Source organism: Neomicrococcus aestuarii, from assembly GCF_014201135.1.
Lineage (GTDB): Bacteria > Actinomycetota > Actinomycetes > Actinomycetales > Micrococcaceae > Neomicrococcus > Neomicrococcus aestuarii.
The window spans coordinates 1326441-1384111 of the sequence record NZ_JACHDR010000001.1 but is presented as its reverse complement, the minus strand read 5'-3'; the positions used below and the strand labels follow the sequence as shown (position 1 = coordinate 1384111).

Below are 57671 nucleotides of genomic sequence, written 5' to 3'. Positions count from 1 at the left end.
CGCGTTCTTGCGGCCGGTGTCCAATGGACTGGCGCGCTTTGCTCTCGCCGTGGTCCAAGTCGCGCTCCAGAAGGTGGGGCCTTCGGAACTCGCGGCACGTCGTCGTCTTCGCCGCCTCGGCGTGCTCTGAGCGCGCCCACTTCTGGCCGCTCCGCGCTTCCCCCGCGCCCGTCCGCGTCCCTCCCCGCGCCCCCTCTTCCGCGAGTTGCCAAGTTAACGCGGTGTTTGGCTCCTCAACGGCGTTAACTTGGCAACTGGAATCAGGGTCGCCGCCGAAGACCCTGTGGAAAACGGCTTCCTGCCTGAAATTTCGTCAATTATGGAGCTATGACAAGGCGTCGCGAACTCCCGCGCGAGCTTCAACGTGCCGTCTTCACCCGTGAGCAACTGGAGAAGAGTGGCTTTCACGGCACGCGTGTGGATGCGAAAGACATCATCCAGACTGCTGTTCGGGGACTTTATGCCCACTCAAGCCTGGAGATTACCGAGTATTCTCTCCTGTGGACTCTGCAAAAGTTGTACCCCAAAGCCTGGGTGAGTCACTTCAGTGCGGCTCGAATGCACGGTCTTTACACGCCAAAACACCCGGCCGATGTCGCGGTGCACCTCACCACGCTGCTCGGCGAACCTCGGATACGTCGCGATGGGATCACGTCCTACCAGTCAGGCCACCGCGACAGTGAACTGTCCCAGGTTTAATGCCGCTGTTATGCGGGGAGCGGCTCTGGGGTGAGGGCCGCGTAATAGGTCGCCTCGAACTCGTCGGGGCTGACCATTCCAAGGCTACCGTGAAGCCTTCGGTTGTTATACCAGTCGACCCATCCAGCGGTCGCGAACTCGACGTCCGCGATCGTCTTGTAAGGGCCGTCGTGGAAGATCGTCGTGCGCACACACTCGGCCTTGTAGAGCCCGTTAACCGTCTCCATCAGCGCATTGTCATACGCATCACCCACCGACCCAATCGATGCGGCGATACCCTCCAACGCGAGATGCTCGGTGAGCATCACAGACGTATATTGAGATCCCGCATCTGAGTGATGCCGCAGCTGCCCAGGGCCGACTCGGTGGCCTTGCCGGTCACGTTCCCACAACGCCATGCGCAACGGGATCATGACCAGGTCGACATGCTTGGTGGTCTGGACATGCCAGGCCACGATGCGTTGCGAAAACACATCGAGGATGAACGCAACATATACCCAGCCCGTCCAGGTGCGGACGTAGGTGAAATCAGTGACCCACGTGTGATCAGGCCGCGGGGCAGTGAAGTCCCGGTTCAACAGGTCCCCGGCACGGATCCCGTCCTTCGCACGGATCGTCGTACGGATCGCTTTCGATCTCGTGACGCCCGAGAGTCCCAACGCCCGCATGGCGCGGTCGACTGCACCGCGGGAGACGTCTGGCAAGGCGGTACGGCGGATTAGCGCGGTCATCTTCTTCCGCCCGTACAACCCCTCCGGAGTCATCCGACGCCGTTGCGTGCCTGTCTGGTCGACGACGGTCTTCCAGGCGGCGTCACGGACCGCGTCCACGACCATCGCGTCGGTCACCGTACGAGCCGAGATCCGGGGGCGTTTCCACGCACGGTAGGTGCGTGCCGCGATCTTCACGCCCTGCTCACGCAGGACGCGTACGATCGACTCGACGGCGAAGCCCTCCGAACGCATTTGGTCGATGAAGCCCATCATCAGCGGTTGCGGGGGTCGAGTTCCCCCGCGAAGAAAGTCGTTGCCGCGCGCAGGATCGCTACGTCCTCACGGAGCTGACGGTTCTCGGCTTTGAGCCGCTTGATCTCAGCGTGCTCTTCGCTGGTCTGACCTTCCCGGGCACCGACATCGATCTCGGCTTGGATGACCCACCGGCGCAGCGACTCAGCCCCTACACCTTCTTGACGGGCAACGGCTGCGATCGCCTTCGCGTTCGATGGGTATTCCGCTCGGTGCTCAAGCACCAGCCTGACCGCTCGTTCGCGGACCTGGGCATCAATCTTCTTCGGCATGAAGCCATCCTCTCAACTCGAAAAGATACGGCATCAAACCTGGGACGGTTCACAGTGTCGTGCGTTCCAATGCTCTGTGGCTCAGCAGCCCTGCCCGGACGGTCATTGAGCTTGCCTCGTTGGCGTCCTTGGATGAACTCGTGGTTCTCATCGATCAGCTTGTGCGAGAACCGCGGCCTGAACTCGAGAACCGGTGGGAACCGTTCGTCCACCTCGCGGAATGGAAGAAGATGGCAGCTGACTTTCATGGGCGAGGCGCCAAGAAACTCAGAGGTGCAACTGAGCTTGCCCGGGTTGGCTCAGATTCGCCGCCCGAAACGAAACTGCGTCTGGCGATCATGCGCGCCGGCCTCCCCGAGCCGGATCTTCAAATAGATTTGCCCGTCCGCGGTTGGAGGAGACCTTCGGCGGACCTCGGGTACAAAGAGCTCTTGATTGCAGTGCACTATGACGGAGGATCGCACCGAGAGCGCGAGCAGCAACAACGCGACAATTGGCGAGACAACGCTTTCTCAGCTGAGGGGTGGCGGAACCTTCATTGCAACTCAAGAGATCTTGCGGGCGGATTTCGAGACACCTGCGCACGGCTCGAGCGCCTGATCAACGAGCAACGTCAAAGGCTCGGCGCCGAGCTCCGGAGGCGCCCGGCCTAGACCCGTCGACTTGCCAAGTTAACGCCGTGCGAGCGCCTCAGACCGCGTTAACTTGGCAACTCGATAGTTAGAGGACGTGGGGCGAGCCCCGGGGCCCCAGAAAACTAGTCCAAAAGCGGTTTCGGCAACACCCGGTAGAGGATCTCAAGCACCACGCATCCAGCCACGCCAATCATGAGCGCGGAAAGGAGCTGATCCGGCGTTGGCAACGTGAACAGGTGGTACATCTGAGAGATCGGGATGACCAGAACGGCAACAAGCAACGCGTACATGGCTACCAGCAACCAGAATCGAATCACGTTCAAAGGCCTCGACGCGCAGTTCAGCACCCACAGTCCCATGAGGCCAAGCACTATGAAGGACGCGGTCTGAATCTGGGACGGGCTTGCGTGGTAGATCTCTCGCATCACGAAGCTGGTGGCCACAATGGCCACGGTGATGACAAAGGCGTTCGGTATGGCCGCCCGCAAGGAGCGTTTCAAGAAGCCTGGGATATAGCGGCGCTTGTTGGGCATCAGCGCCAGCACGAACGCCGGCCCGCCGAGCACAATGAAGTCCACGGTGGAGGACTGACGAGGGATGAACGGGAAGGACCAGAACAGCATGCCGAAAGCGATGCCGAACATGATCGCGTAGCTGGTCTTGGTCAAGAACATGTAGCCCAAGCGCTCAATGTTCGCGATGACCTTGCGTCCCTCGGCCACCACGGAGGGGAGTCGAGAGAATTGCCCGTCCAGAAGCACCAAACGCGAGACCGCTTTCGTGGCTGGCGCCGCGTTCCCCATGGCAATGCCCAGGTCAGCGGACTTGAGCGCCAACGCGTCATTGATGCCGTCGCCGGTCATCGCCACAACGTGGCCGCGCGCTTGCAACGCCTTGACCATGGCCTGCTTTTGCTCTGGCCCCACGCGTCCAAAGACCGAGTGCGTGTTGACGGCCTCTTCAAGCTCAGGCCCATCAAGTGGAAGCTTGCTCGCGTCGAGCGCCGTGCCATCAAATTCGAGCCCGGCTTTCAAAGCAGCCGCAGCCACAGTGTGCGGGTTGTCGCCGGAGATGATTTTGAGGTCTACATCTTGCTCGCGGAAGTACGCGATGGTCGAGGCCGCATCCTCGCGGACCTTCTCATGGAAGAGCAGGATTCCCACCGCCGAGATGGTCTCGGGAAGCGCTGCCTGCGGCGAACCGTTCGCAGCATCGCGAACCAACGCGGGCGCGGAACACAAAACGAGCGTCCTGTTGCCGGCTGCCGCGAGCTCTGAACATCGGGACACCAAATCTTCGGAGCCGGGCACGAACGGCAGCAACGCTTCCGGCGCGCCCAGGAACCAGGCGCCCTGTGCGCGTCCGGTTTCGAATTCCACTGCGCTCCAGCGTCGTGCAGAAGAAAACGGTACGACGCCGCGCGGCAAGTGCCCGGGCTCGTGCGGGTAGGTGGGGCGAAGGGCGGCAGCTGTGGGGTTTGCGTCGGGGTCGTGTCCAAACCAGCCGAGCGCGAGCGCGGCGCCGGGGCTAAGTTCGTCGTCGTCCCCGGTTGCGAGAGAGTCGCCTGCAGAGGCGGGGGCACTGGAGGAGGCAGGGGCACTGAAAGGGACGGGGGTGCCGGAAGAGACGTGGGCGTCGTCGCGGTCAGTGCCGCTTGATGGAAGAGCGCTGTCAGGCTCAAGAGTGCCGTTGAGATACTGCCGAGCGTGCTCAATGGACCCAAAGTGAACGCCGCCCTCGGTGAGCGTTCCGGTCTTGTCGAAGCACACCACATCCACGCGCGCCAAGACTTCAACGGCGGCCATTTCTTGCATGAGAACGCCTTCACGGGCGAGCTTCAAGGCCGCGAGCGCGAAGGAAATAGTGGTCATGAGTGCAAGGCCCTGCGGGATCATAGCGGCGATGGATGCCACGGAAGAGATCAGAGCATCGCGCCAAGCTCCGGAGGAGAGCGCGGCATCCCAGCCGCCTCGTGCCACCATCTGACCGTTGAGGACAATCGCCATGATGGGTGCGATGCCAATACTGATCCACTTGACCACTTTGTTGAGGCCAGCGCGGAGCTCGGAATTGATCTGGGAAAACAATCGGGCTTCGTTGGTGATGCGTGAAGCGTGGGAGTCGGCGCCGGCTTCGGTGACTCGGTACAGGCCGTTGCCGGAGGTGATGGAGGAGCCGGATAGCACGCGGTCCCCGGGAGTTTTCACGACGGGATCGGATTCACCGGTCATCAAAGATTCGTCGGCATCTAGTCCGTCTGAGTGCAGCACCACCCCATCAGCTGTCACCTGGTCGCCGCGACGCAACACTACGACGTCGTCCACCACAATCTGCTCAAGCGGAATCTCCACCCGCTCGCCGTCCCGCAAGACCACGGCGGGATCTCGGCGCAAGAGCGAAATCTTGTCCAGTTCCTTCTTTGCGGAGTACTCCTGAACAAAACCGATCACCACGTTCGCCAATGCGGACACCACAAACAGCAGATCCAGCCAGCGTCCTAGCGCAATGACCACGGCCGCGCAGGAACCGAGCACCAGGTTGAAGATGGTGAACAGGTGTGCGCGGGCAATCTGCCAGATGGTTCGCGAGGTGGTGTTGGGCTGCTGGTTGGTGCACCCGGCGGCGGTCCTCTCAGCGACAGCGTCCGCGTTCAAGCCAAAGCGGACCAGATGGTCGTCATCAGGGCGCTCGAAAGTTCGGGTGGGCGTCGTCACTGTGGTCCGTGCCAATAGAGATCCTCTGAAACTGCTGCAGGCGCGGGCGAAGCGTTGCAGGGAGAACGTAGAAAATTGTGGGCGATCAGTCCGTTCGCTACTGATCGCTTGCCATAACACTAAGGGACGCCACAGCACCGCCTAATCATGCGCAGGTATGATTCCGGCGATCTCAGGGATGATTCTGGGGGCTTCTCAGGGTTGAATCTTAAACGTCCAAATTCTAGGGGTGTTTTTTGGCCAAACGAGTGATTTTCATCAATTACTCAAGCGCATAGATTGATCCCGTCCGAAGATTCCGCGGACAACGGGGTGGCGCGTCGCAACCCCGCAATCTCTCACGAAGGCATCGTCATGAAAAGAAGGGTTGCAACCGCAGGGGCGGCTTTGTGCGTCGCTGCAATGCTTGCCGGAACTGTCCCGGCCGCTGCTAATGCGGCACCTTCCGCGATCGAAGAGCTCGCCGCATTGAACCCAGGAACAACCACTACCGAACTATCGCGTGACCTCGCGCAGTATGCGAAGTCCAAAAACATCTCGGTCTCTCAAGCTACCAACGAAGTCCTTGCGGAGGCACGGTCATCGCAGTTGTCGGCGAACTCCGCCAAGCTTTCCGCTTCAAAGGATGCGGGACTGTCCCTCAATAGTTCTTCGGGGAGCGGTAGCACGGTAGTGCTGGGAAGCGCCGCCCGACGAGGCGACATTTTCATTTCTCCCGCGTCCACGTTGTTCGTGGAGCACGGCCACACAGGCATCTACTACACCACGTCGGTGGTGGTTGAGGCGCCTGGCGGGGATAAGTTGAGTCGCGCTGTGGCCACGTCCACATACCGCGTGGGTTCCGGTTCCATTAAGCAATACATTTCCGCTACGACGACGCAGCGTGAGTCCGCAGCTAACCTCGCTTACGGGAGCTTGCGTGGGAAGGAATATAACTTCAACTTCGCGTTCAATCGGAATGCTTATGGAACCAAGATGAACTGCTCGCAGCTGGTGTGGGCGGCCTACTTGCGAACTACCGGGCTTGATCTGGACGGCAATGGTGGAACGGGCGTCTACCCGTACAACATCAGAGATCACTCGCGAACCGTCACGTACCAGACCCTGTAGGACGCATTCATGACCGCTCGCAGCAGGATGTCCGCAGGTATCAAAGCGGTAAGTAGCGTCGCGCTCTTGGGAGTCGCGGCGCTACTTGCGGGCTGCCAATCGGATTCGGCTGATCTGCCCGCCCTCGTTTCATCCGATGGTGCGGATCAGGCTGTCGCCGAAGCGCGCTATGCCATCTATATTTCACCTCCCTCACGACTGATCGAAGGTTCAAAAGTGGGGCAAGCGGAAGTCATTTTGGTGACTCCCGAAGGTGAAACGTCGCGCGTTCTGACCGCGGGGATGGAACTGGGAAGAGTAGCGTTCCACGATGAAGAAGTGGTGTTCTCCGACGCCTCCACCGACTTCACCGTGACCGCGGATCACACGGACAAACTTCCTAGTACTAAGGCGGACAGTCAAGTGGCCCTGTTTGAGGACGTGGATGGTACGCGCGTTGCGGTCTATAACAACGGGTTCCTGGAGGATGGGTACTCGAGCCACGTGGTGGTGACCGAGGGGGATAAGGCTGAAACGCACACGGTGGAAGGCAACTACTTCATTGCGGCCCAATGCGGAGACACTGTGTACGGTCTTAGCCGAGCCACGGGACACTACTCGGTGACCGACGTTCCGGAGCGTGAGCCCATGATGCTCGCTCAGCTCTCGGGAACAAGCGACGGCGCCGAGAAGGTTATCGGCACCTCGCTCAAGGCCAACGAAGGCGCAGTAGTTCCGAACGCCCCGTGCGTGGACGGCGTGATCTACTACATCTCGAACGCGGCGGAACCCGGGAAAACACCGAAGCCGGTCGTCTCCATGTGGGACACCACCACGGGAAAATACCGCGAGCTTTCAATCGCTGCAGTGAAGAGCGAGAAACCCATCATCCGTGAGGATGGCACAGGCTTGCCCCAGGTTAGCAGCACCTCAGTAATCGGCAATAAGCTCACGTGGTTCGGCGCCGAGGACGGCATCATGCAAACCGATCTCACCACGGGAAAAACCACCAGGCTCTTCACCGTGCAGGGAAAGACAACGAATTCCGCCTACTCGCAGACCATCATCTCCCAAGATAAGGTCACTCAACTCGTTGACAACGCGGACGGTTCGGAGATTGAAATCATCGAATACGCCATGTCAGACGGACACGAGATCTCGCGGGTCACGCTGAAGGGTCTGAGCAAGCGGCTCTCCGCTGACTTCCAAATCTTCGGCTTCGACGCCCGCTAAGCACCGCCCTCAACGGACCGCAAAGAGACCGCAAAAGGACCGCTGAGAGGTGTGCGGAAAACTCACCTCTATCCAAGGAACACATTCAGGCGTAGACTCCGGAAACGGGGCATCTACCCCCAGATCCTGCGGGACCCCGTGAAATCGAGCACGTGCAAATGCGCTCGAGAAGTACAGCCCGTGAATAACAGGAGGCGTCGTAATGCCCATGAAAGATCCCGGTAGGCATCAGACCAAGAAGGTCGGTAAGACCATCAAGGAAAAGCGCGCAGAAAAGCGTGCCAAGGCAAACGGTGTTGGCAGCACCCCGCTGATTGAGACCAGCAAGGCTGCTCGCCAGCGTCACTAGAATCCAGGTCGGTTGTAAAACCGGCTAGTTAAGAAAACCGCGGGGCCCGTAGATCGGGTCCCGCGGTTTTCTTTTTCCTTACCAGTACGACGACGCTAGCTTGCGCTGGGTGCCGAGCTGCGTCGTCGTGGTGGAAGGGTTAGAAGTACTTGCGCATGGTGCCTTCGTGAGCTTCGCGCAATTCTGCGATCGGCAACGAGAACTGGCCCTGAACGTCGAGGGCGCCGGACTCGGAGTCGACGATGCCCAAGCGGAGCACGGGGAAGCCGCGCGCGCCGGTCATGTCGTTGAAGCGGACTTCCTCGGAGCGTGGCACGGCCACGATCGCGCGAGCCTGGGACTCGGAGAAGAGCGCTGTGAAGACGTCCACGCCGTCGCGGTCGCACAAGTCGTCCACTGCTACGCGGGCGCCAACGCCGTAACGCAAGACCATGTCGGACAGTGCTGCGATGAGGCCGCCTTCAGACAAGTCGTGCGCGGAGTCGATCATGCCGTCGCGCGAAGCGTTGATGAGCAGTTCGCCCAAGAGCTTCTCGGCAGCAAGGTCAACCTTTGGTGGCAAGCCGCCCAAGTGACCGCGGATGTTCGCGAACTCGGAACCATCGAGCTCGTCGCGCGTGACGCCGAGCAAGTAGATGGCCTGGCCGTCAGCGTTTTCGCGCCAACCGGACGGGGTGCGGCGAGCGACGTCGTCGAACTTGCCGAGCACGCCCACCACAGGGGTGGGGTGGATCGGCGTGGTGCCGGTCTGGTTGTAGAGCGAGACGTTGCCGCCGGTGACGGGAACGGAGAGTTCCAAGCAGGCGTCGGAGAGACCGCGAACGGACTCGGCGAACTGCCACATGACCTCTGGATCTTCGGGGGAACCGAAGTTCAAGCAGTCGGTGACTGCCATCGGGATGGCGCCCGTGGTGGCCACGTTGCGGTAGCACTCGGCGAGGGCCAACTGTGCGCCCGTGTACGGGTCCAGGTAGGCGTAGCGGCCGTTGCAGTCGGTGGAGAGCGCAACGCCCAGGCCGGTCTCTTCGTCTACGCGGATCACGCCGGCATCATCCGGCGTCGCGAGAGCGGTGTTGCCACCCACGAAGCGGTCGTACTGGTTAGTGACCCAAGCCTTGGAGCACATATTGGGGGAGGCCATGAGTTCAAGGGTTGCGGCACGGAGTTCGTCGCCCGTGGACGGCAAGTTGGCGCCGGCCTCGGAGGAACGGAACGTGTCAGCTTGAACCTTGTCCAGCCACTCGGGGCGGTGGTACGGGCGCTCGTAGACAGGGCCGTCGTGAGCCACGGTGCGTGGGTCAACGTCCACAATCTTCTGGCCGTCCCATGTGATGATCAAGCGGCCAGTGTCCGTGACTTCGCCCAACCAGGAGTACTCAACAGCCCACTTGTCCATGACGGCTTCGAAGGCTTCGATGTTCTCAGGGGAGACCACGGCCATCATGCGTTCCTGAGACTCGGACATCAGGATTTCGCCTGGCGTCAGGGTTGGATCGCGCAAAAGCACCGAGGTCAGCTCGATGTCCATGCCGCCGTCACCGTTGGAGGCCAGCTCCGAGGTAGCGCAAGAAATACCTGCAGCGCCGAGGTCCTGAATACCTTCAACGAGGGAGTTCTTGAAGAGTTCGAGGCAGCACTCGATGAGCACCTTCTCTGCGAAGGGGTCGCCTACCTGAACGGCTGGGCGCTTGGATGGCTTGGAATCGTCGAAGGACTCGGAAGCCAGCACGGATGCGCCGCCGATGCCGTCGCCGCCCGTGCGTGCACCGAAGAGCACTACCTTGTTGCCCACGCCGGAAGCGTTGGCCAAGCGGATGTCCTCGTGGCGCATGACGCCAACTGCAAGAGCATTCACGAGGGGGTTGGCCTGGTACACGGAATCGAAGACCACTTCGCCGCCGATGTTCGGCAGACCCAAGGAGTTACCGTAGCCGCCGATGCCGGACACAATGCCGTGTACCAAACGAGCGGTATCTGGGTGATCAATCGCGCCGAAACGCAGTGGATCCATGACAGCAACGGGACGTGCACCCATCGAGATGATGTCGCGGACAATGCCGCCGATGCCCGTGGCAGCGCCCTGGTAAGGCTCCACGAAGGAAGGATGGTTGTGGGATTCCACCTTGAACGTCACGGCCCAGCCGTCGCCCAAGTTGGTCACGCCGGCGTTTTCGCCGATGCCCACGAGCATGTCCTTCTTCATGTCCTCGGTGACCTTGTCACCGAACTGGCGCAAGTGCACCTTGGAGGACTTGTAGGAGCAGTGCTCGGACCACATGACGGAGTACATCGCGAGCTCGGCGGCCGTTGGACGGCGCTCGAGGAGCTTCACGATCTCGTCGTATTCGTTCTGCTTGAGGCCTAGTTCGGCCCATGGCAAGTCAACGTCTGGGGTCGCGGCAGCGTTTTCGACAGTATCGATATTGAAGGAGGTCACTTGGCGGCTCCGGCGGTCTTGCTAACGAGGTTGGTCAGAACGGACGTGAAGAAGCGCAGGCCGTCCGTGCCCGTGTGGTCTGGACCGAATCCGGCTTCCACAGCGTGCTCAGGGTGCGGCATGAGGCCCACAACGTTGCCGAATTCGTTGGTGATTCCGGCGATGTTGCGGCGGGAACCGTTGGGGTTCCATCCTTCATAGCGCACGACGACGCGGCCTTCAGCTTCGAGGGCATCCAACGTTGCGTCGTCGGCTACGTACTGTCCGTCCTGGTTTTTGAGGACAACGGCGATCTGCTCGCCTTGCGCATAACCGTTGGTCCACGCCGTGGTGTTGTTCTCAACGGTCAAGACCTGCTCGCGGCAAATGAATTTCAAGTGATCGTTCTTGATCATGGAGCCCGGCAGCAAGTGGGATTCTGTGAGGATCTGGAAGCCGTTGCAAATGCCCAAAACGGGGAGCTTGGCATCCGAGTTCGCTGCGTCGATGATCTTGGACATCATGGGCGCGAAGCGGGCGATTGCTCCGGCACGCAGGTAGTCACCGTAGGAGAATCCGCCGGGGATGATGACGGCGTCCACGTTCTGAAGGTCGGCATCGCCGTGCCACAAGGAGACCGGGGTTGCGCCAGCGAGCTTTACGGCACGGGCGGCATCGCGGTCATCGAGGGTTCCGGGGAACGTGACAACGCCAATGCGGGCGTCGCTCAGCGCTTGCTCCGGTTCGCTGTAATTTCCAATGAGAGGGAGCTCGGCCACGTTAGTCCTGCACCTCAACGTTGACGACGTCTTCGATCACGGGGTTGGACAGCAACGTTGCTGCTGCTTCCTTCGCCTGCGCCAAGATGGCTTCGGTAACTTCGCCTTCAACGGTCAGTTCAAAGCGCTTGCCCTGACGAACTGAGCTGAAAGCATCGAATCCGAGCCGGGGGAGGGCGCCAACAATCGCTTTGCCCTGAGGGTCAAGAATTTCGGGCTTGGGCATGACGTCCACAATGATGCGAGGCATCCGTATTCTCCTGTGAGCTCTTGAGATGAGGGTGTGCACGCGGGAGATTGCCGTCTCACGCCAATAGGCGCTCCGCGAGCTTGCCCCATCATTCTAACGGGGTTGGGCAGTGCCCCTCTCCTTTATGGCGGTGATCTTGGCGGCACTCTCTGAGCCGGGTAGTGAAACTTTGGTATCGCTGAGAACTTCGCCTGTTTGAACATTAGCCATTTGGAGAGCGGAGTACTCAGGAAAAGATAGTTAGTGTGGAAAATGTAGTTATCCACTTGTGGTTGTGAGTGAACCAGAACTCAAGGAACGATGATGAACCTCAACGCATCTCATATTCGGTCTGCGCTCGTTGCAGTCGCTGTGTGCGGCCTTGGCCAGCTGGCCACCTACATGAGCTACGGATCTGCGGCGCTCGGCGTCCGCAGTGACATGTGGCCTGTCTTGATGGGCGTACTTGTCGCGGGAACCGTGATCATGCCACTTGTGGGAATGCTGGGCCGACTATCCGATGAAACGAAGACCGCCCCACGGGTCGTAGCTGTTGTGTCTCTGGCGATTGCGCTTCTTTCTAGCGCGGTATTTCTTGACGCCCGTTTTGATGTGTTCCCGGCTCGTTTGTTTTGCATCGTCAGCGTTGCACTGAGCTTCGTGGGCGCCCTGACAGTTTTGTATAGCTTGTTCAGTGATGCGGAAAAGCGCTCTGCGCGCGAGCCGCGCACGTAGGCTAGGAGCATGACGAAAAACAACTCTCCGGAAACCTCTGGCACCGGCGCAGCAGGAAAGTCGTTCCTCTTGGCCCTCTTGGGCGGGACGATCGCCGCCGGCCTCGGCAAGATGGTGCTGGATAAGATCCGTCAAGATAAGCGCGCCAAGCAGGCGAACCAGACGGCCGTGGCTAACAATCCCACGAAGCCCCGAGCAACTAACGACTAGCAGCTCTCGTGACGCGGTGCAGGGCGTCGCCAGGGGCTTCCTCTGACCGATCGTCTCAGGCGGATAGTCGCTCGTGGCGTTGAGTCAGCCGAGTGCTGTTCTGCCGGGCGATGCCCGGCGATACTGCCGTCACCGCGGAACTGATGGCTCGGTGCACCTGCGGTCCGCGGGTCACGGCCATGAGGGACCGTGCGGAACCTGCGAAGTAGCGAACCTTCATGATGTTCAAACCCTCGCCTCGAGTGCCGAACGTGTCAACGAAGTGCACTGCGGGCGTGGACACCACGAGCTCCTTGTCCATGACGCTTGAGCACTTCCAGTGGCACGTGCTCGCGTCGCCTTTTAACCGTGCGGTCATCAGCTGAACAAGCTGTGTAGAGATCACCAGGACGATGATCCCCAAGCCCACGTTCACCCACAGCCACAGATCCCAGAGCTCGTTGATTCGGGTGAGGACCAGATAGATAAGCCCCGCCACAAGCGCGAGTAGCAGTGCGCCTCGCACAAAAGAGCCTCGCCCGGAGCGCTGCGTCATCTCCATCTTCGAATGATCCTTGAGCGCCGGGTAGGACGCCGTCAGTGTTTCAACGAAAGCTTGCACGGCATCGCGCGGAAGCGACGGGAGCATGAGGTTGCTTCCCAGCTGTTCGTTTGAGTCCTTCGTCAGCAGGGACAAACGCACCCGATCCGCAAGCATCTCAAAGATGTTCCGCCGCAACTGCAAGCCCACGAGACCTTCGGGTCGGATCTCTCGGACGTGTCGACTCAATAGCCCGTAGGCCAAATAGACTCGACCGTCCACGTTGCGCACCTCGAACGCGTGGTACTTCATCAGCATCTGCGCAACGCCGAGGGCAACCACGCACAGTCCCAGCACTAATCCGCTGATCAGGGGTGCTTGGCCAAAGAAGGACATGGCCGAGGAAGACAATCCCAGGTCCTCGAGTATCTGATGCGCGCCATAAGCCAAACCTCCACCCAGGACCAGAAACTGGCCTTGAGCAAGGCACGCAATGATCAATTCACTCTGCGTGGCGCGGTAGAGCAACGTGCCGCCCAACACCTTGCCATCCAGTGCCGAATCCTGCGCGGGCGCGTGGTTTCCGACGCTTTCCGAGCTCGAAGCGCGAACATGCGAGAGCCGGCCGGTGATGAACTCGGTAACTTCTCGCGGCACACCCTCGAGAGCCACATTGGTGTCCTCGCTACCACCCGCGCGAACAGAAATGTGGGAAAGCCCGAACGGCCGGTAGGCCCACGGCTCCTCAATATCTAGAACGGACACGTTCTCCCAAGGGATCGTCCGCGAAGTCTTGGCAAACCAACCGGACCGCGTCACGAGGTGGTGAGCTGCGGCGTCGTACTGGAAAAAAATCCAATCCAACGGGGGATGCACGCATCGCAATACCAGCAGGAATCCTAAGACATACAGCATGAACGGCCCCGGCCAGAGGGAAGTGTTCGTGGAATACACGTACATGCCGAACAGGAGGCCCGCCACGGTGGGCAAATTGAGGAGGTAGTTCGCGAGGATCGACGACGCCGGAAGTCGCTTCAGTGCGAGGCTATCGTTGGGTGCCAGATCAGCCATGAACGGAAACCTTCGCGGGCTCAGAATTCTCCGGCTCGGGACTTGCTGCCTCGGGACTTGCCAGTTCAGGACTCACCGCCGCGGAATCCGGGGCAGTCGCTGACGCGTAGATGCCCAGCAGTGTGGCGCGAATGCTGTTGGCCTGTTCGAGCGTGACCGGACCTAACGGCTCAATGTGGGAGATCGACGTGAACTGGACCTTCGCAAGGCCAAACCTGCGCAAGAGCGGCCCCTCCGCCACGGACACGTTCAGAATCTGAGCCGCGGAAATCACCGTGTCCCGCGTGAAAAGCACGCCTTTGCGCAAGCGCACCTCGGTAGTGGTCACCTCATAACTGGTGTGCTTGACCTCGAGTCGATTCATGAAAGGAAGCTCCACGAGGAGCGAAATCACGGTCAGCGCCGGAATAGCGATGAGGATCCAGGTTCGCCACGGCTCTGGAACCAGCCAGGACGCCAAGGCGGCAGCGCACCCCATGACGATGATCAGCTGAATACTGCTTTGAATGTTGAGGTATTTCAGGGCTTGAGCAGGCAGGCTGTGCGCGTACCTGAGTCGTGGCGCCGTCACGATGGCACCTGATGCAGGTGCCGATACGTGTTGCTGGGGTGTTGGGCGAAAGCGGAAGCTTCGCGCAGGCTATCCGGATCCATGCGGATGGAATTCTCAGGGAACTCAACAATTTTAGCTTCGAGCGCTCGGATGACCACTTGCACGCGGTCTCGCACTTTCCACTTATTCATGACGCGGCCCAGGTGGGCTTTGACTGTAGGTTCGGCGATGAACAGCTCGCGCGCGATCTCCGAATTGGTCATGCCTTTCGTCAAGAGACACACCACCGCATGCTCGCGAGCGGACAGCTTCTCTGCGGGGGAGAGCTTCGCGGACATCTCGGGAGGCGGGGCGGCGCGGACAAAGTCGCACACGGTGCGCAACACTGAACGCGACGCGGAAAAGTGACCGTCTTGGACTTCCCGCAGCGCGGTATAGAGCTCACACGGGGAAGCATCAGAACCTACGACGCCGCGCGCTCCCGCTCCGTACATAAGCGCCGCGAGTGCGGGGCTGGGGGAGCTGACGACGGCGATGGCTCGCGTTTCGAGGGAATGGTGGCTGAGATTGCGGATGAGCTGGGCGGTCTCTTGCTCTTCGGAGTCGGCTGCGACGATGAGTAAATTGACCTCTGCAGCCTGCAGTTCTCGATGAAGCTCGAGAGCATCGCGAGTTTTCGTTGGCGTCGCCGTAAACTCACCCGTGGAGTTAATGAGCTGGGCCAACGCAGAGCTCAAGAGCGTGTCCTTCGAGGAAATAATCACGTCTACAGTTGCCACGAGGCGGTCCCTTCAGTCTGTCTGCGGTCTTCTCTACTGATGAGTAACGTAGGTGGTTTCATGAGTAGTCTTTTCTTCCAACTGGTGGACTGATGTAACTCAAGATATACCCCGGAAATCATGCGCTGCCAGTTAGCCAATCGGCTAATCGAAGAGAATTCCCATGTGGGCTCCGTGACGTTAAGTTAAAGTGTGGATTTATTACGTGAGGCTTAAAGCAAAGGCAAAGCAAAGACGGGGGCTTGAGCCGCGAATCAAGTTCGTAGCCCAAGCCCCCGTCTGTTGATGACGCGAAGCCTCTAGTAGAGGAGGTCGATAATGCGCTTCACGATGTTAGTGAATGACTGTCCACCCTTGATCCACGAGAGAACCTTGGTGGGATTGTTGGTAATGAACCACACCACGCGCCAGATGCGATCACTGCCGTAGCGGGCGGTGAGAGTCCAGACGAACTGCAGCAAGCGAAGAATCAAGATGTGCATCTTTGAGCCGCCGTTCGCTTAGAAAACGATGTTGATGATGCGGACAATGATCGTGTAGAACGAGTCACCGCGGGCGATCCATGAAGCGACGGTGCGCCAGTTGGCGATGACCCACTTGATCACGGCGTAGACCTTTGCAAAACCGTGACGCCAAATCTGGGTGTGGCAGTAGGAGATGAAGTTGACGACTGACGTGGTCATGATGATTCCTAACGTGAGGTGAATCCCGCTCAGAACCTTGGTGTTCTTGAGCTATCTCCAACGTTAGGTTTGTAAGAATCTCTTAGATATTCTCCAAAAGTCGATTTCGAGTCATCTATTGACCACCGAAAATAGCCGCTCGGATAGCGGCGTTAAGACCTTTGGCTAGATGCCGTCGGCCCCGCCGGGGCCTACGAGTTCAACGAAGGCTTGCCATTCGGAAATCTCGCAGCCGTTCTTGCGGCTGAGGCTCTTATTCACGGGCTCGCCGTTGAGGGTTCCCGTGATGGTCGCTTCTTGTGGGCCGCCATAGATTTCAGTGCAGATTTGATCCTTGCGCGGCAGCGCCCGCAGTTGCTCACCTTTAGTTTTCAGTACCTCGCACGACGACGCAGCTCGGGGATGCGTAGTACCTTCGGCTGGTTGCCCCTCGGCGCAGATGAGTCGGTAGGACTCGCTGATGGCGGTGCCGTCGGCGCTGATATCAATGGTGAGGTCCGCGTTCATGCCGTCCTTCGGGTTGGTGGAGCCGCAAGCTGAGAGAGCGAGAAGGCTGGCGGCCAGCAGTGCCGTGGTGAATGTCTTGAGAAGCTTCATTGGATCCCTCACTTCGTGATGGATTCAGTGTCCGCCACGAGGGAGAGTGCCGCAAGCAGGCGTCGTCGTAATTCATCTGAGCGCTCCGCGAAGCCGCGCTGGAACTCAACGTACCGGGCTTTACCTTCCGGGGTTTCGATCGCGATGGGCTCGTAGCCCCAGTCCTCGAGATCGTACGGGGAGGCCTGCATGTCCATGGTGCGCACATCCCACGCGAGTTCGAAGCAATCCATCAAGAGGTCGCTGGAAATGAGGGGAGTGAGCTTGTAGCACCACTTATACAGATCCATGGCGGCATGAAGGCACCCTGGCTGTTCCATATCCCGCTGTAACTCACGTGTGGGCTGGAGCTCGTTGAGCGGTGTTGCTTGCGGAGTGAAGAAGCGGAAAGCGTCGAAGTGGGAGCAGCGAATCTTGTGCCCCTCAACGACGGCGTCGGTGCCGGTGGCTCCGAGGCGAAGTGGCAGATACTCGTGGCGCACGCCGTTGACGCCCGACTTATAGGCCATCGCCCACTCGTGCAGGCCAAAGCACGCAAAATTAGCTGGGCGCTGCCGGGTGATGGAGACGAGGTAGCGCACGAAATCCACCGTGCTGCCTCGCTCGGCCATGAAACGCTCGACGTCCACCGTCATATCTTCCGAGGATTCAGAAATTTTTTTGTTAAATTTCCAGGCTGCTCGATCGGTGGTTGCGGCACCCTCGAGGGCCACGCCGGCGCCCGGTTGCCAGCGCAAAAGTTGGCCGGGTTTGTGGCCGTAATACGTGAAAAGAAAATCCTCAACGGGATGCTTTTTGCCGCTGGATCTGCGCTCGAGATACGGCTGCACATAACGGTTTACGCGGGCTTGGTGGGCGCGCTCGGACTGCTTCCAATCGTGAAAGGAAAGTGTCGTCAAAGAGCGCATCATTCCATTATCCAGCCTTACCGCGTAGGCCTGAAACTTCCGCGGCGGCCGGGGGCGCGTTACGTACTTGTAACGCCTGCGCAACAAGCAACCATGAATTTATTCAGGAAGAGTTTCATTCCCCTCTTCCCGTACCAAGTTAATTCCGATAGATTTCTTTCACATCTCCCAGCTTCGTGGGGTACATCACATCCGTGTATGGCGGTGCTGGGGGACACTGTGGCTCGTATGAGCCACGCATTCGCACAAACATAGGAAGGCGATCCAGTACCGTGAAACAAGATCAGCCTGCGCGCCGTCGCCAATCGTGGCGCCGCGCAACCGCCGTAGCGATGGGTCTCCCATTGCTCATCACTACGGGACTCGGGGCCTCCAGCGCATTCGCTGCACCCGAGAACAGCACCTCTCAGGTGGCTGGCCAGATCCAGCAGACCTTCAAAGACGGCAATTACATTGTGGTCCTCAAGGATGCGCCAGTAGCTTCCTACGAGGGCGGGGTTTCCGGCATTGCCGCCACCAAGCCCGCGCCAGGCAAGAAGATCAACAAGGGTGATAAGAACGTCAAGGCCTACGAGGCTCACTTGCGCAAGCAGCAGCGTGCTGTTGCATCGTCGCAGGGCGTCAAGATCCAGAAGGATTACACGGTCGCCATTAATGGTTTTGCTGCGAAGCTGACCGCTGCTCAGGCAACTGAACTGTCCAAGCAGAAGAACGTGTTGACCGTTGCTGAGGACAAGCAGTTCGCTCCTGATTACACCTCCACCGACTTCCTCGGCTTGAGTGGTAAGAGCGGTGGCTGGGCCACTCAGTACGGAGGAATTGAAAACGCCGGCAAGGGAACTGTGGTCGGCGTTATTGACTCTGGCTACCGCCCAGACAACGCCTTCCTCAAGGGCAACCCTGTCAAGCCTCTCTCCGGCAAGGCAACGGTTGGGCAGCCATACCTGGACAAGGATGGCAATATCGCCATGCTTAAGGCCGATGGCTCCATCTTCAAGGGTGAATGTCAGGTGGGTGAGGACTTCGACGGCAGCGCTTGCAATGACAAGGTGTTGTCTGCTCGCTACTTCGCTGACGCTTTCGTGGGGTCCGTTCCTGAAGAAGAGCGTGCACCTGAAGAAGTCATCTCTCCCGTTGACGTGGGAAGCCACGGCACGCACACGGCCTCCACCGCCGCAGGTAACTACGGAGTGGACCTTGAGTCCGCTGGTCGCGACTTCGGCAAGGGCTCCGGCATTGCTCCGGCAGCCAAGCTCTCCGTCTACAAGATCTGCTGGGAAGACACCGATCCTGACACGGGTGGTTGCTACACCTCCGCTTCCGTGGACGCTATTGAGGCCTCCATCTTGGATGGCGTCGACGTGCTGAACTACTCCATCTCCGGTAACAACAACAGCATTGTTGATCCTGTTGCTATCGCGTTCAAGAACGCAGCGGCTGCAGGCATCTTCGTTTCCGCATCTGCTGGTAATTCCGGCCCAACGCCAACCACGGTCAACCACGCGTCCCCATGGTTGACCACGGTTGCTGCTTCCACGTTCTCGAACGAGCTCATGGGAACCGTCGAGTTGTCTGATGGCACGAAATACCGCGGCGTTTCCGTGATGTCCAGCGAAGTTCATGACAAGCCATTGGTGCTCTCCGCCAATGCTGTTGCAGCAGGCCAAAAGGCTTCTGACGCAGCGCTTTGCTTGCCTAACTCGCTTGACCCAGCCAAGGTCACCGGCAAGATTGTCATTTGTGACCGTGGCGTCAACGCTCGTGCTGAAAAGTCCGTAGTAGTTGGCGACGCCGGCGGCGTCGGCATGGTGCTGGTCAACATCACCACGGGATCTGAGGATTCAGATGTTCACGCCGTTCCAACGGTCCACATCTCTAACCCAGAGATCAAGACCCGCGTTGCAGCTAACCCATCTTTGACGGGATCCTTGGTTGACCATGACACCACCGGTCTCCCGCAGACCCCACTCCCTCAGATCGCTGGATTCTCTTCCCGCGGCCAGACTCTTGCAGAGGGCTCTGACTTGCTCAAGCCTGACCTCGCAGCCCCTGGCGTGAACGTTCTTGCAGGTGTGGTTCCAGAGGCATACAACGGCGACTCAACGGGCTTCATGTCCGGTACGTCGATGGCTGCCCCTCATGTAGCCGGTTACGCCGCACTCATGTTCTCGAAGTACCCAACGTGGTCTCCGTCGGCAGTGAAGTCCGCGATGATGACGACGTCTTACGACGTTCTCAATAACGATGGTTCCAAGAACCTCGACAACTTCGCGACCGGCGCCGGTGAAGCTGATCCAAACAAGATGACGAACCCAGGCCTCGTTTACGAAAATGACGTGAATGACTGGGATGCACTCATCAACGGTGAGCTTGACGCAAAGAACGTGAACCTTGCCTCCTACGCAGTGGGTAGCTTGGTTGGCGACGTCACCGTGACCCGCGAAGTGACCGCACTGACCAAGGGCACCTACGTAGCTTCGGCAAACGTTCCTGGTGTTGACGTCAAGGTCTCGCCATCCACGTTGAAGTTTGCCAAGGCTGGCGAGAAGAAGTCCTTCACCGTCACCTTCAAGAACGTGTCTGCTGCAACGAACAAGTTCACGCACGGCTCGTTGTCCTGGAACTATTTGGGCACCGGCATCGGCAACAGCGCTGGCAAGGGCAAGGCTCAGTTCTCCGTCAACAGCCCAGTCTCGGTTCGTCCGTTGGCTGTCGCGGCTCCTAACCTCGTTGAGTTCTCCGGTGCCTCCGGAAAGGGCTCCTTCGATGTTCTGGGCGGCGTTACCACCAACGCTGACCTTTCGGTTCTTGGCTTGGCCAAGGGCGATGTGACCCCAACCGGTGCTAAGAAGCCGGGCGAAGGCGCTGTCATCGGTTCTAACAGCTCCACGGCAACGAAGGTTGTCAAGGTTGCTGAGGGAACCAAGACGGCTACCTTCTCCGTGAACGCTGATGACGCGAATGATGACTGGGACATGCTCATCGTCACGCCAGGCAACCAGGTATTGCAGATTGCAACGGAGTCCGCTTCGGAGTCCACCGTGATCAACAACCCAGCTCCTGGCACGTACTACGTGATCGGCAACCTGTACGCCACGAATGACAATGGTGCAGCAAACGCCACCATCGAGTACGTGGGCCTCACGGGCGACGCAGGCAACATGACTGCTTCCCCAGATCCACTGGCACTCGCCAACGGTAAGACCTCCACTGTGAACCTCGCATGGGACGGCCTCACTGAAGGTAACTGGTACGGCTCCGTGATCTTGGGTGACACAGGATCTGCCGTAGGCGTCAAGGTCGCTGTCGGCACCAACGGTGCTGCTGTTTCCACCTCCAACGTCAAGGTCTACAACCAGTCGGACATTGACAAGCTTCCTAAGTCTTCTTTGAAGAAGAGCTAACGGCTAGCTAACAACCGGCAACGTTAGCGTTGCATCTCTCCAGAGTGAGGGCCCTTGAGCTTCGGCTTGGGGGTCCTCACTTTTTTGCTCTGCGTTCGCGCGAGACCACCGGATAAGCTGGTGCCTTGACTACCAAGATCACTGACGAAACTCGTTGCCCGTGCGGCAGTGGCGACACCTATCAGGCGTGCTGCGGCCGTTTCCATGCTGGCGAAGCAGCCCCCACCGCAGAGGCGCTCATGCGCTCCCGCTACTCGGCCTACGCGCTGAGCAGCACGGACCCGGACAAGTTCGCCCAGTACGTGTATGACACGTGGGCGCCGGAAACGCGCCCTGATCTGGAAGACCTGCGTACACCTGGCTTGGATTGGGATCGGCTCACTATTGTGAGTACGACGGCGGGTGGTCCCTTTGATAGCGAGGGCACCGTTGAGTTCGTGGCTCAGTACCATAACGACCACGGCAAGCGCTTCCGGATGCACGAAGTCAGCGATTTCCGCCGGGAGAACAAGCGTTGGTTCTACGTAGACGGCGAAGTTTCCGATTAACGTAGAATTGCTACTTTCTTCTGAATCACCTTTCAATTTTTCTAGCCCTAGAGGGCGGTAGGAGGTCGGCGGCTACATGCGCGCCAGCAATAGATAAGAGCTGAGTATCTTCACTCAGCGGCGAACAGTTCCATCTCTTGGAGTTCCACGGTCCTCGGTGACCGGCAGGAACCCAATGCTGCTTCGTACCCACTTATCTGTTGTTTTCCTCTAATTTCCAGGCCACGTCTGGTGTGCCCACGAAAGGTTTTCCCATGCACTCTCATTCAGAGTCAGCTCTTCGCAAGAGCTTTATCAACTGCTCCAAAGGTGCCGCTCAGCGCATCAACTTCCCCAAAGAGATCCTCAACGCAGATTCCGCAGACTGGGAGAAGCAGATCTTCTTGAGCTGGGCGGATCCCAAGGCTCCTCAACGCGCGTACCTCGTGGCTGAAACCACGGAAGGCTTGCAGGGGTTGTTGATGGAGCGAAACCAGACCCCAGCCAAGGGCGGCGGGGCTCGCATGTGCCAGCTCTGTTTCACGCTCCACCCCTCCAGCGGAGTATCGATGGTGTCCATCCCCACCATAAAGTCCTCGCAAGACAAGTACGGAAGTATCGGGACCTACATCTGTTCCGATCTCCAGTGCGTTGCCTACGCGCTCGGCAAGAAAAAGCCTGAGGGGATCCGTCAGATGGAGGAGACCCTCACGGTCGACGAGAAGATCGAGCGAATGCTCGCGAACGTGAAAGGAATTTTCGCTCACGTCGATGAGCTCTTGAAAAAGTAGTACAGACACAAAAAACGCCTCCCAGTGCAAAAGCAACTGGGAGGCGTTCGAGCTTCGTCTCTCACGCAAGCCGCACTTAGCGGCCGGTGCCTCCGTAAACGGTAGCTGCGTCGTCGGAATCCAAATCAAAGGCCGTGTGCACAGCCTTGACCGCGGTATCCAACTTGTCAGCATCCGTGACAATCGAGATGCGGATTTCGGAGGTGGAGATCATGTCGACGTTCACGCCCGCTGCGGATAGCGCCTCGAAGAAGCGGAAAGAAACGCCTGGGTTGGAGCGCATGCCGGCGCCGATGAGCGAGAGCTTGCCGATCTGCTCGTTGTACTCAACGCCTTCAAAGCCAATGCGCTCTTGAGCCTCGTGCAACGCAGCAAGCGCATCCTTGCCCTCAACGATCGGCAGGGTGAAAGAGATGTCCGTCTTGCCGCGGCCCGCGGTGGAGACGTTCTGAACAATCATGTCGATGTTCGAGTTAGCGCCCGCGATCACACCAAAGATCTCTGCGGCCTTACCTGGGATGTCAGGCACGCCAACAATCGTGACCTTAGCTTCAGAGCGGTCATGTGCAACGCCGGAGATGATGGGCTGTTCCAAGGGTTCTCCCTCTTGAATCTTGATTTTGTCGTCAGGGCTGGGGAGCACCCAGGTGCCCTCATTGGTGCTGAAGGATGAGCGCACGTGGAGTGGGACTCCAAAGCGACGTGCGTACTCAACGCAACGAAGGTGCAGGACCTTGGCGCCGGAAGCGGCCATCTCCAACATCTCTTCGCTAGAAATCTTGTCAATCTTCTGGGCGGAGGACACAATGCGCGGATCCGCGGTGTACACGCCGTCAACGTCCGTGTAGATCTCACACACATCCGCATCGAGCGCTGCAGCGAGGGCCACCGCCGTAGTGTCCGAACCGCCGCGGCCCATGGTGGTGATGTTGTGGCTGTCCTTGCTCATACCCTGGAAGCCGGCAACGATCGCCACGTGCTGGCGCTCGATCGCCTTGCGTACGCGGTCAGGGGAAACCTCAATAATGCGAGCCTTGCCGTGAACGGCGTCCGTGACCATGCCGGCCTGGCTTCCGGTGAAGGAAACGGCCTTGCCGCCTGCGGCGTCGATGGCCATGGCAAGAAGCGCCATGGAGATGCGCTCACCGGAGGAGAGGAGCATGTCCATTTCGCGAGCTGGCGCGTCATCGGTGAGCTGCCCTGCGAGGTCCAAAAGATCATCGGTAGTGTCACCCATTGCGGAGACCACTACCACCACGTCATGCCCTTGAGCACGCGTGTCCATAATCCGCCGTGCAACCCGCTTGATGCCGTCCGCGTCGGAGACGGACGAGCCGCCAAACTTCTGGACGATCAGGCTCATATAACTGCACTTTCCTTAGTTTTCCCAGGGCGCGCGGACGCACGCGGTTCCTATTCTAAAGGCAGGACGCATTCACGTGGCCGTTCATGACAAACCTTGTGTCCGGTCTGATGGAATGCTGGCAAAGATCATACCTAGGTACCTCCCGACCAGTGGTGCAGTTCCGTACCTTGGGAAACATGACAACAACTGAGCGCACGCTGGACGTGCAGGACGGAATTGTGGCGAGGGGTCTCGCACGTTCCTTCGGGGATGTGCCCGCCGTGAAGTCCATTGATTTTGATGCACCCATGGGTCAAGTAACCGCGCTCGTGGGGCCGAACGGTTCAGGCAAGACCACGCTGCTGCTCATGCTGGCCTCCCTTCTGCAGCCAGATGCCGGAACTATCACGGTCAACGGGATCACCCCGGAGGACAATCTTCGCGGCGTGCGCTCGCAGATTGGCTGGATGCCGGACACCCTGGGCGTGTGGGAGCAGCTCACGGTCACGGAGGTCTTGGTGATGGTGGGGCAGCTCTATGGCATGACCCGCGGCGCGGCTGAATCCCGCGCAGCCGATCTGCTGGAGTTGGTGCAGTTGCAGCCGCTCGCGAAGCGGCCTTCACGGGTGTTGTCCCGAGGTCAGCAGCAGCGCTTGTCGCTCGCACGTGCGCTGGTCCACGATCCCCAAATCTTGCTGCTGGATGAGCCCGCTTCTGGACTTGATCCGGGCGCCCGGATTGATTTGCGCAATCTGATCAGGCGTCTCGCGGACGCGGGCCGCGCCGTCGTCATTTCATCCCACGTTCTTTCTGAGCTGGACGAAATGGCCGACCGCGCCGTCTTTATCTCCGATGGCCGTTCCGTTGACGTGCAGACCATCACCGAGGCCGGGGCGCAGGCTCGCCGGTACGCGCTGATTTCGCTGGATGAGGCACGGTTGCGTGCGGCGCTCGAGGCGAGCGGTACGGAATTTGGTGAGGTGCGGAGGCAACACCGGCAAGAATTTGTGGTGCGGTGCGCTACTGAGCACGACGCCGCAGCTCTTCTGAGCGGGCTGGTTTCCGCTGGGATTCCCATTACGCAATTTGCGCCGGCCGCCGGTGCGCTCGAGGAAAGCTACGTCAACGCGATGCAGCGAAGCAAGGAGGGTCGGTCATGAGCCAAGCACTAGACACGGAGCGGAATCCCGTGGGTGTGGATGGGACTTTGGGTTTCAAGGCGGGCATCCGAACCGTTTTTAAGATGGAGCTCATGCAACGCCTGCGCTCGGGTAGCTGGTACTGGATGATGGGCGTCTGGTTCGTGATCATTGGCTTGGTGACCTGGGCGGTCATCGCGTCCTTTAGGCCCTATGACGAATACAGCATGTTCGGAGGGCAATCGGGTCAGCTGGTCTTTGAAACCGTGTTGTTCTTTGTCCTGTTGTTCGCGCTGCTGATCTCTCCGGCTTTCGCCGCCAACACCATCACGGGCGATCGTCAAAATGGCACGCTCGCCATCATTCAAAACACGCTGCTTACGCCGTGGCAGATCATCCTAGGAAAATGGCTGGCAGCCTGGGTCTCAGCGCTTGCGTTCCTGGTGGTGGCGCTGCCGTTCATTGTGCTGTCTTTCGCGCTTGGCGGTGTGGACTTCAGCCGAATGCTGTTGTTCATTCTCATGCTGGGTTTCGAACTGCTAGTGATGACCGGTCTTGGCGTTGCTGTTTCCTCCGTGTCCGTGCGCTCGCTGTTCGCCGTACTCGGAACGTACCTGTTGGTGGCTTTGTTCTCCGTAGGAACGCTCATTGGTTTTGGACTGAGCGCTCAACTGAGCCAGGAAGAGGTTTCGGGTCGGTATATGGATGCGCCCATTATGGAGCCGCCCGCGGAGGTTTTGAACTCATCGGATGGAAAAGCCATCAACGATTGGTACAACGAGAATTCTCAGTGCAGCACCGCTACCCAAACCACCAACATTGTGCACACTGAACGCATCGCCTGGATATTGGCAGCCAACCCATTTGTGATGGTCGCGGATATTGCTAGAGAGCCGTACGACGTCAATACTGTCACCAATGGAGAGCTGTTCACGGGGATTAGCCAATTGATGCGAAGCGCTCAAGCGGGACCCGAGTACCAGCACGAATGCTTGAACGGCAAGAAGTTTTCCGAGCTTCCGGATCCGCAAGTGTTCCCAAGCTGGCCTATCGGTATGGCCATTCAGGTGATCTTCTTGGGTGGACTCATGACCGCAGCGAGGAACCGCTTGAAGACGCCGGTGAAGAAGCTTTCGCCGGGAATGCGTGTGGCGTAGGTGCGTTAGCCCACCAGGCTACGGCGGCCCTCGAATGCGCGGCCCAGCGTCACGTCGTCAGCGTATTCGAGGTCTCCGCCTACCGGCAGTCCGGAGGCTAGGCGGGTCACCTTAATGCCGATGCTCTTGAGCATTCGCGCAAGGTAGGTGGCGGTTGCTTCGCCTTCGAGGTTGGGGTCCGTGGCGATGATGATTTCTTGGATCTTCTCGTCGCCCAAGCGCGTGATCAGCTCGCGGATGTGCAATTGCTCTGGGCCTACGCCGCCAATCGGATTGATGGCGCCGCCGAGCACATGGTAGCGGCCGCGGAACGAGCGCGTACGTTCGATCGTCACGATGTCTTTGGACTCTTCCACCACGCAAATGATGGTTTCGTCGCGGCGTGGATCCTGACAGATGTTGCACGTCTCTTGCTCGGTGACGTTGAAGCAGATCTTGCAGAACTTCACTTTGTCTTTGACGATCCGGATGGCGTCAGCGAGGCGCTTCATGTCCTCCGGGTCAGCATCGAGGATATGAAAGGCGATGCGCTGAGCAGATTTCGGTCCGATGCCAGGCAAACGGCCCAGCTCATCAATCAGCTCTTGAACGGCACCTTGATACACGAATCCTCAAATCCCCGCAGTCGCGGATAAAGCGTCGAGAAACTTAGCGAAGAGCTCTTAGACGATGGGGGTGCCGTCGAGGTTTCGAGCTTCGATCAACTTTCCGTCGAGCACTCGTTCAACAGCCGCGCGACCCACCAACATGGAATCTTCGATCATGGGGTCCTCATCGCTGGGAACCTCATCGACGTAGGACGATTCTACGCCGCTTTGCTGCGGGTTAGCCGGAGGCGTGGCCTGCGATGCAGCCGCCTGCTGGTCCTTCGCGGGCACCAACTTTTCGGCGATCCGCTGCGACATCGGCTTCTCTTGCGGTTCCGTTACCGGCGCAGGTTCAGGCTCTGGCGCGGTAGCCGGAGCCGCATCCCGTGCGGATTCCCAACCCCAGTTCTCAGCATCCCCAGCCGGAGGTGGTGGAGCCACAGGGCGTGCACTTCCGCCGTTACGGGGTGCGGGAGCCGCCACTGGCGACGGTGCCGCAGCTTGCGCGGGCCTCCGAACTTCAGAGGACGACGACGCAGGCTCGCCTTCCGAGCGCGAGGCCGTGGTCGGAGGGACTTGCGTGGAAGGCGATGGCGTCGATGGCGCTGACATGGATGGAGCCGGAGACTCGGCTGGCGATTCGTCAGGGGTGGGTTCCCACGAGTAGTCGTCAGCACCGGCCCATGGGTCACCATCTGGATCCCACGGTTCAATGTCATTCGCGTATTGCCAAGCGTCGTTCGAGCTAGGCGTTGCAGGGCGCGTGGAAGCAGAGCTCGTCGCCCGTGCGCTCGCAGTCGGTGCACTTGCAGGTGCCGCGCTTGCCGCCGGCCGGGTTGGCTCGGCCTGCTGAACGGGTGGGGCCGGCCTCACCGGTTGAGGTCGGTCTACCGACTGAGCTGGCTTTGCCGCCTCTACCGGTTCAGCGGAGCGCGATTGAGGCTGTTGGACCGGAGCGCTTTGTTCGCGAACCGGCGCTTCAGCTACCTGGCGGGCAGGTTGACGTGGTTCGGGGCGATCCTGCGTAGGCGTCTTCGTAGGAGCAGGCGCGGAAACAGGAGCAGGGGAAACAGGAGCGGCAGACGGCACAACGTGTTCTTCGGAACGCTGAGCAGGGGCCTTGCGGCCCCTATCTTTTGGGCCCGAACCACCCGCAGGAGCAGCCCCTCCACTCACGGCGTCAAGAGCGACGCCAACGCCGAGAACATCCTGAATGCACTTACGGAGCAACTCCGCGTTGTCTTCACGACGACGGAAGTTCATGAGAGCGCCCTCGTTGGAGAAGGCAATCGTTAACGTTCGACCGTCAAAACCGGCCACCGTGGAGTGCGGTTCTACTGCCATCCACACGGCTCGGCGCTCTTCGCTCAAGCGGTTCATGATCTCTGGCCAAGCGCGGCGGAACATCTCGACAGAACCAGCACCACCGGAGTGTGCGCCACCTGACTGAGCGCCGTTTGTTGGCGCGCTGTCCCGAGCTGGCTGCTGAGCAGGAACCTGCTGCGGCTGAGCCGGCTGTTGCTGGGCTGGCTGCGACTGAACCGGTTGTTCTTGTGGTGCTCGACCCTGAGTTGGACGCTCGGGCGTCGGACGTTCGGATGCCGACTGCTCGGGAGCTGGCCGCTGTGCAGGTCGGTTCTGCGTTGAACGATCCTGAGCAGGGCGATCCTGGGCCGGACGCTTCTGGGCCGGACGCTCTTGAGTCACTTCGGGACGGGCAGGGGGAGCGGGTGGCTGGTCGTCGAGAGCGCCCCACGTGTTTCCCCAATCGGGGGAGGCAGGAGCGTCATTGGCGGTGTTACGAACTGGTCCGCGCGGCGGGATGGATTCTTCCCGCGGGGAAGGTGCCGCGCCGGAACGCGGTGCTTCTGTGGCTGGAGCGGGAGCAGGTGCTGCCGTTTCCCGTGGCGCCGAGACCGATGCTGATGCCGGTGCAGTAGTTGATACGGGTGCAGAGGTAGGCGCAGGGGCAGGAGCTGCCGTGGCTCGCGGCGAAGATGCCGGAGGAGCGGCAGCCACCGGGCCTGTTGAAGCGGGGGCCGTGGAGACTGGAGCCGATGAAGCGGCAACCGGTGCGCTTGCTGACCTCGCGGCACGGCTCGCTTGACGTTCGAGGGCACTCTCCGGAGCCTGTCGAGCGGGACGCGGGGCGGCGTCGTCGTTCTCCGCAAAATTCAGGTGCCGCTCAATGCGATCCAAGCGCGCGGCCATGCCGCGTTCTGTGTGATCGCTTGCGGGCAGCAAAAGCCGAGCGCACAACAATTCCAAGTGAAGCCGCGGGCTCGTAGCCCCCGTCATTTCGGTGAGCGCCTTGTTGGTGGTGTCAGCGTTTCTGCTCAATTCATTGGCGCCCAAAACGTTGGCTTGCTGGCGCATGCGAGCCAGCTGATCCTCGGGCAAACCACGAATAATGTGGGCGGCCTCGTCCGGCATCGCCTTGACGATAATGAGATCGCGGAAGCGCTCCAACAGGTCCTCGACGAATCGTCGGGGATCGTGGCCCGTCTGAATCACGCGGTCTACTGCATTGAAAACCGTCGCCGAATCATTGGCAGCGAGCGCGTCCACCACATCATCCAAGAGGGCAGCGTGCGTGTACCCCAGAAGGTTCACAGCGAGCTCGTAATCCAAGCCTTCTTCGCCGGCGCCAGCCATGAGCTGGTCCAACACGGACAGCGAGTCGCGCACAGAACCGCCGCCAGCGCGAGCCACAAGTGAGAGAACGCCGGGCGCTACCTCAACCTGTTCGGCATCGCAGAGTTCTTGCAAGTACGCCATGAGCGGCTCTGGTGGCACGAGCCGGAAAGGGTAGTGGTGCGTGCGGGAGCGGATGGTGCCGATGACCTTGTCCGGCTCCGTGGTGGCAAAGATGAACTTGATATGTTCTGGTGGCTCTTCAACGATCTTGAGCAAAGCGTTGAAGCCAGCCGAGGTCACCATGTGGGCCTCGTCAATGATGAAGATCTTGTAGCGGTCGCGCACCGGCGCAAACGTGGCGCGTTCGCGCAGATCGCGAGCGTCATCCACGCCACCGTGGGAGGCGGCGTCAATCTCAATAACGTCGAGCGAACCAGGGCCGCCGCGCTGCAAATCGAGGCACGAATCGCACTCACCGCACGGGTGCGCGGTAGGTCCGTGGACACAGTTCAAACAACGGGCGAGGATGCGCGCGCTCGTGGTTTTACCGCAACCGCGAGGACCTGAAAAGAGGTACGCGTGATTGACGCGGTTCTTTTCAAGAGCAGCCATCAAAGGGTCGGTGACGTGCTCTTGCCCAATGACGTCCGCGAAGTCGTCGGGACGGTATCTGCGGTAAAGGGCGGTGCTCACCCCATAGACAATATCCGGATTGACGCTCGAGCGTGAAGCGCGCCCCTCCCAGCTGTGGAAACTAGGAGATCGGCGTGACTAAGGTTCCGGTGGAAACGTAGCTCCGAAGGTTCTCCAACGTGAGAGAAGCCATGTCCGCGCGAGTTTCCACGGTGCCGGAACCAACGTGTGGCTGAAGCACCACGTTGTCAAAGGCGCGCAATTCCTCTGGAACGTGCGGCTCGCTCTCGAAGACATCCAAGCCAGCGCCAGCGATGGTGCCGTTCTGAAGGGCTGCAATCAATGCCTTCTCATCCACTACGGTTCCGCGCGAAATGTTGATGAGATATCCATGAGAACCCAACGCTTTGAGGACTTCTGCACTCACTAGTCCGCGGGATTCCGGGCCTCCGGTTGCAGCGACCACCAGAACATCAACGGAGGCCGCAAGATCCACGAGACTGGAGTGGTAGCGGTACGGGACGCCCGGCTTCTCATTACGGTTGTGGTACTCGATGGTGCAACCAAAACCTTCAAGACGCTGTGCGATCGCCGCACCGATGCGACCCAAACCAACGATGCCCACCGTGCGCCCCGAAGCGCGGGTGGTCAGCGGATAGGATCCCTCCGATTCCCATTTTCCGGCGCGGACGTAGCGGTCCGCCGCGGACACTTGCCGTAATGCGTCAAGGTAGAGCGCTAGGGCGGAGTCGGCGACACATTCGTTGAGCACATCCGGGGTATTGCTCACGACGATGCCGCGTTCAGCAGCTTGCGCCACATCCGTGGAGTCATAGCCCACTCCAAAGTTCATGACCGCTTCAAGATTCGGTAGAGACTTCATTAGCTCGGTGCCGACGCCAGCCATAGCCGAGCACACAGCCACCCGAATATCCGCACCATGTTCGGCCAAGAACGATTCCCGCTCCGCAGCATCCGTAGGGAGTAAATAGGCCGAGTAATCATCCCTCAACGCAGCACGGACCTGCGGGTGAGGGTCGGAAACCAGAAGAATGTTGGATCCTGAAATGGCAGTGTGTGCGGTAGTGCTCTCAGTGGCGGTCATACCGCGAGACTAGTCAGCGCTTAAAACTGTTGTCTACCGATACGCTGAAAACTACGTTTCGTTGCCCGGGTGACGTAAGGCGAATTCGTCGAAGATCCACGGCTCGCGCGGCAAACGTTGCGAATCAAAGACGAGCAGGGCGGCATCGAGCTGTTCTGAAGGGCTGCGAGTTCCATCACCGGGCAACCCCACAGACAGAAGCAGTTCGGCAACCACCTCGGCAGTGCTGAACCCCAACAATTCGAGATCCGCCAGCGTCACCGCGCCATCACGCTTAGCGAGGCGCTGTCCGCTCGTATTGAGCACCATAGGAACGTGAGCGTAGCGCAGTGGGGGAGCTGCGTCGTCGTACTCCGGAGAAAGAAGCGAGCGCAAATAGGACTGGCGGGGCGCGGAAGAGAGCAGATCCTCGCCGCGCACCACTTGGTCGACGCCCTGTAGGAGATCGTCGAGGACGGTTGCGAAGTTGTAGGCCGGGACGCCGTCGTTACGCAAGAGCACGAAGTCGTCCACGACGCCCGTGTAGGTCCCGTAGACCTCATCCGTCACGGTGGATTCGGTGACTTCGGAACGCAAGCGCAAGGCGGCCGGCCGCTCGAGGCGTTTGCGGGCTCGTTGCTCTTCGGTGAGATCGCGGCACGTTCCGGGGTAAGCGCCTGGGGCTGCGTGTGGAGCCGAGGTCGCTTCTGCAATGTCTCGTCGCGTGCAGAAGCACTCGAAAACTAGCCCGCGGGCTTGGAGTTTTGTGATGGCGTCGCGATAGAGATCGCCGCGATCAGTCTGACGAAGCGGAGTTTCGTCCCAGGTCAGGCCGATGCGCTGCAAGTCAGCAATTTGTTGTTCTTCAGAGCCGGCGCGAGCGCGATCAAGATCTTCAACCCGCAACAGAAACCGGCGGCCGGTGCTGCGCGCAAAAAGCCACGCGAGAAGCGCGGTACGCAGATTGCCGATGTGTAATTCGCCGGACGGGCTGGGTGCGTATCTTCCCGCACGATTTTCCACAGCCACTGAAACCTCCAATGCTGAAAACAAGCGGAGACGTTAAAACCCCTCATGCACCTGCCAGAGCCCGCTTACCCTTGCTACCTTCCGGTCCTGGGGGAGTTCACAGGATGACACCACATGAGGGGCCGCCTAATAGTGTACCCGAGGTGAACGTCAGGTGACGATTCTTGGGCGCCCAGTGTGAGGTGGACCTCTCGATTTCGAACTTCGGCAAGTGTCCGTTATGCTTGAACCTGCTCTTAGAGCGCTTGGAGGATTCGCCTAGCGGCCTATGGCGCACGCCTGGAACGCGTGTTGGGTTAACGCCCTCGGGGGTTCAAATCCCCCATCCTCCGCCAAGTTAAATCGGCTCCTGACCTAGTCAGGGGCCGATTTTGCGTTTCTGGGTAGGCCTAAGTGTCAATGGTCAGGATTAGGGTTGTCCCATGGCAACCATCTTTTACACGGCATCGACGCTGGACGGATTCCTTGCTACGGAAGACCATTCGCTCGAGTGGCTCATGCGCCAAGACTTCGATCAAGAGGGCCCCATGGCCTACCCGGCGTTCGTTCAAAACGTGGGCGCGCTCGTGATGGGCCGCTCCACCTACGAGTGGCTGCGAGAGCACGAAGACAAGTGGGGATATTCTCAGCCCACTTGGGTGTTTACGCATCAGGACCTGCCTCTTCCGGACGGCGCAGACGTTCGCATTGTGGGCGGATCGGTGTCCGAAAACTTTGAAAGCATCGAGGCGTCCGCGCAGGGCAAAGACGTGTGGGTGGTAGGTGGGGGAGACCTCGCCTCACAGTTCGCAGCCGCCGGTCATCTCGACGAAATCTGGGTCCAGTTCGCGCCGGTGATGCTCGGCAACGGCCAGCCACTTTTCACGCAGGAACTAGACCTCGAGCTTGTCGAGCTGGCCCAGAATCGGGCGTTCGTCTGCACGCGCTACCGGGTGCTCAAGAACGCCTAGAGGGAAGTTTTTAGGCTCTTTTTAGTCATGGAGTTGTCACAAGTCTGTCTAAATTCTGCAGGAGCGTCAGATTAACGCCGTGAGAGCCATTGCTCAAAGGTCTCAGAATCAGTACGCGTTCCCGCCGCTGGCAGCAGCCCGCCAGAACCCATGGGACCCGGAAGCGGGATGGGGAAGACCTTGAGCGAGGCGGAGTCGGCCGCGGCAGAGTCCTTTGATGCAATGCGCTGCGCGGCAGCAGCAAGATCCAAAGGAGCAGGACCGCCAATTTCTGCGATCGGCTCCCACGGATCAGCCAAAACGTTCTCTGCAACGAACCGCGCGGCGGCGATCGGCTGACTCAGCATCCGTGGAACCACCGCGAAGCGCCCCACACGCAGTTGCTTGGAGAGCTGTTCGGCGAGCTCAAACCACTGAGTGGTGCGCACGATTTGCACGGGGAGCCCGGATTTCAGGTACGCGTTTTCCTGGGCGGCTTTGCCCGCGTAGTACCCGTTGGTCCGAAGCACGGCGGGGTCTGTGGCGTTCACAATGGACACGCACACCACACGCTGCACGTCGTTGACGCGCGCTGCGTACGCGACATGGTTCGCCGTCGTAATAAAAAATCGCTTCGCCGTAGCCGCCGCGAAAGTATTCGTATTGAGCGCGTCCACCACCACGTCGACGCCCTGGAGAGCCGCGACCAAGCCCGAGCCACTGAGCGCATCCACGCCCTGAGCGCGGGAGAGCGCGATCGTCTCGACACCGCGCCGTCTCAGCTCAAGGACAATCCGTTTGCCGATCGTTCCGGTTCCGCCCAGCACCGCTACCCGCATGTTGTCCCCCTTCTAGCAAGGCGCCTACGATGGCCCCATGACCAGTCTCGCCGTTTTCTTGCGCGGCATCAACGTTGGCGGAGTGCGGCTCAGCATGGCCGCTTTGCAGCAGGCTCTTAAGGATGCTGATTACGACGGCGTGAGTACCGTTCTTGCCACGGGTAACGTCTTGCTGGACTCGGGTGGGCGGACGGCCGCCGACGTGAAAACCGAGGTGGAAGGCGTTTTGAGGGCTGCTTTCGGGTACGAGGCGTGGGTGATCGTGAAGACCCCTGATCAGGTTCGCGAGATTGTCGCTGGGTATCCCTTCGGGCGCGATACCTCCACGCATCATGCCTACGGCGTTCTGGCCACCTCGGCTGATGTGATCTCAGAGGTTGTGGAGTCCGTCAGCCCCGAAGACATGGCTGCTGCGGGTGAACGAGTTGCGGCTCATGGTGATGTGCTCTGGTGGGAATGTCCCAAAGGATCCTCGCTGGATACTCCGATATCCAAGTACTTGGCGAAAGCGAAGTTCAAGCCGCACGTGACCACTCGGAATCTCAATACTTTCGACAAGGTGCTCGCCAAAATTTGATCTTGAAGTGTAAGAATGACGCTTATGAGCGTATCTGTCACGGGTCTTCTGCGCCCCACCACCGATGACCAGTTTGAGCTAGTGCTGCACCGTCACTTTGACGTGAAACCTGAAACGGTGTGGACCGTGCTCACGGACTCCGTTGAATGTGGGCGTTGGATGGGAACCTGGGAGGGTGACCCATCGTCTGGAGTCGTGCACATGAAAATGGTCGCCGAAGAAGGCGATGCGCTTCAGGTAGTCAAAATTCTTGAATGCCGAGCCCCCGAAGTGGTCAAAGTACAGCAGGGGCCAGCGGATCAACCGTGGACGCTCGAAGTTCACTTGGCCGAAAACGGACCTACTACTGAACTCACGTTCATCCAGCCGATGGCCAGGGATTTTGTGCTCTCGATGCTGTCAGAGGTAGGGCCGGGCTGGGAGTACTACATGGATCGTCTGGTGGCAGCTGTCGCCGAAGAAGACGCCAACGAGATCGCGTGGGATGACTACTACCCGGCGCGCAAGGAACCGTATGCGGTCATGGCTCGAGCCGCAGAGCTTTAAGCCACAGCATGTGTTGGACGTGAACTAATTCCTTGCAGAGGGTTGAGCAAATGTGCTCTCGGGCATAGGTTGAAGGGACGCCACGGGCATACAGAGTAATCGGGGCGCAACGTAAGTCGGCTCGTCGAGGGTGACAGTAGCTCGTCGAAGGTGACGGCAGAACCAGGAGAGAAGCGGATCGCTTCCGAAAGGGGAAAAGTGGCAGTCTACGGTTGGATTGGGCTCGGAAACATGGGCGGTCCCATGGCGTCCAATATCTTCAATGCAGGGCATACCGTGCGCGGATTCGACTTGAGTCAGCGCGCCCAACAAAATGCTAGGGACGGCGGCGTGGAGGTGGTGGGATCCATCAAAGATGCCGTGTCCGACGCCGACGTGGTGTTCACGAGTCTTCCGAAAGGCGAGCACGTGCGCTCCGTCTTCGATGGCGAGGACGGCATTTGGGAACACGCACCCAAAACAGCTCTTCTGGCCGACACTTCAACTGTGGATCTCGCGACATCACGTTTTTGCCACGAAGAATCTCAAAAGCGTGGCTTCGTGTTTGTGGATGCGCCGGTTTCCGGAGGGATCAGCGGAGCCGCCGCCGGCACCCTGACGTTCATGTTGGGCGGCGATGAAGACGGCGTCCAGCGCGCTCGCGAGTTCGTGGCGCCCATGGCAGGACACATCATCGAGACCGGTGGCGCCACTACGGGTATTGCGTCCAAGATTGTCAACAACATGATGCTTTTCATTAACCTGATGGGCATCGCCGAAGGCTCTCAGCTGGCCGAGCGTTTGGGCCTTGATGCGCAGACTTTCTGGAACGTCGCAAACACGTCCTCTGGCCAGTCGTGGGCGCAGCGCACGTGGTACCCAGTCCCTGGAATCGTGGCTTCAGCGGCGGCCAACAACAACTTTGACGCCACCTTCACTGCTGAACTGGCGCTCAAGGACGTGTCCTTGGCGCTTGAAGCTGGCAACGAGACCGGCGTCAATCTCGAGGCTGCCTCCCTCGCGGCCGAGATGTTCCAGACGCTGATTGATCAGGGCCTCGGGAAGAAAGACTGCTCGCTCATTGCAAAGCTCGCATCGCCGGACGGAACGGTCGAAGGCTGGAAGCCTTAGTCAATAGACCGCATCCTCTTGATGCACGGACTACTTTGAAGCAAAAGCACAGGTGGGGCTGATCTTCTCAACGAGAGAATGATCAGCCCCACCAATGGATGAGCAGGTGGCTATTGAGCGCTGTTTAGCGGTCGTACCACTTCTTCGCCACCTCAGGGTGAGCGCGAAGGAAGCCCTTGAGCATGTTGGATCCGTAGTTGGACAGCATGGGGTTGTGTGGATCGTCAGAGACGCCACGAGCCTGGGCAGCAAGGTGCTCAGGAAGCGGGACCGGGTCGATGGTGGCATCGAGTCGCGGTGACCAGAAGAACGGTACCGAATAGCGGTCAACTCCAGCTGGAGGGGCCGTCACGCGGTGGATCGTGGCCATCAAGTAACCGTTAGTAGCAACTTCGAGCATTTCGCCCAAGTTCACCACAAGAGCGCCCGGGATGGGATCAACATCAATCCACTCATCCTGACCGTACGGCTTGACCTCGAGTCCGCCGACCTCGTCCTGCAGCAAGAGCGTCACGAAACCGTAGTCGGCGTGCGCGCCCACACCTTGCGATCCTGCTTCGGGAACAGCGCCGGTACCCACATAGTGGACGAGCTTGCCCATCCAGGCGGGCGTGCCAGAGAACGGTTCAGCGAAGTAATCGGCAGGTAGTTCCAAAGAGACCGCAATGGCGGACAAGAGCTCGTCACCAATCGAGGACATGAGCGCGGCCCAGTCCATGGCCTTCTCTTCGAGCTGCGGGAATGCAGACGGCCACTGGTTGGGGCCCTGTAGTTTCAAGTGCGGCTGATCCTCGGGCACGTTTTCAAGCGCCGGACGTGCCGGTCCGTAGTCGATCTGCTCGCGTGCGTCCGCACGACCCTGCGTTACTTCCTTACCCAAACGGGTGTAACCGCGGAACTGCGGGGAGTTGCGGTTGTCCAGCAAAAGGCGCTCGCCAACGGGGCGCGCAAAGAACTCGCGGAGAGTGTCCAGAAGTTCCCCGGCCTGGTTGTCGCTTCCGCCGTATCCAACGACCTGGAAGAACCCAACATTGTGGGTGGCATCCCGAAGTGCATCAATGAATTCTGGGTTAAACGAACCGTCAGAGGACCGTGCGGTCGACAAGTCGAGGACGGGGACGGAAGTGCGGACTTTTGTCATAGGTTCCATGGTTCAACTCCTTTGGGAGTTAAAGCAATGAAATGTTTAGCTGTATTCCGCCCCGTGGCCTCCAACGTAATGAAACTTGACAAACACGATTTCGTAACGGTTTTGCGGCAATGATTCAGTACTCACGAGGACTTCCGTACTCTAGCTATATGAGGTCACCCGGAGCTTGCCGCAGTGAGTAAAAGCCAACGCCCGGACCGTCTGAACGGTCATCACATCGTCACCGAAGACGAACTCCTGGACGTGAGCGTCCAGGACGAATACTCCCGTGCTGAAGAGAAAGCACGACGACGCCGCCACTTCCGTCACGGGGTGGTGCTGGTATTGGTGACGGTGATGCTGGCTGCTGCGGCTTTCGCAGGCTGGATGGTGCTGACGCGCCAGTGGGTGGTTCCGGGACTTGATTCCGACTCCGTGGCTGTCGTGGACGACAGATGTCCGGTGGAAGAGTTCGCCTACGCGGACAACAACACGGTGACCGTGAACGTGTACAACGCCACCGGGAGAGCGGGACTGGCCGCCAAGGTCGCCACGCAATTGCGAGATCGTGGCTTCAAAATTGGGGTGGTCGCGAACCGCAGGCTCACGTATGACGCAACTATCGGCGTCGTAATTTCTGGTGGTCAAGGCCGCAGCGAGGCACTCTCTGTGCAACGCAATGTGGCCGGAACCAAGTACGTCACGGATACCCGCCGGCGGGACGAAACCGTAGACGTAATTCTGGGTTCGAGCTTCAAGTCACTGACAACGCGCGATAAAGTCCGCACCAACGAGGGCCGGTTGCCGTGCTTGCCAGGAACGGAGAGCTCGGCTCCGGTAGCACCGTCGACGTTTGTTCCGCCGTCTGTGTCACCCTCGCCGAGCTCGTCAACGCCGTAGTTCGCCGCGTTTCCGCGGCACCGAGTGCTTAGTTGCAACCCTCCGGGCCGCACACGGCGCCGTCTTCGCCCGGCTTCACGTTGGACATCATGGTCAACGGGGCAGGGTGCTTTTCGGTGAAAGCTTGCGTCAGTGCTTGCTCGAACGCCTCGGAAGGCTGCGCGCCGGAGACACCGTACTTGTTGTCAATAACGAAGAACGGGACGCCCTGAATGCCGTACGCGCGAGCCTGAGCGAAGTCCTGCAACACGTCCTGACGGTAAGCGTTCTCATCCTTGATGGTGGCTTCCGCCGTAGCGCGGTCCAAGCCGGCTTCTACAGCGAGATCCGCAAGGACGGCCGCGTCATTCGTGTCGAGACCACGTTCAAAGTGTGCGGAAAGCAACAGTTCCTTCAACTGCGAACCAACGCCGTGCGCCTTCGCAAGGTGCAGCAAGCGATGGGCGTTGAAGGAGTTCGCTACCTTCAGGTTGTCGAAATCGTAGGTCAGCCCCTCGCCGGCGGCTTGCTGTGTTACGTGCTGAAGCATCTGACGCACGCGCGTTGGCTCGAGGCCCTTCATCTCACCCAAGTACTGCTCTTCCGTGCCGTGGTAGTGATCCGGCAACGTGGGATCCAGCTGGTAGGAGTGGTAAGTGACGTCGATGGAATCAGCGAGGCCGGACTGCTCAAGAGCGCTCTCGAAGCGGCGCTTACCAATGAAGCACCAAGGACAAGCGATGTCCGACCAAATGTCGACGGACATGCGTTGTTCGGATGCGGAATCGCTCTGGGGCGAAGTAACGGAAGGCGTGGTCATACAGGGTAAAACGGTCAGCCCGCCGCAACTATTCCGCGAAGGTCCTCTCGGCATCGCGTCGAGCGGCGTTGGAGAGCTGGTGCAAGCCTAGAGTGAAGTCCTTGCCGAGCATCTTGTCCATGTCAAAGAACTTAGAAAACAGCACGGCTAGCCCCTTGTTCTCACCGCGCATGGTCCACGTGGCGCGGGTGCCGGCGGCGATGGGCTCAAAAGTGAACGTGGTGGGGCTCTCCGATTTCCACGGACGAGTGAAACGCAGGTCCACTTCAACCCGGCGAGACGGATCCACTTCCGTGATGGTCATGGAACCCGCGCCGGACTTCTTGCCATCCCATGCGTAGGTGGCTCCCACACCTGATTTGGGGCCACTGAAGGTCCTGGAATGATCCATGTGCGGACCATCCCACGGCGACCAGCGTTCCCACTCGTGGAAGTCGTTGACGAGGGCAAACACCACCTCGGGTGCTACCGGAATATCCAGCGAACGGGACACGGAGAACTTAGCCATGGGTGACACACTACGCGTGCGATTCCGCGTAGCGCTACAGGGTTACTGACAGGACAGTTTCGATGGCACCCTTGAGGAGCCGACGAGCGGTTTCAGCATCTCGCACCGCCTCCGTGTGCCGCCACGCAACCACCCCATCTGGCCTGACCAAGAGGGCTCCGGCCTCGGCGATTTCACGTTTTCGCGCCCAATATTTGTAAGGATCCTCGTATCCTGGGCGACCCACCAGCACCGTATCGAGGAATGGCAACGCAAGCTGCGCCGTCGCACTCTCCCATGCAATGCCGGACAGACCGGTGATCAGCGTGAAGCGACCCTTCCCAGTGATATCCAGTGTGGAGACGCGTTTCCCGTCCTTGCCGACAAGCCATGCGTGCGGAATTTTTGCGCCTGGTCTGGTGGTGGCTTGCAAATAGAGCTGAGGGTCCCGGTTCCAGCGTTCTTCCGTTTCTTCCAGTACGACGGCGCCGCTCGCGTAGCGCTGATTCAGTTCCGTTCCGTGGGCGTTGAATTCGTAGTTCTTGAGGTCGAGTGCTTTTTCGAGGCGCGCTCGCAGTTCTTCGCCTTCCGGGGTGGGTGCGTTGAGTCGTTCTAACCCGGTAGCAACGGACTTCTCTCCACTTGAATCCGCGGTTTGCCAGCACTCGCGGAAGGGTGCGTAATCTGCGCGGGACTGGTTGGCGCGTTTCACGATCTGCTCACCGACTGGGACGCGTTCTTCGGAGTAGCTTTCAAGGAGTTCGGTTCCCGCGTGTCCCTTGACCACGTATGCCAGCTTCCACGCAAGATTGTGAGCGTCTTGCATGCACGTATTGGAGCCCAGACCAGAGCTAGGCGGGTGGCGGTGTGTGGCGTCGCCCCCGCAGAAGACGCGACCCTTAGACATGGTGTGCGCGAACTGCTGATTTACGAACCACGTGCTGACGGAAACGATTTCCGGTTCCAACGAAGGATCGCCCACAAGGGTTCGAATTTGCTGGAGGATGGTCTCTTCACTCAAGTCCGGTTCTCCGGCCTCAATGTTGAAGCCCCAACCGGCGATCCACTCGTTCCACGGCCGCACGCACCGCAAGAGGCCCATACCGATTTCTCCGAAGTCTGCTGCGGGGTTCATAATCCAGTGCAGAATCGACGGCCGATGCTCGACGAAGCGTGAGAGATCTGCGTTGAAACGAATGTAAGCGGTGCCAGCGCGGGCAACCTGTCCTTCAATGTGAAGGCCAATTTCATCCGCGATCTGGCTCTTTGCGCCGTCCGCACCTACCAAGAATTTGGCGCGCACGGTGTACTCCTGATTGCTCACGCGATTCAGTAGACGGACTGTGACGCCGTCGCCAGTGTCTTGGTGGCCCAAATATCTTGTGGAGAAAACGGCCTTGGCCCCCCGTTCGGCGGCGTTCTTGGCTAGGAGTGGCTCCATGAAAGTTTGCGGAATATCCAACATGGGGCAGGGGCTGCCCTTAATGTAGTCGCCCACTCGATCGTCGCCGGTTCCCCAGGTCTGAATGCGGGCGATCTCCGGGCCGGCGAGGCTTGTGGTGAAGAGGGTGTCGCCCATTTGGTCCCACGGTACGGCGTACTTGGCGGCCTCCTCTTCGAGGCCTAAATCGCGCAATACTTCAACAGCACGTTGGTTTGTGATGTGAGCTCGAGGCGTATTTGCTAGCCACGACCATTGGGTGATCATGGTGACGCGCACGCCGTATGTTGCCAACGCCAGTGCGGCAGTTGCGCCCATCGGACCCATGCCTACAACGAGGACGTCGGTGTCGAACTCGTTGTCAGCCGTATCGTCAGTGGTTTGAGAAGTGAAGTCTTGAGGGGAAAAGGCCACGGTACGCTCCTTTGCGGTCTAGTGACTGTTGTTTCGCACACCGTACGTCTTGTGTGACGGGCGCTACACTTGAGAATACTGGCATGCCAGTTTTTGGTTCGCCACGGGGTGTTCCGGAGAGTGGAACGATCGGAGGGTTGCAGCAATGAGTTCGAGTCTTGCTGGCCGCGTATACGAAGGCGTCAAAGTCGGGCTCTTCCGGGGTGACTACCCCATTGGCAAGCGGCTCTCCATCGAGGCGCTTCGCACAAGGTTTGGTGTCAGCAAGCAGCCCATTTCAGAAGCCTTCCGACTGTTGGCGGCCGATGGTCTGGTGGAAATTCTCCCGCGTTCGGGATGCGTTCCCCGTTCCTATTCGCGTCAGGAGATTGAAGACTTTTTCGCGGTGTTTGCGTCTTTTGAAGCATCGACCACCCAACTGGCGACGCGGCGTCGTACTCCCGAGCAAGTCGGGAGCCTCCGGAGAATCTTGAGTAGCCACAGTCCGGAAGCGACTGTAGGAAACTCGCCCGACCATGCGGCGAAGCGGGCAGATGAGTATCGGCTACACAATCGCGAATTCCACCTCACGATTCTAGAAATGGCCCAATCTCACGTGGTCACAGCGGTGTCTCGGCGAATGATGGATCTCAGTGACTATCTCATTGGAACCGGCGCCGAAGAAGGCCGCTTTGTCTTCCATGAGGTCGAACGGCATGACGAGCATGAGGCCATTGTTGAGGCAATCCAGGCGCAGGACGAAGAACTCGCGCGCCGGTTCATGTTCGCTCACATTTCTCGAGCGGGTCAGTTTGCAATAGCGGTCCAGTAAGAATTCTGGCGCTCGATAAAAATCTATACCTTTGGCTAATTGCGTTCCCTTGAGGACTTCCTAGGCTTGAAGTGTCTTAAAAGGTCAAGGGGGAATAACGCATGGAACAGCTGAGTGAGCGCGCAGACACAGGATCTTTGTTCTTGATTGGTGGTGTAGTGGCCACAGCAGTCATGGGTGTCTTGGTGATTCTGATGGTTCCGACCGTCGTGGGCACTGCGGTTGGAGTACTGCTGATGGGACTGGGAATCTTCCCAGTCATGGCCCTTGCCAAAGAGCGCGCGGTACGTCTAGGGCTCGCGGCAATGATCGCGGGATACGCCGCTATCGCCGTGGGAATCGCGCTACTGGTGCGTTGAGCCTGACGCAAGCAGGCATCGTCGTAATTAACAAGAAATTGGCGCGAAACGCACCCGCTCGAGGTGGTTTCGCGCCAATTTCTATGACCGCTATGCCGTAATCAATTCGGTCTGCTCTTGATCGCACAAGAAGCGGTTGTAAGCCGGGATGGTGAGGAAGGTGGGGAAATCCTCGCGCAAAGCGGAAGCTTCGAAAATATCCCGAGCATCCTCGAAACGGTCGCCGTCAAAACGTGGCAACTTGCTGAACTCGTCCGTGAGCAGGCCCTCCACGCGAACGCGGGTGATGGTCTGGCCGTCCTCCGTCTTCGCTGCCTGATGGATCCACTGCCACACCTGCGAACGGGAAATCTCCGCCGTTGCAGCATCCTCCATGAGGTTGTGAATGGCTACTGCACCGTTGCCGCGCAACCAGGATTCGATGTAGCGGATGGCCACCTCGATGTTCAGTCGCACGCCGCCTTCCGTGATGGATCCGCCGGTGCCGCTCAAGTCAATGAGCGCGGCATCGTTCGGCACTACATCTTCACGCAAGCGCTCAATCTGGTTGGGGTTCTCGCCAAGAACGGCGTCGAAAACTTCCATCGCTACGGGCACGAGGTCCGGGTGAGCCACCCATGAACCGTCGAAACCGTCGTTGGCTTCGCGAGACTTGTCAGCCCGCACCTTTTCGAGAGCGTTGGTATTGACCTCGGCGTCGCGGCGATTCGGGATGAACGCTGCCATACCGCCAATCGCGGATGCACCGCGGCGGTGGCACGCACGCACAAGCTGCTCGGTGTAAGCCCGCATGAACGGAGCCGTCATGGTGACGGAGCTGCGGTCTGGCAACAAGAACTGGGAACCGCGGGAACGGAAGTTCTTGATGATGGAGAAGATGTAATCCCAACGGCCCGCGTTCAAGCCGGCGCTGTGATCGCGCAGTTCGTAGAGGATCTCTTCCATTTCAAACGCAGCCGTAATGGTCTCAATCAGAACCGTGGCGCGGATGGTGCCCTGCGGGATGCCCACGTAATCCTGGGCAAACACGAACACGTCATTCCAGAGGCGAGCCTCAAGGTGGTTCTCCGTCTTCGGCAAGTAGAAGTACGGTCCGCGGCCCAACTCAATAAGGCGCTTGGCGTTGTGGAAGAAGTACAAACCAAAGTCCACGAGAGCTCCGGAAAGCGGAGTGCCATTGACCAGCAAGTGCTTCTCCGGCAAGTGCCAACCGCGAGGACGAACCACGATGGTCGGCAGATCCGTGAGGGTCTCGCCGGAAAGGCGGTACTCCTTGCCTTCGGGGGAGGTGAAATCGATGGTGCGGTCCAACACGGAACGAAGGTTCAGCTGCCCATTGATGACGTTGCGCCAGTTCGGGGTGGAGGAGTCCTCCATGTCAGCGAGCCAGACCTTGGCATCAGAGTTCAAAGCGTTGATGGCCATCTTGCGATCCGTAGGACCGGTGATCTCAACGCGGCGATCCTCAAGTCCCGGAGCCAGCGGAGCAACGCGCCACGTGTCATCTTCACGAACGGACCGAGTGGCTTCGAGGAAGCGCGGATCCTGACCGTTAGCGATCTTGGCGCGGACCGTGTGGCGGCGCTTCATGAGCTCTTGACGGCGCTCATCAAACGTGGCGTGCAGCTTGCCCAGGAACTCGAGGGCCTCTGCGGTGAGCACGCGCTCTTGGTAGCGGATCGGTGGAGGGGTGATGGTGATGCCGTTGATGGTGATGTTGCCGTGCATGGTGTACTCCTTGGAGAAAAATTGAAAGTGGGGGTGGCAGAGATTCCGCCACCCCCTGATCTGGGGCTAGTGGAACTGGCCTTCTTCGGTGGAACCAACGAGCGCGAGGGTGGAAGCGTTCGGGTTGAGGGCGGTTGCGATCTGATCGAAGTAACCGGTGCCGACTTCGCGCTGGTGCTTGGTGGCGGTGTAGCCGCGCTCCTCAGCACCGAACTCGCGCTCTTGCAGATTTACGTAAGCGCTCATACCTTCACGGGCGTAACCGTGGGCGAGATCAAACATCGAGTAGTTGAGGGCGTGGAAGCCGGCAAGCGTAATGAACTGGAACGTGAAGCCCATGGCGCCGAGCTCGCGCTGGAACTTGGCGATGGTGTCATCATCCAAGTGCTTCTTCCAGTTGAAGGACGGCGAGCAGTTGTAGGAAAGCATCTGATCTGGGAACTCAGCCTTGACGGATTCGGCGAACTTGCGGGCCAGTTCAAGGTCCGGGGTGCCGGTTTCCATCCAGATGAGGTCCGAGTACGGTGCGTACGCCTTAGCGCGGGCGATGCACGGTTCAATACCGTTGCGAACCTTGTAGAAGCCCTCCGGGGTGCGCACGCCGGTGATGAATTCCTGGTCCCGCTCGTCAACATCGGAGGTGATGAGGGTTGCTGCCTCAGCGTCCGTGCGGGCGATGATGACGGATGGAACGTTGGAGACGTCGGCCGCCAAGCGGGCTGCGTTCAGGGTGCGGATGTGCTGCTGGGTAGGGATGAGCACCTTGCCACCCAAGTGTCCGCACTTCTTTTCGGAAGCGAGCTGATCTTCCCAGTGCACGCCGGAAGCGCCGGAGGAGATCATGGACTTCATGAGCTCGTACGCGTTGAGCGGGCCACCGAAGCCGGCTTCGGCGTCAGCCACAATCGGGACCATCCAGTCTTCAACGGTCTGGATGCCTTCAGAGAATTCGATCTGGTCCGCACGCATGAGGGCGTTGTTGATGCGGCGCACCACCTGCGGAACCGAGTTGGCCGGGTAGAGGGACTGATCCGGGTAGGTGTGGCCGGAGAGGTTGGCGTCAGCGGCAACCTGCCATCCGGAAAGGTAGATGGCGCGAAGGCCGGCCTTGACCTGCTGGACGGCCTGGTTACCGGTGAGCGCGCCGAGTGCGTTGGTGTAGCCGCCCTGCGGAGCTTCGTGCGTGAGCTGCTTCCACAGCTTTTCCGAACCGCGCTTGGCCAGCGTGTACTCTTCCTGAACGCGGCCCTGAAGCTTGATGACGTCCTGTGCAGAGTAGTCGCGGGTGATGCCGTCCCAGCGTGGGTTGGCTTTCCACTCAAGCTCGAGTGACTCAGCGCGAGCTTCGGGGGTTGGGGTGCTGGATTGCTCGGTCATGATTCCTCCGGGGTGTGGGTACTGCGGCGAATTTCTTTCGTGAATCAATCTTTGATCGGAAATTCACCCTTTGACCCCGAAAATTGTGAGAAAGATTTGCATAAATTCGCGCTCAGGCAATAAGTGCGTCTTGCGTCACACTGGCAATATTCGTATCGTGAGTCCATGACTTCCGCTTCTGAGCACGACGACGTAGCTTCCGTACCGCTGGAATTCGGCAGCTGGGACGTCGCGAAACGCGGGGGACGAACCGGTGCTCACGCGGGTGGGGAGGCCCCCGAAGATGCCGTGGACACGTTCGCCCTGGGCCGCCGCATTCGTCACTTGCGGAAGGGCGCTTCCTTGACGCTCGACGAGCTTGCTGAACGCGTGGGGACGGTCGCGTCTCAGCTGTCCTTGATAGAGAATGGGCGGCGCGAGCCCAAGATCTCAATGTTGTCGAAGATCGCTGCGGCACTGGGCACCACTATGGATGACTTGCTAGCTTCCAAGCCGGCAGACCGTCGCTCGGAGCTCGAAATTGAGCTCGAGCGCTACCAGCGCGGTCCGTTGTACTCATCGCTGGGATTACCTGCGGTCAAGATCTCGACTAGGACGTCCATGGATGTCCTGGAAGCCCTCGTGGGATTGCAACGAGAGCTCGAGCGTCGCCTCGAAGAGCAAGTGGCCACCCCTGAAGAGGCCCGCCGGGCCAACATTGAGCTGCGCAAAGAAATGCGTTCTTGCAACAACTACTACCCGGAGCTTGAAGCGGAAGCCCGCAAAGTTTTGGATGCGGTGGGCGGGGGTACGGGTCCGCTCTCCACCAACCACGTGGCGGATATTGCCGCGCACTTCGGATTCAGCCTGAAATTTGTGCAAAATTTGCCACACTCCACAAGATCCGTCACGGACCTCAAGAATCACACCATCTACCTGACGCAGTCCCGCAACGCCGAACACGATCACCGCTCCGTGGTGCTCCAAGCCCTCGGCCACTACGTCCTAGGCCACCAAACCCCCAAGGACTACTCCGACTTCCTGCGTCAGCGCGTCTACACCAACTACTTCGCCGCAGCGCTCCTGCTTCCGGAACAAGGCGCCGTCGCGCTCTTGAAAGCCGCCAAGCAAGAAAAAGAAATCTCCATCGATGACCTGCGTGACGCGTTCGCGGTGTCCTATGAATCCGCCGCGCACCGCTTCACCAACCTCGCCACCGAGCACTTTGGCATCACCACGCACTTTCAAAAAGTGCACGAATCCGGCATCATCCACAAGGTCTATGAGAACGACGGCGTGAACTTCCCGTCAGACCACACCGGCGCCATCGAGGGCCAGACCGTGTGCCGGTACTGGACTTCGCGCGTGGTCTTTGACGTCGCCGATCGCTTCCGCTCCTACAACCAATTCACGGACACCAAAGTGGGCACGTACTGGTGCACGGCACGCGTGGAAGGGCACTCTTCGGGGTTGTATTCGTTGAGCGTGGGCGTCCCGTTCGAACACGTCAAGTGGTTCCGTGGCCGAGATACCAAAGAGCGCTCGCAGTCCACGTGCCCGGATGAATCGTGCTGCCGTCGTCCGCCGCAAGACCTCGCGCGTGAGTGGGCTGGCCAAGCCTGGCCGGCGACGCGCGCCAACGCGCACTTGCTCGCCGCGATGCCCACGGGAGCGTTCCCCGGTGTAGATCAGACTGAGGTCTACCAGTTCCTCAAGAACCAGGAATTGCGCGGCTAACGAAAGCTTGAGACCGCGGCTGCGTTGAGACTCGCTACAACGGTGAGGCAAGAGCTTAGCCCTGCGGGTACGCCACCGCGGTGCCGACCACACGCAAACGCACGCGGCTCTGCGGCAACGCGGTCTGCACATTCCAGTGGCGAATCTTCAGCGTGACTGGTTCGGGATCGCTCGGGGACGGATCCAAGCGAATGGTCACGTCCACTTCGGCGCCGAAGAAGTCCGTCTCCACCACGGTGCCGCTAATCTGCCCGTCTTCTGCCAACCGCAGCTGTTCGGGACGCAACATAATGGGCATGTCGAAAGCAGGCGCCGTCGTATTGGAATCAGCGGCAGCCGAACCCCAGCGCACCACGTCATCCGGAGCGAGCCGGCCGGGAAGCCGCACGGGAATCTGGCCCAGAACGCAGGTCGCGAGTGAGCCCTGAACCGTAGCGTTCAGGATGACCGCGTCGCCGAGGAAGCGCGCGGTGTCGAGGTCTGCGGGACGCGAATACACGTGCATGGGCTCGCCCACTTGAGCGAGTTTTCCGGCGCGCATGACCGCGAGCTGATCAGAAAATGAGAGCGCCTCGGCTTGATCGTGAGTGACCAAAAGCGTGGTGATCCCAGCCTCGGTGAGGGTGTCTCCCACGGCCTTGCGGGTGTCCTTGCGCAGCCCCGCATCCAGCGCGGAGAACGGCTCGTCGAGCAACATGAGGTCGGGGTTGCGGCTCAATGCTCGCGCCAACGCGACGCGCTGCTGCTGACCGCCGGAGAGTTCCGCGGGCGCACGGCGGGCCAGCGCGGGGTCCAGATGCACCATCTCCAACAGCTCCGCAATCCGCGATTCACGCTCGCCGCGGCTCACGCTTCGCTTGTCAATGGCGTATCCGATGTTCTCGCCCACGCTCAAATGCGGGAACAAGGCGCCATCCTGAGCCACAAATCCGATGTTGCGCAAGTGCGGCGGGACGGACGTTTTTCCGTGCACCAGCGGGCGCCCGTTCATCTCGATGTGCCCCTCGGAAGCAGTCGCGAAACCGGCGATGATGCGCAAAAGCGTGGTTTTACCCGAACCGGAGGGGCCAACAATCGTGGTGCGTGAGCCGCGCGGCAGCTCCAGATCGATGCCGTGCAGGATCTGGGTGCTTCCGAAAGATTTGCGGAGCCCGGTGATGGTCATGAGCGGTTCAGTGGTCACGCGGAGCCTTCTTTGGCGGTCGTGGATGGTTCGGCAAGATCGTGCGGGGTAGCGCCGAGCGTGGCGAGATCGTCCGGTTCTGCGATGGGCCGTGAAGTACGACGACGCCGCTCACCTCCGTCTTCTCGCAAGACTCGGTTGACCAGCAGCCAGGTGGGGAGGATCGCGAGGATCACCAAGAGGGCCGCGAACGGGGCGGCGGCCGCGTACGCGTTCACGCCCGTGTGAGTCCACAGCCGGGTGGCGAGGGTTTCAAAACCGGTGGGGCGCAGCATGAGGGTGGCCGGCAACTCTTTGACAGCAGTCAAGAGGACCGTGAGCGCACCCGAAGCGATGCCCGGAAGCGCCAGCGGGAGGGTAACCCGGCGGAACACTTGAAGTGGAGTGGAACCCAGCGAGTGGGCGGATTCGTTCACGCTTTCGGGGATCATGCCGGTGCTGCCCACAATGGGGCCGAGGGCGAGCGGCAAGAAGAGTGCGGCGTACGCGAGGACCAGAAGCCACATGGTCTGGTATAGGCCCGTGACCACCGTGATACCGAGGTAGACCACCGAGAGGCCAATGACCACGCCGGGAAGTGAGTGCGCCAAGTACACCAAGCGCTCGAGCGCGCGGGCCACTTTGGAGCGGCTTCCGGTGATGTACAGACCCAGCGGGAGTGCCAGCGCGGTGGTCACAACTGCCGCGAGACCAGCGGCAAGTGCTGAACCCAGGAACGCAGTTCCGAGTTCCTCCATGCCACCGGGGCGAGAAACGCCTTGGACGCTCCACGCGATCAACGCAATCAGAATGCCGCCCACGGCAACGGCGGGGATGCTCCAACCCAGGAGTGAAAACAGCGGCGTCCACGCTTTGAGCTTGAGGATTCCGTGACGGCGGCGAGTGCCAGGTCCTAGGCGCGCGTAGCGGGTGGAGGTCTTGCGGAAGCGTCCTTCCACCAAGAAAATCAGGGCGGTCAGCAAGAGCAAGGTGGTGGACAGGGAGATCGCTCCAAGGCGATCGAAGCCCACGTTGAAGCTCGTGAAGATGGCGCGCGTGAAGGTATCGACGCGAAGAATGGAGACGGCGCCGAAATCGCTCAACGTGTAGAGGGCTGCAAGCAATCCACCCGATGCAATGGCGGGGGCCGCTTGCGGGAGGGTGATGCGGCGGAAGACGCGCCAGCGTGAATCGCCGAGCGAACCGCCGGCTTCCTCGGTGGAGGGATCGATATCGCGCAACGCAGCACAGACCGGAAGGTACACGTACGGGTAGGTCACGAGCGTCATGACTAGCGCGGCCGCCCAGAAGCCCTGAAAGGTCTGGCCCGTGGTGATGAGATCCGTGAGGGATTTCCAGCCGAACGCGGCCACATAGCTGGGGATTGCCAGCGGTAACGCGGCCGCGACGCCCAGAGCTTTGCGGCCCCAGACTTTGGTCCGCATCACCAGAACCGCAAGGAATACACCGAGCACCAAGCACGCTGTGGTGACTAATGCAGTGAGAAGAAGCGAGGTGGAGATCAGCCGGCCCACACGCGGCGTGAGCAACTCTTCGAAAAGGTCGACGGCCGGGAACTCTGCTGTCCGAACAATGAGGTACCCCAGTGGGATCAGCGCCACCACCACGGCGACGATCGCGCCGATGGCCAGAACCGGGTGACGGCGCACCCAAGGGGCCTCCGGATGCTGGTGCGACGCACCCTTCAATTGGCGCGGCTGAGGGTCTTGCGAACGCGACAGAGCGGCAGGAGCTAGTGCTGCCTGCCGCTCGGCCTCATTGCGCGATGCTGTGATAGTTACGCCAGTCCTGCTGAAGTGATCATCTTGATGGTGGTCTCTAGGTCTTCAAGTTTATTCAGATCAACGTCAGGAGTTTCAATTTCTTCAAGTTCCGGCATACCTTCGGGGGTTGGTGCACCCTCGATGAGCGGGTACTCGAACGTGGTCTCGGCGAAGTACTTCTGGCCGTCCTCGCTCAAGAAGAAGTCGAGCAGCTGCTGGGCCTCATCATCCTTGGTGTGCTTGATGATTCCGGCGCCGGAGACGTTCACGAGGGAACCGATGTTTCCTTCGGGGAACAAGTAGTTCTTGACGTTCATCTCGGTGTAATCGATGCCCTTTTCATGAGCGATCTCGTACACGTAATAGTGGTTCACGAGGCCGAAAGGAATCTTGCCAGCGTCGATGTCTTTGACGATGTCACCGTTGCCTTCGCGGACCTCCGGGGAGTTTCCGGCGAGATCGCTCAAGTACTGTTCTGCAGCGTCATCGCCTTCAAGAACGCGCAGGGCCGTGATGAAGGACTGGAAAGAAGCGTTCGTGGGAGCAATGCCCACCTTGCCCTTGTACTCGGAGCCGTTGAGCTCTTCCACCGTCTTTGGCAGATCGGCTTCCTTGACCAGATCAGGGTTGTAAGCGAGGACGCGCGCGCGACCCGTGACGCCGACCCACTGATCTTCCGCATCGCGGTACTTTTCAGGCACCAGCTCAAGGGTCTCGGAGGAGAGCTCCTGGAAGAGGTCCTTGTTGGCGACAGCGCCAAGAGCGCCAGCGTCTTGAGCCAAGAAGAGGTCCGCAGGGGAGCGGTCTCCTTCTTCAAGAAGCTGGGCGGCCATCTGCGAGGTGTTGCCGTAGCGCACCTCCACCTCGATGCCGGTCTTGGTGGTGAACTGATCGATGAGTGGCTGGACGAGCTTCTCGTTACGTCCCGAGTATAAGACGATCTTCTGATCGCCAGCGGCGGTTCCTGCAGCGGCGGAGGAACTGGCGGCGGTGGAAGACGTGGACTGAGTGCCCGATCCAGCGCAAGCGGTGGTCATGCCCAAAGCGAGGACTGCCGCGGAGAGAGCGACTGTGCGTGCGATTTTCAAGAGGGGGTATTCCTTTACGAAATAAGAGTGGCGATTGCCATGGAGAGAAAGCAACCGTCACTAATAATGAAGTAGAAGCGGCCCTCAGCACAAGAATTTAGTTACAAAAACCTTCGGTATTTATTTGGATCTCCACTAAGGCAAGGCTTTCCTACGCGTAAAGTAGTGTCATGAAGCAGAATTTTGACGAATCGCTCATGCTCATCGATGGCGATTGCGGTATCTGCCAAGAGGCCGGCAAGATCCTGGCGCGTATCACTCACGGACGACTTCGCATCGAACCGTGGCAGTCCGTCACGCCCTTGCCACCAGGCGTGACAGCCGCACAGCTCAATGACGAAGTAGCTTTCGTAGCAAAAGACGGCCACGTCTCCTGGGGTGCGCGGGCAGTCTCTGAAGCGCTGGGCACTTCGGCGAGCTGCGTCGTCGTACTAGCCGGAAAAGCCCTGCGCGCCTTTCCGATATCTGTTGCGGCCGACGTTACGTACCGCGCCATCGCCCGCAACCGTCACCGCATTTCGAGCGCGTTGGGACTCGTGGCCTGCACCGTCCCGCGCGAAATTCAGTAGCCCGCGCGAAATTTAGTAGTTCGAGGGAGGATCCGACGCCGGGAACGACTCCTCTTCCCACTCATCCACGCGCGCATCGTCGTGATCGTGCTGAACTTGCGCCTTACGTGCGGCCACTTCGCCGTCCGTTTCAGGCGTGGTGGGGTCTTCGGGCGTCGGGGTAGGTTCGGTAGTCATGAGGCGATCCTTCAATAGGGGGTGAGCTTCTTGCTCTCATCCAACTCTCTTAAGCGGACGGCGGCAAGGGGTGGCGCGCGTTAATGTTTCTCACTGTTTCGCCGCCTACACTGTCCTCGGATGGAAGAGATCGAGTGAAAGACACAGCTCGCCTCTAATGCCCGGAACTGCAGGGCACAACGGATACTGTCGAAGGGGTAAGAATTGGTATCTCGGAGGTTCTCGTTGAAGACAGCTCATTCACTCGACCACGCGCTCAGCGCCTTTGTTCTGCGCTGGGGAATTGCTGCAACGTACGCACGATTCTTCGCAGATGTGGCGGGAGAAAGCTTCCAGCCACCCGCAGCGGACTTCACGGCCACGGGCCTGTACGCCCAAGCGCGCACCGGCGAACCCGGAGACGCGAACCTTGATGACCTCGGCGCTAGCCCCAAGGGACAGCCACGCTACATCCTGTCCGGCGCTCACTGGGACGAGCGCGCCGACACCGCCTACAACCTTGACTGGCACGTGCAAAGCGGCTCGGCCGGCTCCGAAGCACCAGAGTGGGTGCGAGTCAACCGCGACGCCGCCGATAACCGCGTCGCCGATCCCAGCACCGTCACTTGGTACAACGGCGCCACGTGGCAGACCTCGGGCCGCCGCATGGACGCCGAGCGCGCACCGCTGGCCCAGTCCCGCACGGGCGTGGCGTTGAGCCCAGTGGATACGCACGAGCCTTGGCGCGACAAGTTCTTGTCCGCCGCCGCTGCCTTCGCGAGCGACGAGCACACCGTCGCCTTCATCCAGTCCTTGATTGACCAGGCGCACCCCGGCGAGGAGCCGGTGGGGGAGCCGACCACGGTTGCGCGCTCTTGTGTGAACGCGTTGATCGCTCCCGACGCGCTGGCAAACGATCAGCTCCTCGCCGCCCACTTCCGGACGGTCGCCACGTATGTCACGGCCAAGGACGCCTCCGAAGCAGCCGTGCAGCAGGGCATCGCCAACATTCGCCGCGTCTACGCGCACCTCACGAGCGGCGTCCCCTTGGGTACCCAGGGTGGCACGGTTCCTTTTGAGTACGACGCCGCAGCTCGGCTCCTGCAACCAGCGGAAGCTCCCGCTTTAGTGCGGGTCTGGGACGCGCCGCGTTTGCAGCCGTACGTCAGCCCCCAAGACGCCGAGACGTTGGACATGGTTCGCCGCGTCATCATCGCGTGGGCGCAAGCCGCCATTGATGAAGCCGAGCGCGGCGTGGACTTCGACGAACGTCGCTTCACGTTCACACGGTTTGGTCTGACGGCGCGCACGCCGGACGGTTTTGGAACGGCCGGGCTCATTGCACTGGCACCGTCCCGCGTGGTGGTTTTCGGCTGGCACTCGGGCACGCCTTCCGGCGTGGAATCCGCCGATTTCCAGCGCTTCTTCGGCTTGAACAACAGCACCACGCGCGCCCCCAAGTGGGTGCCGCTGGGCTTCCTCGAGTGGCTGACCGAACGCCGCGCCGCCCAGCTGCAGTGGTTTGACCGCGGTCAGTGGTCCTCCGCCATCCCACAGGTCGAGGCCGCTATTCGCCCGTTCGGCGCTGCTGGTCCGGGAGGCTTCAATCTTTCTCACGTGGCTCCCGCGCTGTTGTCCTTGCGCGTTGGACAGCAAGAGGCGCCGGCTCTGACCTCCGGTGACTCGGATGAAGTGCGTGCCATGAAGGAAACCCTCGCCGCGTACCTGGCCGGAGATTCGGTGCTCTCCGTGGGCTATCACGCGTACCCTTCGCTGAACGACGACGCGACCCGCGTCCGCGGTGAAGCTCGCGCCCGTGTGTCTTCGTTGCTCCGTCAGCGCGTTCAGAGCGCCGCCGCATTGGCGGCCGTGGATCGCGTCTTGAGCGGGTCCGAAGAACCACGCTTCCAGCCAGCGTTCGTGGATCCCACCGAAGACTTGATCTCAGACGACGCTTCCGTGGATGGACAGACGTCCGCCGACGATCTCGTCGCCGGCGCTCTCTCCGAGACCGCTGTTGCGGATATTCCGGATTCCGCGTGGGACGTTGAAGCCCGTTTGGCCGAGCGTGCTCAAGAGCTGGGTCTGGTGTCCACGTTGCGGAAGACGGAAGTGGAGCGCTTGTGCCGTCAAGCCATGGGTCCGCTGTCTGGCCTCAAAGCCGACGCTCCAGTGGACGTGTTGACGCCGCATTTGAAGCGCGTGGCCTCAGACTTCGGCGCTACCGTCAACGATGATCAGGTGGCTTCGGCTATCAGCGTGCTACGCGAAGCTGCTCAGACCGTGAGCCGCTCCGTGTTGCCTCGTCCGCAGCGCTGGTAAAACCCCGCGGCCGGTAGGTCCCGGCCCTCACCCTTCTATGCGTGGTCGATTCAGCTCAAGCGCGTCCCCATCCACCCTCTATGTGCGGCCAAATTGCTACAACTCTCTGGCCCACACCACCCCGTGCGCGGCCAGTTCGCTACAACTTTTTTGAGTTTCCTTGTCGCAAAGGGTTCTCACATGGGGCGGGTTGTCGTGAAGTGGCCTCACATGGGGGTTGGCGAGCGTGGCGCGTAGCGATTGTTGCAAAAGTAGCGCGATTTTCGGCACGAGTCCGCAACACCAGCTACATGTGGCCAGTCCGACGACGCTGGGCCCGGCCCGAACGTAGCCATAGTTGCGCGGGACTTGGGTACCAAACGCGCCGGTGCCAAAAACCCACGTGTCAGAGTGCGGGCTTCAAAACACAAGTGTTAAGAAAGACCCCGCGCACTGGTGGAAATCACCAATGCGCGGGCTTTTACGGGAAAACTTGTTACTGGCTGACGCCGCCATAGGTGGTGGGACCCTGACCCCAGTCAACCGTGGTGGCACCTGACGTGGGATCTACGCCCACGACGGTTCCCTGATTGGTGACTGCGGTGACAGGAACCTGAGGTACCGGAGCAGCCGCTGGGGCTACTGGAACCACTGGCATGCTGGTGGTGTACTGATCCAGCGGAGCGAAGTCCAAAGGCAGTTCCGGAATGGAATCGGAATCGCCTACGGCTTCGGCAATAGCGTCGAAGGCCTGAATGGTGGGGAAGAGCATGCGCGCGTTCTGTGGAAGCGGCCAGCTGGAAAGCTTTGCTGCCACCATGTTGGCGCGGCGGTTGATGTAGATCATCTGACCGTGAATGCCCAAGCACAGCATGACTTCGTTGCCCTCGTAAGGGAACCAGCACTGATTGCGGTACATGCCACCCGGCATGCGGTTGTCATCCGGGCTCTGCTTGAATGCCTTGCGGGACGTGGAACCGCCCGCAAACGTGTCGGCGATCCAGCCAGCGGAAACCACTTGCTCACCCGTGAGGGATTTGCCGTGCTCCAAGAAGAGCGAGCCAAAGCGCACCATGTCTAGCAAGGATGCGTTGACGCCGCCATCAAACATGCCGGTGCCTTCTTTGTCGATGCCAATCGTGGCGTCATGCTCGGCGCCAATACGGCTCCACAACAATTCCGACATGAGTTCTGGCATCTTCTTACCGGACACGGTCTCGCACAACCAGCCCAGGGCGTCCGTCTCAATTGAGCGGTAGCGGAACGGTCCGCCGTGCTCGCCGTCCTTCTTCAGGCTCGCCAAGAACCCGTACATGGTCTTCGGCAACGAGTGATCGCGGCGCGGAGCCCAACCTATGACCTGCTCCAAGAGCCGCACTTCTGCCTGCGGATCCAAGTACTCCTCGGAGAACTTGATTCCCGATCGCATGTCCAGGATGTGGCGCACGGTGGCACCTTCGTAGCCGCAACCTTCGAGTTCTGGGATGTAGGACTCAATGGTTTTGGACAGGTCGAGCTTGCCCTGCGTGACCAGCGCGCCCACCACCATGCCCACGAGGGACTTGGAAACGGACATCAAGATGTGCGAGGTCTCGGGGTTTGCGGAACCAAAGTACTGCTCGGTGCGCAATTCGCCGTCCACCATGACTGCCCAGCCGTCGGTGTAGGAATCATCCATGACCTGACGCACGGTGGTGGGACCGCCGTACTCCGGGGAGTCGAAGGCTAGCTCGGTGAAATCGGTGAGATTCTCGGGGACCTCGGCGACGGGGCCATCGCCGCGCGAAATCTTGGCCGTAGGCAAGAAATCAGCGACGTGGCTGAACGTCCAATGCAGGTAGGGATCCTGCTGCCAGTTCTCAAGGTCCATACCTTGAGGAATGCCGTTGTGCTGCAAGTTGGGGACCATCCCGAACTTTGACGACGACGCACTTGGCAGTACTGGCAGCTGATTCACACTATCTCCGAGGTCACTTCTTTTGGGTTCTCTGGGAGTCCCAACGGCACGCCCGCAAACTCAGCCCGCATCGCGTTGATGAAGTCCTGAGCGCGGATAGTCAACGCCGTCTTGTTATCCTTGCTGGCCACTTGGAGTCGGCCCTTGGTGACAAGGATTCCCAGATCGGCACCCTTCCAGCGGTAGTCACCGGGTCCGTAGACGCGAAGGAAGAATGCCTCATTTTCGTTTTGCAGTTGGTGCCAGTCCAGCGCTGCACGCCGGAACACCAGGACTCCATTATCGTCGAAATAGTACTGGCCAGTACGAGGCGCGGCGAGAAGCTGTTCAACAATCGGGCTGGTTTCCTTGATGATCATCTGGCTCCACAGGTCTGCGGAGGCCAAACGTTCCCACCGTTCGTTGATCTCATCAACGTCAAGATCGATCTCAACATCCAAGAATTCCAGCAAGTGAAACAGGAACAACGGCACGTCGGCGTAGGCGCCAGCGGTCACGTTGGTGATGGCTGAAGCCCCGGAAATACGCGGGTTTAGCTCGCCTAGGTAGACCTCTTCGGAGTCCGTATCAATGAGCAAGTCCACCTCGAAGAAGCCGCGGTAGCCTTCCTTGCCCAGTCGGTCGCCCAAGCGGCGTACCAGCTCGGATGCCTTGCGGCGCTGTTCGCCCTCAAGCACCGTGGGGAACATCTCGTTGCCACACCAACCGCCACGGTATGGCGTGAGCTCGGCGTAGCCGGCAAGTTCGGTCATGAACGGACCCACCACAGTGCCTGAAGAAGTCAGCACAGCCTCAACCGCTACGGGGCGGTTGTTGATGCGCTTCATGACCTTGATGTCCTGGCCGACGATTTCCTTCTCATGCTTCTTCCAGTCCTCTTCGGACGAGATAAAGAAGGTGGTCTTTCCGGAGTCGCCGTAAGGAGTCTGAACAACCAGTTCCTTGCCCAGACCAGCCTTTTCGGCACGGTTCATCAGCGTCTTGTAGCTTGCAAGCTTTGTCAGGATGTTCGGCACCGAAGGAGCGCCAGCCTGATTGCCGAGCTTGGTGGTGACGATCTTGGAATCCAAGTGTTCGCGCAACGCAGCTGGCGGAAGGATGAGGTCATAGCCGAGGTCGCGGCAGATCTGTTCGGTCTGTTCGTTGAAGAACACCAAAGCGATCTTCGGGCGCGCACCGCGTGGGGTGTGGCGGCGGATGTACTGGCGAGTCTCAGGGGACTTCAGGAGCCAGTTGTTGATGGCCTCGCCGGACTCGAACTCCTCGAAAGGCTTGCGCTTCGGTGTGAACATGCGCGGGTGCGCGCCGTCCCAGGCGTCGTAGTAGCAAATGTAGGAGAAGTTGCGTACCCAACGGTCAAGGCCCAAAAGGTTGAACGGTGTGGCTCCCACGAAGAAGATCGGCGTGGAGTTGGTGCGGAAGAAGTGACGCACTTCTGACATGTTCCGCAGCGGCCGCTCGTCAAACTCTGGTGCGGCGGTGGAATATGCGGCGTCGGTACCCAGGCTCGGTTCCATCTGAGTGTTCCTTCGGTTGTAGGACTATATCCGCCGGGCGGTGACGAATAAATCGTTCATTCGTAGAGACTATTTGTTTAGGGCGCAAAGAGTTAAGAGTTTGCGCGAAAAGTAGCCGGTTATTGGGCTATGTGACACAAATGCCC

The 57671-nt window shown here is 59.8% G+C and carries 53 protein-coding genes, 1 tRNA gene and 1 other RNA gene (1 of these 55 only partly in view); 24 read left to right on the top strand and 31 right to left on the bottom strand.

Annotation, left to right across the window (positions count from 1 at the left end):
* Together HD598_RS06105 and HD598_RS06100 are read left to right on the top strand one after the other, a co-directional pair.
* Positions 1 to 130 carry the end of an oxygenase MpaB family protein gene (locus HD598_RS06105; protein ID WP_183664528.1) on the top strand. 824 nt of this gene lie to the left of the window's left edge, so only the last 130 of its 954 coding nucleotides appear in the window; its start codon lies off the left edge, out of view; it ends in the stop codon at positions 128 to 130.
* Positions 131 to 327: 197 nt separating this feature from the next.
* Complete coding sequence (locus tag HD598_RS06100; protein WP_183664526.1) at positions 328 to 699, top strand: hypothetical protein; 372 nt, start codon at positions 328 to 330, stop codon at positions 697 to 699.
* Between the two features lie 8 nt (positions 700 to 707).
* Here HD598_RS06100 and HD598_RS06095 read toward each other — a convergent pair.
* A protein-coding gene (locus HD598_RS06095) for an IS3 family transposase (RefSeq protein WP_183663472.1) occupies positions 708 to 1996 on the bottom strand; the annotation gives its coding sequence in 2 pieces (ribosomal slippage) (positions 708 to 1723 and positions 1723 to 1996; 1290 coding nt in all).
* A 59-nt stretch (positions 1997 to 2055) separates the two neighbouring features.
* On the opposite strand from HD598_RS06095, the gene HD598_RS06090 reads away from it, so the two are divergent.
* Positions 2056 to 2649 carry a hypothetical protein gene (locus tag HD598_RS06090; protein ID WP_183664524.1) on the top strand — a complete coding sequence of 198 codons (594 nt, stop codon included), beginning with the start codon at positions 2056 to 2058 and terminating at the stop codon, positions 2647 to 2649.
* Between the two features lie 104 nt (positions 2650 to 2753).
* Here HD598_RS06090 and HD598_RS06085 read toward each other — a convergent pair whose 3' ends face one another.
* A complete protein-coding gene (locus HD598_RS06085; RefSeq protein WP_221244606.1) occupies positions 2754 to 5360 on the bottom strand; it encodes an HAD-IC family P-type ATPase in 2607 nt (868 codons plus the stop codon).
* A 339-nt stretch (positions 5361 to 5699) separates the two neighbouring features.
* Here HD598_RS06085 and HD598_RS06080 point away from each other — a divergent pair, with 339 nt between their 5' ends.
* From HD598_RS06080 to HD598_RS06070, 3 genes are all read left to right on the top strand, one after another.
* On the top strand, positions 5700 to 6455 hold the full coding sequence (locus HD598_RS06080) for a hypothetical protein (protein WP_183664522.1): 756 nt from the start codon (positions 5700 to 5702) through the stop codon (positions 6453 to 6455).
* 9 nt (positions 6456 to 6464) lie between these two features.
* Positions 6465 to 7667 (top strand): hypothetical protein, encoded by a 1203-nt coding sequence (locus HD598_RS06075; RefSeq protein WP_183664520.1) that lies wholly within the window; start codon positions 6465 to 6467, stop codon positions 7665 to 7667.
* Between the two features lie 202 nt (positions 7668 to 7869).
* Entirely contained in the window at positions 7870 to 8016 is a 147-nt protein-coding gene (locus HD598_RS06070; protein WP_183664518.1) for a hypothetical protein, read from the top strand.
* A 139-nt stretch (positions 8017 to 8155) separates the two neighbouring features.
* On the opposite strand, the gene purL is transcribed toward HD598_RS06070, so the two are convergent.
* Genes purL through purS form a run of 3 tightly spaced genes read right to left on the bottom strand, consistent with a single transcriptional unit; the run spans position 8156 to position 11461 of the window.
* Positions 8156 to 10453: a phosphoribosylformylglycinamidine synthase subunit PurL gene (purL, locus tag HD598_RS06065; protein WP_183664516.1), complete on the bottom strand. Its 2298-nt coding sequence runs from the start codon at positions 10451 to 10453 to the stop codon at positions 8156 to 8158.
* Positions 10450 to 11211 (bottom strand): phosphoribosylformylglycinamidine synthase subunit PurQ, encoded by a 762-nt coding sequence (purQ, locus tag HD598_RS06060; RefSeq protein ID WP_183664515.1) that lies wholly within the window; start codon positions 11209 to 11211, stop codon positions 10450 to 10452. Before purQ ends, purL begins: the two co-directional genes overlap by 4 nt.
* Before the next feature lies 1 nt (position 11212).
* The gene (gene purS, locus HD598_RS06055) at positions 11213 to 11461 is read right to left on the bottom strand and encodes a phosphoribosylformylglycinamidine synthase subunit PurS (protein ID WP_071894233.1); all 249 of its coding nucleotides are present in this window, start codon (positions 11459 to 11461) and stop codon (positions 11213 to 11215) included.
* A gap of 300 nt (positions 11462 to 11761) precedes the next feature.
* Here purS and HD598_RS06050 point away from each other — a divergent pair, with 300 nt between their 5' ends.
* Entirely contained in the window at positions 11762 to 12175 is a 414-nt protein-coding gene (locus HD598_RS06050; RefSeq protein ID WP_183664513.1) for an MFS transporter, read from the top strand.
* A 9-nt stretch (positions 12176 to 12184) separates the two neighbouring features.
* The gene (locus HD598_RS06045) at positions 12185 to 12385 is read left to right on the top strand and encodes a hypothetical protein (RefSeq protein ID WP_071894231.1); all 201 of its coding nucleotides are present in this window, start codon (positions 12185 to 12187) and stop codon (positions 12383 to 12385) included.
* A 55-nt stretch (positions 12386 to 12440) separates the two neighbouring features.
* On the opposite strand, the gene HD598_RS06040 is transcribed toward HD598_RS06045, so the two are convergent.
* The 7 genes from HD598_RS06040 to HD598_RS06010 form a co-directional block, all read right to left on the bottom strand.
* A complete protein-coding gene (locus tag HD598_RS06040; protein WP_183664511.1) occupies positions 12441 to 13976 on the bottom strand; it encodes a PH domain-containing protein in 1536 nt (511 codons plus the stop codon).
* Positions 13969 to 14547: a PH domain-containing protein gene (locus HD598_RS13750; protein WP_183664509.1), complete on the bottom strand. Its 579-nt coding sequence runs from the start codon at positions 14545 to 14547 to the stop codon at positions 13969 to 13971. Before HD598_RS13750 ends, HD598_RS06040 begins: the two co-directional genes overlap by 8 nt.
* Positions 14544 to 15308, bottom strand: coding sequence for a response regulator transcription factor (locus HD598_RS13745; protein WP_183664507.1), 765 nt, complete (start codon positions 15306 to 15308; stop codon positions 14544 to 14546). The genes HD598_RS13750 and HD598_RS13745 overlap by 4 nt, the downstream gene beginning before the upstream one ends.
* A gap of 299 nt (positions 15309 to 15607) precedes the next feature.
* Positions 15608 to 15790: a hypothetical protein gene (locus HD598_RS06025; protein ID WP_071894227.1), complete on the bottom strand. Its 183-nt coding sequence runs from the start codon at positions 15788 to 15790 to the stop codon at positions 15608 to 15610.
* A gap of 18 nt (positions 15791 to 15808) precedes the next feature.
* Positions 15809 to 15991, bottom strand: a complete 183-nt coding sequence (locus tag HD598_RS06020) for a hypothetical protein (RefSeq protein WP_071894226.1) — start codon at positions 15989 to 15991, stop codon at positions 15809 to 15811.
* Between the two features lie 165 nt (positions 15992 to 16156).
* The gene (locus HD598_RS06015; protein WP_071894225.1) at positions 16157 to 16588 is read right to left on the bottom strand and encodes an SSI family serine proteinase inhibitor; all 432 of its coding nucleotides are present in this window, start codon (positions 16586 to 16588) and stop codon (positions 16157 to 16159) included.
* An 8-nt stretch (positions 16589 to 16596) separates the two neighbouring features.
* Positions 16597 to 17496, bottom strand: coding sequence for a 3-methyladenine DNA glycosylase (locus tag HD598_RS06010; protein ID WP_260170673.1), 900 nt, complete (start codon positions 17494 to 17496; stop codon positions 16597 to 16599).
* Positions 17497 to 17828: 332 nt separating this feature from the next.
* Here HD598_RS06010 and HD598_RS06005 point away from each other — a divergent pair, with 332 nt between their 5' ends.
* The 3 genes from HD598_RS06005 to HD598_RS05995 all read left to right on the top strand — a co-directional run bounded on the left by HD598_RS06005 (position 17829) and on the right by HD598_RS05995 (position 22218).
* On the top strand, positions 17829 to 20900 hold the full coding sequence (locus HD598_RS06005; RefSeq protein ID WP_183666664.1) for a S8 family serine peptidase: 3072 nt from the start codon (positions 17829 to 17831) through the stop codon (positions 20898 to 20900).
* Positions 20901 to 21025: 125 nt separating this feature from the next.
* A complete protein-coding gene (locus HD598_RS06000; RefSeq protein ID WP_221244604.1) occupies positions 21026 to 21448 on the top strand; it encodes a YchJ family protein in 423 nt (140 codons plus the stop codon).
* A gap of 254 nt (positions 21449 to 21702) precedes the next feature.
* Positions 21703 to 22218, top strand: coding sequence for an FBP domain-containing protein (locus HD598_RS05995; protein ID WP_183664503.1), 516 nt, complete (start codon positions 21703 to 21705; stop codon positions 22216 to 22218).
* A gap of 76 nt (positions 22219 to 22294) precedes the next feature.
* Here the strand turns inward: HD598_RS05995 and HD598_RS05990 are convergent, their stop codons facing one another.
* On the bottom strand, positions 22295 to 23581 hold the full coding sequence (locus HD598_RS05990) for an aspartate kinase (RefSeq protein WP_183664501.1): 1287 nt from the start codon (positions 23579 to 23581) through the stop codon (positions 22295 to 22297).
* 179 nt (positions 23582 to 23760) lie between these two features.
* Here HD598_RS05990 and HD598_RS05985 point away from each other — a divergent pair, with 179 nt between their 5' ends.
* Together HD598_RS05985 and HD598_RS05980 are read left to right on the top strand one after the other, a co-directional pair.
* The gene (locus tag HD598_RS05985) at positions 23761 to 24723 is read left to right on the top strand and encodes an ABC transporter ATP-binding protein (protein ID WP_183664499.1); all 963 of its coding nucleotides are present in this window, start codon (positions 23761 to 23763) and stop codon (positions 24721 to 24723) included.
* Entirely contained in the window at positions 24720 to 25859 is a 1140-nt protein-coding gene (locus tag HD598_RS05980) for an ABC transporter permease (RefSeq protein WP_183664498.1), read from the top strand. The genes HD598_RS05985 and HD598_RS05980 overlap by 4 nt, the downstream gene beginning before the upstream one ends.
* Before the next feature lie 5 nt (positions 25860 to 25864).
* On the opposite strand, the gene recR is transcribed toward HD598_RS05980, so the two are convergent.
* From recR to ffs, 5 genes are all read right to left on the bottom strand, one after another.
* The gene (recR, locus tag HD598_RS05975) at positions 25865 to 26464 is read right to left on the bottom strand and encodes a recombination mediator RecR (protein WP_071894220.1); all 600 of its coding nucleotides are present in this window, start codon (positions 26462 to 26464) and stop codon (positions 25865 to 25867) included.
* A 57-nt stretch (positions 26465 to 26521) separates the two neighbouring features.
* Positions 26522 to 29776 (bottom strand): DNA polymerase III subunit gamma and tau, encoded by a 3255-nt coding sequence (locus HD598_RS05970; RefSeq protein ID WP_183664496.1) that lies wholly within the window; start codon positions 29774 to 29776, stop codon positions 26522 to 26524.
* A gap of 61 nt (positions 29777 to 29837) precedes the next feature.
* Entirely contained in the window at positions 29838 to 30821 is a 984-nt protein-coding gene (locus HD598_RS05965; protein ID WP_183664494.1) for a 2-hydroxyacid dehydrogenase, read from the bottom strand.
* Between the two features lie 51 nt (positions 30822 to 30872).
* Positions 30873 to 31829 (bottom strand): tRNA glutamyl-Q(34) synthetase GluQRS, encoded by a 957-nt coding sequence (gene gluQRS, locus HD598_RS05960; RefSeq protein ID WP_311538971.1) that lies wholly within the window; start codon positions 31827 to 31829, stop codon positions 30873 to 30875.
* Positions 31830 to 31860: 31 nt separating this feature from the next.
* An RNA gene (gene ffs / locus HD598_RS05955) (signal recognition particle sRNA small type) lies at positions 31861 to 31956 on the bottom strand.
* A 120-nt stretch (positions 31957 to 32076) separates the two neighbouring features.
* On the opposite strand from ffs, the gene HD598_RS05950 reads away from it, so the two are divergent.
* Positions 32077 to 32164: transfer RNA gene (locus HD598_RS05950), tRNA-Ser, on the top strand.
* Positions 32165 to 32251: 87 nt separating this feature from the next.
* A complete protein-coding gene (locus HD598_RS05945) occupies positions 32252 to 32779 on the top strand; it encodes a dihydrofolate reductase family protein (protein ID WP_183664492.1) in 528 nt (175 codons plus the stop codon).
* A gap of 71 nt (positions 32780 to 32850) precedes the next feature.
* Here the strand turns inward: HD598_RS05945 and HD598_RS05940 are convergent, their stop codons facing one another.
* Positions 32851 to 33597 (bottom strand): SDR family oxidoreductase, encoded by a 747-nt coding sequence (locus HD598_RS05940; protein ID WP_183664490.1) that lies wholly within the window; start codon positions 33595 to 33597, stop codon positions 32851 to 32853.
* Between the two features lie 37 nt (positions 33598 to 33634).
* Here HD598_RS05940 and HD598_RS05935 point away from each other — a divergent pair, with 37 nt between their 5' ends.
* From HD598_RS05935 to mmsB, 3 genes are all read left to right on the top strand, one after another.
* Complete coding sequence (locus tag HD598_RS05935) at positions 33635 to 34174, top strand: DUF1697 domain-containing protein (protein WP_183664488.1); 540 nt, start codon at positions 33635 to 33637, stop codon at positions 34172 to 34174.
* A 24-nt stretch (positions 34175 to 34198) separates the two neighbouring features.
* Entirely contained in the window at positions 34199 to 34720 is a 522-nt protein-coding gene (locus HD598_RS05930; RefSeq protein ID WP_183664486.1) for an SRPBCC domain-containing protein, read from the top strand.
* Between the two features lie 198 nt (positions 34721 to 34918).
* Complete coding sequence (mmsB, locus tag HD598_RS05925; protein WP_183664484.1) at positions 34919 to 35830, top strand: 3-hydroxyisobutyrate dehydrogenase; 912 nt, start codon at positions 34919 to 34921, stop codon at positions 35828 to 35830.
* A gap of 124 nt (positions 35831 to 35954) precedes the next feature.
* Here the strand turns inward: mmsB and HD598_RS05920 are convergent, their stop codons facing one another.
* Positions 35955 to 36971 (bottom strand): isopenicillin N synthase family dioxygenase, encoded by a 1017-nt coding sequence (locus HD598_RS05920; RefSeq protein WP_183666657.1) that lies wholly within the window; start codon positions 36969 to 36971, stop codon positions 35955 to 35957.
* Between the two features lie 183 nt (positions 36972 to 37154).
* On the opposite strand from HD598_RS05920, the gene HD598_RS05915 reads away from it, so the two are divergent.
* Entirely contained in the window at positions 37155 to 37859 is a 705-nt protein-coding gene (locus HD598_RS05915) for a LytR C-terminal domain-containing protein (protein WP_183664482.1), read from the top strand.
* A gap of 28 nt (positions 37860 to 37887) precedes the next feature.
* On the opposite strand, the gene HD598_RS05910 is transcribed toward HD598_RS05915, so the two are convergent.
* The 3 genes from HD598_RS05910 to HD598_RS05900 all read right to left on the bottom strand — a co-directional run bounded on the left by HD598_RS05910 (position 37888) and on the right by HD598_RS05900 (position 41000).
* Positions 37888 to 38604: a DsbA family oxidoreductase gene (locus HD598_RS05910; RefSeq protein WP_183664480.1), complete on the bottom strand. Its 717-nt coding sequence runs from the start codon at positions 38602 to 38604 to the stop codon at positions 37888 to 37890.
* Positions 38605 to 38686: 82 nt separating this feature from the next.
* A complete protein-coding gene (locus tag HD598_RS05905; RefSeq protein WP_183664478.1) occupies positions 38687 to 39166 on the bottom strand; it encodes an SRPBCC family protein in 480 nt (159 codons plus the stop codon).
* A 34-nt stretch (positions 39167 to 39200) separates the two neighbouring features.
* Complete coding sequence (locus HD598_RS05900) at positions 39201 to 41000, bottom strand: FAD-dependent monooxygenase (RefSeq protein ID WP_221244603.1); 1800 nt, start codon at positions 40998 to 41000, stop codon at positions 39201 to 39203.
* A 145-nt stretch (positions 41001 to 41145) separates the two neighbouring features.
* On the opposite strand from HD598_RS05900, the gene HD598_RS05895 reads away from it, so the two are divergent.
* Together HD598_RS05895 and HD598_RS05890 are read left to right on the top strand one after the other, a co-directional pair.
* Positions 41146 to 41811, top strand: a complete 666-nt coding sequence (locus HD598_RS05895; RefSeq protein WP_183664476.1) for a GntR family transcriptional regulator — start codon at positions 41146 to 41148, stop codon at positions 41809 to 41811.
* 101 nt (positions 41812 to 41912) lie between these two features.
* On the top strand, positions 41913 to 42170 hold the full coding sequence (locus tag HD598_RS05890; protein ID WP_183664474.1) for a hypothetical protein: 258 nt from the start codon (positions 41913 to 41915) through the stop codon (positions 42168 to 42170).
* Positions 42171 to 42260: 90 nt separating this feature from the next.
* Here HD598_RS05890 and aceB read toward each other — a convergent pair whose 3' ends face one another.
* A complete protein-coding gene (aceB, locus tag HD598_RS05885; RefSeq protein ID WP_183664472.1) occupies positions 42261 to 43898 on the bottom strand; it encodes a malate synthase A in 1638 nt (545 codons plus the stop codon).
* 66 nt (positions 43899 to 43964) lie between these two features.
* On the bottom strand, positions 43965 to 45275 hold the full coding sequence (gene aceA / locus HD598_RS05880; protein WP_183664470.1) for an isocitrate lyase: 1311 nt from the start codon (positions 45273 to 45275) through the stop codon (positions 43965 to 43967).
* Positions 45276 to 45440: 165 nt separating this feature from the next.
* On the opposite strand from aceA, the gene HD598_RS05875 reads away from it, so the two are divergent.
* Positions 45441 to 46991 (top strand): helix-turn-helix domain-containing protein, encoded by a 1551-nt coding sequence (locus HD598_RS05875; RefSeq protein WP_071895247.1) that lies wholly within the window; start codon positions 45441 to 45443, stop codon positions 46989 to 46991.
* A 55-nt stretch (positions 46992 to 47046) separates the two neighbouring features.
* Here HD598_RS05875 and HD598_RS05870 read toward each other — a convergent pair whose 3' ends face one another.
* From HD598_RS05870 to HD598_RS05860, 3 genes are all read right to left on the bottom strand, one after another.
* A complete protein-coding gene (locus tag HD598_RS05870; protein WP_409366175.1) occupies positions 47047 to 48174 on the bottom strand; it encodes an ABC transporter ATP-binding protein in 1128 nt (375 codons plus the stop codon).
* Entirely contained in the window at positions 48171 to 49823 is a 1653-nt protein-coding gene (locus HD598_RS05865; protein ID WP_221244602.1) for an ABC transporter permease, read from the bottom strand. The genes HD598_RS05870 and HD598_RS05865 overlap by 4 nt, the downstream gene beginning before the upstream one ends.
* A gap of 128 nt (positions 49824 to 49951) precedes the next feature.
* A complete protein-coding gene (locus HD598_RS05860) occupies positions 49952 to 51025 on the bottom strand; it encodes an iron ABC transporter substrate-binding protein (protein WP_260170500.1) in 1074 nt (357 codons plus the stop codon).
* Positions 51026 to 51195: 170 nt separating this feature from the next.
* Between HD598_RS05860 and HD598_RS05855 the strand changes: the two genes are divergently transcribed.
* The gene (locus HD598_RS05855; protein ID WP_183664468.1) at positions 51196 to 51594 is read left to right on the top strand and encodes a thiol-disulfide oxidoreductase DCC family protein; all 399 of its coding nucleotides are present in this window, start codon (positions 51196 to 51198) and stop codon (positions 51592 to 51594) included.
* A gap of 12 nt (positions 51595 to 51606) precedes the next feature.
* Here HD598_RS05855 and HD598_RS05850 read toward each other — a convergent pair whose 3' ends face one another.
* Positions 51607 to 51771 carry a hypothetical protein gene (locus HD598_RS05850; RefSeq protein ID WP_157103237.1) on the bottom strand — a complete coding sequence of 55 codons (165 nt, stop codon included), beginning with the start codon at positions 51769 to 51771 and terminating at the stop codon, positions 51607 to 51609.
* Between the two features lie 225 nt (positions 51772 to 51996).
* Between HD598_RS05850 and HD598_RS05845 the strand changes: the two genes are divergently transcribed.
* Entirely contained in the window at positions 51997 to 54072 is a 2076-nt protein-coding gene (locus HD598_RS05845; protein ID WP_183664466.1) for a hypothetical protein, read from the top strand.
* Between the two features lie 475 nt (positions 54073 to 54547).
* Here HD598_RS05845 and HD598_RS05840 read toward each other — a convergent pair whose 3' ends face one another.
* A complete protein-coding gene (locus tag HD598_RS05840) occupies positions 54548 to 56008 on the bottom strand; it encodes a serine hydrolase domain-containing protein (RefSeq protein WP_071894201.1) in 1461 nt (486 codons plus the stop codon).
* Complete coding sequence (locus HD598_RS05835; protein WP_084637134.1) at positions 56005 to 57525, bottom strand: biotin carboxylase; 1521 nt, start codon at positions 57523 to 57525, stop codon at positions 56005 to 56007. Before HD598_RS05835 ends, HD598_RS05840 begins: the two co-directional genes overlap by 4 nt.
* Between the last annotated feature and the right edge of the window lie 146 nt (positions 57526 to 57671).

Excerpts from the sequence above, each read along its gene's own strand:
- HD598_RS06040 (WP_183664511.1), bottom strand. The coding sequence starts at position 13,976 with ATGGCTGATCTGGCACCCAACGATAGCCTCGCACTGAAGCGACTTCCG.
- HD598_RS05890 (WP_183664474.1), top strand. The coding sequence starts at position 41,913 with ATGGAACAGCTGAGTGAGCGCGCAGACACAGGATCTTTGTTCTTGATT.
- HD598_RS05940 (WP_183664490.1), bottom strand. The coding sequence starts at position 33,597 with ATGCGGGTAGCGGTGCTGGGCGGAACCGGAACGATCGGCAAACGGATT.
- HD598_RS06080 (WP_183664522.1), top strand. The coding sequence starts at position 5,700 with ATGAAAAGAAGGGTTGCAACCGCAGGGGCGGCTTTGTGCGTCGCTGCA.
- HD598_RS06100 (WP_183664526.1), top strand. The coding sequence starts at position 328 with ATGACAAGGCGTCGCGAACTCCCGCGCGAGCTTCAACGTGCCGTCTTC.
- HD598_RS06005 (WP_183666664.1), top strand. The coding sequence starts at position 17,829 with ATGGGTCTCCCATTGCTCATCACTACGGGACTCGGGGCCTCCAGCGCA.
- HD598_RS05945 (WP_183664492.1), top strand. The coding sequence starts at position 32,252 with ATGGCAACCATCTTTTACACGGCATCGACGCTGGACGGATTCCTTGCT.
- aceB (WP_183664472.1), bottom strand. The coding sequence starts at position 43,898 with ATGCACGGCAACATCACCATCAACGGCATCACCATCACCCCTCCACCG.
- HD598_RS05850 (WP_157103237.1), bottom strand. The coding sequence starts at position 51,771 with ATGACTACCGAACCTACCCCGACGCCCGAAGACCCCACCACGCCTGAA.
- HD598_RS05920 (WP_183666657.1), bottom strand. The coding sequence starts at position 36,971 with ATGACAAAAGTCCGCACTTCCGTCCCCGTCCTCGACTTGTCGACCGCA.
- HD598_RS05875 (WP_071895247.1), top strand. The coding sequence starts at position 45,441 with ATGACTTCCGCTTCTGAGCACGACGACGTAGCTTCCGTACCGCTGGAA.
- HD598_RS05980 (WP_183664498.1), top strand. The coding sequence starts at position 24,720 with ATGAGCCAAGCACTAGACACGGAGCGGAATCCCGTGGGTGTGGATGGG.
- aceA (WP_183664470.1), bottom strand. The coding sequence starts at position 45,275 with ATGACCGAGCAATCCAGCACCCCAACCCCCGAAGCTCGCGCTGAGTCA.
- HD598_RS06010 (WP_260170673.1), bottom strand. The coding sequence starts at position 17,496 with ATGCGCTCTTTGACGACACTTTCCTTTCACGATTGGAAGCAGTCCGAG.
- HD598_RS05910 (WP_183664480.1), bottom strand. The coding sequence starts at position 38,604 with ATGTCCGTCGACATTTGGTCGGACATCGCTTGTCCTTGGTGCTTCATT.
- HD598_RS06025 (WP_071894227.1), bottom strand. The coding sequence starts at position 15,790 with ATGCACATCTTGATTCTTCGCTTGCTGCAGTTCGTCTGGACTCTCACC.
- HD598_RS05855 (WP_183664468.1), top strand. The coding sequence starts at position 51,196 with ATGAAGCAGAATTTTGACGAATCGCTCATGCTCATCGATGGCGATTGC.
- HD598_RS06045 (WP_071894231.1), top strand. The coding sequence starts at position 12,185 with ATGACGAAAAACAACTCTCCGGAAACCTCTGGCACCGGCGCAGCAGGA.
- purS (WP_071894233.1), bottom strand. The coding sequence starts at position 11,461 with ATGCCTCGCATCATTGTGGACGTCATGCCCAAGCCCGAAATTCTTGAC.
- HD598_RS06075 (WP_183664520.1), top strand. The coding sequence starts at position 6,465 with ATGACCGCTCGCAGCAGGATGTCCGCAGGTATCAAAGCGGTAAGTAGC.
- HD598_RS05935 (WP_183664488.1), top strand. The coding sequence starts at position 33,635 with ATGACCAGTCTCGCCGTTTTCTTGCGCGGCATCAACGTTGGCGGAGTG.
- HD598_RS05835 (WP_084637134.1), bottom strand. The coding sequence starts at position 57,525 with ATGGAACCGAGCCTGGGTACCGACGCCGCATATTCCACCGCCGCACCA.
- HD598_RS05895 (WP_183664476.1), top strand. The coding sequence starts at position 41,146 with ATGAGTTCGAGTCTTGCTGGCCGCGTATACGAAGGCGTCAAAGTCGGG.
- HD598_RS06020 (WP_071894226.1), bottom strand. The coding sequence starts at position 15,991 with ATGACCACGTCAGTCGTCAACTTCATCTCCTACTGCCACACCCAGATT.
- HD598_RS05905 (WP_183664478.1), bottom strand. The coding sequence starts at position 39,166 with ATGGCTAAGTTCTCCGTGTCCCGTTCGCTGGATATTCCGGTAGCACCC.
- HD598_RS06070 (WP_183664518.1), top strand. The coding sequence starts at position 7,870 with ATGCCCATGAAAGATCCCGGTAGGCATCAGACCAAGAAGGTCGGTAAG.
- HD598_RS05985 (WP_183664499.1), top strand. The coding sequence starts at position 23,761 with ATGACAACAACTGAGCGCACGCTGGACGTGCAGGACGGAATTGTGGCG.
- HD598_RS05995 (WP_183664503.1), top strand. The coding sequence starts at position 21,703 with ATGCACTCTCATTCAGAGTCAGCTCTTCGCAAGAGCTTTATCAACTGC.
- HD598_RS05965 (WP_183664494.1), bottom strand. The coding sequence starts at position 30,821 with ATGACCGCCACTGAGAGCACTACCGCACACACTGCCATTTCAGGATCC.
- HD598_RS06050 (WP_183664513.1), top strand. The coding sequence starts at position 11,762 with ATGATGAACCTCAACGCATCTCATATTCGGTCTGCGCTCGTTGCAGTC.
- HD598_RS05990 (WP_183664501.1), bottom strand. The coding sequence starts at position 23,581 with ATGAGCCTGATCGTCCAGAAGTTTGGCGGCTCGTCCGTCTCCGACGCG.
- HD598_RS06015 (WP_071894225.1), bottom strand. The coding sequence starts at position 16,588 with ATGAAGCTTCTCAAGACATTCACCACGGCACTGCTGGCCGCCAGCCTT.
- HD598_RS05930 (WP_183664486.1), top strand. The coding sequence starts at position 34,199 with ATGAGCGTATCTGTCACGGGTCTTCTGCGCCCCACCACCGATGACCAG.